46 protein-coding genes and 2 tRNA genes are annotated in these 52939 nt (G+C 48.8%); 28 read left to right on the top strand and 20 right to left on the bottom strand.

From position 1 onward, the window contains the following. Positions 1 to 671 (bottom strand): helix-turn-helix domain-containing protein (locus tag NZM05_11830; protein MCS7014302.1); only part of this gene is annotated, 671 nt, incomplete at its 3' end. A gap of 496 nt (positions 672 to 1167) precedes the next feature. Here NZM05_11830 and NZM05_11825 point away from each other — a divergent pair. The 3 genes from NZM05_11825 to NZM05_11815 all read left to right on the top strand — a co-directional run bounded on the left by NZM05_11825 (position 1168) and on the right by NZM05_11815 (position 6190). Further along, positions 1168 to 4389, top strand: coding sequence for an efflux RND transporter permease subunit (locus NZM05_11825; GenBank protein MCS7014301.1), 3222 nt, complete (start codon positions 1168 to 1170; stop codon positions 4387 to 4389). A 1-nt stretch (position 4390) separates the two neighbouring features. After that, on the top strand, positions 4391 to 5176 hold the full coding sequence (locus tag NZM05_11820) for a pseudouridine synthase (GenBank protein MCS7014300.1): 786 nt from the start codon (positions 4391 to 4393) through the stop codon (positions 5174 to 5176). 81 nt (positions 5177 to 5257) lie between these two features. Continuing rightward, a complete protein-coding gene (locus tag NZM05_11815) occupies positions 5258 to 6190 on the top strand; it encodes an ATP-binding cassette domain-containing protein (GenBank protein ID MCS7014299.1) in 933 nt (310 codons plus the stop codon). Between the two features lie 87 nt (positions 6191 to 6277). Here NZM05_11815 and NZM05_11810 read toward each other — a convergent pair whose 3' ends face one another. Continuing rightward, positions 6278 to 7972, bottom strand: a complete 1695-nt coding sequence (locus NZM05_11810) for a formate--tetrahydrofolate ligase (protein ID MCS7014298.1) — start codon at positions 7970 to 7972, stop codon at positions 6278 to 6280. Positions 7973 to 8292: 320 nt separating this feature from the next. On the opposite strand from NZM05_11810, the gene NZM05_11805 reads away from it, so the two are divergent. The 6 genes from NZM05_11805 (at position 8293) to NZM05_11780 (ending at position 14104) form a co-directional block, all read left to right on the top strand. Then, positions 8293 to 9816, top strand: coding sequence for an NADH-quinone oxidoreductase subunit M (locus tag NZM05_11805; GenBank protein MCS7014297.1), 1524 nt, complete (start codon positions 8293 to 8295; stop codon positions 9814 to 9816). Positions 9817 to 9823: 7 nt separating this feature from the next. After that, on the top strand, positions 9824 to 11254 hold the full coding sequence (locus tag NZM05_11800; protein ID MCS7014296.1) for an NADH-quinone oxidoreductase subunit N: 1431 nt from the start codon (positions 9824 to 9826) through the stop codon (positions 11252 to 11254). A 97-nt stretch (positions 11255 to 11351) separates the two neighbouring features. Further along, positions 11352 to 11424: transfer RNA gene (locus tag NZM05_11795), tRNA-Thr, on the top strand. 60 nt (positions 11425 to 11484) lie between these two features. Further along, entirely contained in the window at positions 11485 to 12882 is a 1398-nt protein-coding gene (gene atpD, locus NZM05_11790; GenBank protein MCS7014295.1) for a F0F1 ATP synthase subunit beta, read from the top strand. Between the two features lie 2 nt (positions 12883 to 12884). Next, the gene (gene atpC, locus NZM05_11785) at positions 12885 to 13142 is read left to right on the top strand and encodes an ATP synthase F1 subunit epsilon (GenBank protein ID MCS7014294.1); all 258 of its coding nucleotides are present in this window, start codon (positions 12885 to 12887) and stop codon (positions 13140 to 13142) included. Between the two features lie 14 nt (positions 13143 to 13156). Further along, a complete protein-coding gene (locus NZM05_11780) occupies positions 13157 to 14104 on the top strand; it encodes an LD-carboxypeptidase (GenBank protein MCS7014293.1) in 948 nt (315 codons plus the stop codon). Positions 14105 to 14195: 91 nt separating this feature from the next. Here the strand turns inward: NZM05_11780 and NZM05_11775 are convergent, their stop codons facing one another. From NZM05_11775 to rpmG, 3 genes are all read right to left on the bottom strand, one after another. After that, positions 14196 to 14894, bottom strand: coding sequence for a response regulator transcription factor (locus NZM05_11775; protein MCS7014292.1), 699 nt, complete (start codon positions 14892 to 14894; stop codon positions 14196 to 14198). Positions 14895 to 15223: 329 nt separating this feature from the next. Next, positions 15224 to 18079, bottom strand: a complete 2856-nt coding sequence (locus NZM05_11770) for a S8 family serine peptidase (GenBank protein ID MCS7014291.1) — start codon at positions 18077 to 18079, stop codon at positions 15224 to 15226. Between the two features lie 96 nt (positions 18080 to 18175). After that, positions 18176 to 18358, bottom strand: coding sequence for a 50S ribosomal protein L33 (gene rpmG / locus NZM05_11765; protein MCS7014290.1), 183 nt, complete (start codon positions 18356 to 18358; stop codon positions 18176 to 18178). 240 nt (positions 18359 to 18598) lie between these two features. On the opposite strand from rpmG, the gene NZM05_11760 reads away from it, so the two are divergent. From NZM05_11760 to NZM05_11740, 5 genes are all read left to right on the top strand, one after another. Further along, complete coding sequence (locus NZM05_11760) at positions 18599 to 19234, top strand: SCO family protein (protein MCS7014289.1); 636 nt, start codon at positions 18599 to 18601, stop codon at positions 19232 to 19234. Between the two features lie 25 nt (positions 19235 to 19259). Further along, positions 19260 to 19820, top strand: coding sequence for a DUF420 domain-containing protein (locus NZM05_11755; GenBank protein ID MCS7014288.1), 561 nt, complete (start codon positions 19260 to 19262; stop codon positions 19818 to 19820). Next, entirely contained in the window at positions 19820 to 21667 is a 1848-nt protein-coding gene (gene pabB / locus NZM05_11750; GenBank protein MCS7014287.1) for an aminodeoxychorismate synthase component I, read from the top strand. The genes NZM05_11755 and pabB overlap by 1 nt, the downstream gene beginning before the upstream one ends. A gap of 64 nt (positions 21668 to 21731) precedes the next feature. Next, positions 21732 to 22394: a ribulose-phosphate 3-epimerase gene (gene rpe / locus NZM05_11745; GenBank protein ID MCS7014286.1), complete on the top strand. Its 663-nt coding sequence runs from the start codon at positions 21732 to 21734 to the stop codon at positions 22392 to 22394. A 145-nt stretch (positions 22395 to 22539) separates the two neighbouring features. Further along, positions 22540 to 24693 carry a VCBS repeat-containing protein gene (locus tag NZM05_11740; protein MCS7014285.1) on the top strand — a complete coding sequence of 718 codons (2154 nt, stop codon included), beginning with the start codon at positions 22540 to 22542 and terminating at the stop codon, positions 24691 to 24693. Positions 24694 to 24855: 162 nt separating this feature from the next. Here the strand turns inward: NZM05_11740 and NZM05_11735 are convergent, their stop codons facing one another. Both NZM05_11735 and NZM05_11730 read right to left on the bottom strand, forming a co-directional pair. Next, the gene (locus NZM05_11735) at positions 24856 to 25248 is read right to left on the bottom strand and encodes an EVE domain-containing protein (GenBank protein ID MCS7014284.1); all 393 of its coding nucleotides are present in this window, start codon (positions 25246 to 25248) and stop codon (positions 24856 to 24858) included. After that, on the bottom strand, positions 25249 to 26430 hold the full coding sequence (locus tag NZM05_11730; protein MCS7014283.1) for a tetratricopeptide repeat protein: 1182 nt from the start codon (positions 26428 to 26430) through the stop codon (positions 25249 to 25251). It abuts the gene before it with no gap. Between the two features lie 182 nt (positions 26431 to 26612). Here NZM05_11730 and NZM05_11725 point away from each other — a divergent pair, with 182 nt between their 5' ends. Together NZM05_11725 and bchI are read left to right on the top strand one after the other, a co-directional pair. Continuing rightward, positions 26613 to 27221 (top strand): pyridoxamine 5'-phosphate oxidase family protein, encoded by a 609-nt coding sequence (locus NZM05_11725; GenBank protein MCS7014282.1) that lies wholly within the window; start codon positions 26613 to 26615, stop codon positions 27219 to 27221. Between the two features lie 194 nt (positions 27222 to 27415). Continuing rightward, the gene (bchI, locus tag NZM05_11720) at positions 27416 to 28591 is read left to right on the top strand and encodes a magnesium chelatase ATPase subunit I (protein MCS7014281.1); all 1176 of its coding nucleotides are present in this window, start codon (positions 27416 to 27418) and stop codon (positions 28589 to 28591) included. Between the two features lie 24 nt (positions 28592 to 28615). On the opposite strand, the gene dapA is transcribed toward bchI, so the two are convergent. Continuing rightward, entirely contained in the window at positions 28616 to 29524 is a 909-nt protein-coding gene (gene dapA, locus NZM05_11715) for a 4-hydroxy-tetrahydrodipicolinate synthase (protein ID MCS7014280.1), read from the bottom strand. An 84-nt stretch (positions 29525 to 29608) separates the two neighbouring features. Between dapA and NZM05_11710 the strand changes: the two genes are divergently transcribed. Continuing rightward, positions 29609 to 30082 carry an acyl-CoA thioesterase gene (locus NZM05_11710; GenBank protein MCS7014279.1) on the top strand — a complete coding sequence of 158 codons (474 nt, stop codon included), beginning with the start codon at positions 29609 to 29611 and terminating at the stop codon, positions 30080 to 30082. A 158-nt stretch (positions 30083 to 30240) separates the two neighbouring features. Here NZM05_11710 and NZM05_11705 read toward each other — a convergent pair whose 3' ends face one another. After that, on the bottom strand, positions 30241 to 32322 hold the full coding sequence (locus tag NZM05_11705) for a thiamine pyrophosphate-dependent enzyme (protein ID MCS7014278.1): 2082 nt from the start codon (positions 32320 to 32322) through the stop codon (positions 30241 to 30243). A gap of 289 nt (positions 32323 to 32611) precedes the next feature. Here NZM05_11705 and hemB point away from each other — a divergent pair, with 289 nt between their 5' ends. Then, a complete protein-coding gene (gene hemB, locus NZM05_11700; GenBank protein MCS7014277.1) occupies positions 32612 to 33595 on the top strand; it encodes a porphobilinogen synthase in 984 nt (327 codons plus the stop codon). A gap of 6 nt (positions 33596 to 33601) precedes the next feature. Beyond that, positions 33602 to 34228: a DUF3592 domain-containing protein gene (locus tag NZM05_11695; protein ID MCS7014276.1), complete on the top strand. Its 627-nt coding sequence runs from the start codon at positions 33602 to 33604 to the stop codon at positions 34226 to 34228. Between the two features lie 87 nt (positions 34229 to 34315). On the opposite strand, the gene NZM05_11690 is transcribed toward NZM05_11695, so the two are convergent. Further along, positions 34316 to 34561, bottom strand: coding sequence for a YkvA family protein (locus NZM05_11690; GenBank protein ID MCS7014275.1), 246 nt, complete (start codon positions 34559 to 34561; stop codon positions 34316 to 34318). Between the two features lie 390 nt (positions 34562 to 34951). Here NZM05_11690 and apbC point away from each other — a divergent pair, with 390 nt between their 5' ends. Next, positions 34952 to 36052 carry an iron-sulfur cluster carrier protein ApbC gene (gene apbC / locus NZM05_11685; GenBank protein MCS7014274.1) on the top strand — a complete coding sequence of 367 codons (1101 nt, stop codon included), beginning with the start codon at positions 34952 to 34954 and terminating at the stop codon, positions 36050 to 36052. A 55-nt stretch (positions 36053 to 36107) separates the two neighbouring features. Then, positions 36108 to 36404 carry a NifU family protein gene (locus NZM05_11680; GenBank protein ID MCS7014273.1) on the top strand — a complete coding sequence of 99 codons (297 nt, stop codon included), beginning with the start codon at positions 36108 to 36110 and terminating at the stop codon, positions 36402 to 36404. 44 nt (positions 36405 to 36448) lie between these two features. Here NZM05_11680 and fmt read toward each other — a convergent pair whose 3' ends face one another. Next, positions 36449 to 37396, bottom strand: coding sequence for a methionyl-tRNA formyltransferase (fmt, locus tag NZM05_11675; protein MCS7014272.1), 948 nt, complete (start codon positions 37394 to 37396; stop codon positions 36449 to 36451). A gap of 26 nt (positions 37397 to 37422) precedes the next feature. After that, positions 37423 to 37965 (bottom strand): peptide deformylase, encoded by a 543-nt coding sequence (def, locus tag NZM05_11670; protein ID MCS7014271.1) that lies wholly within the window; start codon positions 37963 to 37965, stop codon positions 37423 to 37425. A 209-nt stretch (positions 37966 to 38174) separates the two neighbouring features. Here def and NZM05_11665 point away from each other — a divergent pair, with 209 nt between their 5' ends. Next, a complete protein-coding gene (locus NZM05_11665; protein ID MCS7014270.1) occupies positions 38175 to 38720 on the top strand; it encodes an arginine decarboxylase, pyruvoyl-dependent in 546 nt (181 codons plus the stop codon). Positions 38721 to 38858: 138 nt separating this feature from the next. Here NZM05_11665 and NZM05_11660 read toward each other — a convergent pair whose 3' ends face one another. After that, complete coding sequence (locus NZM05_11660) at positions 38859 to 40268, bottom strand: alpha-amylase family glycosyl hydrolase (GenBank protein MCS7014269.1); 1410 nt, start codon at positions 40266 to 40268, stop codon at positions 38859 to 38861. Positions 40269 to 40345: 77 nt separating this feature from the next. Here NZM05_11660 and NZM05_11655 point away from each other — a divergent pair, with 77 nt between their 5' ends. The 3 genes from NZM05_11655 (at position 40346) to xseA (ending at position 43935) form a co-directional block, all read left to right on the top strand. After that, positions 40346 to 41671, top strand: a complete 1326-nt coding sequence (locus NZM05_11655) for a 3-deoxy-D-manno-octulosonic acid transferase (GenBank protein ID MCS7014268.1) — start codon at positions 40346 to 40348, stop codon at positions 41669 to 41671. 76 nt (positions 41672 to 41747) lie between these two features. Then, positions 41748 to 42641 carry a diaminopimelate epimerase gene (gene dapF, locus NZM05_11650; protein ID MCS7014267.1) on the top strand — a complete coding sequence of 298 codons (894 nt, stop codon included), beginning with the start codon at positions 41748 to 41750 and terminating at the stop codon, positions 42639 to 42641. A gap of 13 nt (positions 42642 to 42654) precedes the next feature. Beyond that, positions 42655 to 43935 carry an exodeoxyribonuclease VII large subunit gene (gene xseA, locus NZM05_11645; GenBank protein ID MCS7014266.1) on the top strand — a complete coding sequence of 427 codons (1281 nt, stop codon included), beginning with the start codon at positions 42655 to 42657 and terminating at the stop codon, positions 43933 to 43935. Positions 43936 to 43967: 32 nt separating this feature from the next. On the opposite strand, the gene NZM05_11640 is transcribed toward xseA, so the two are convergent. The 5 genes from NZM05_11640 to NZM05_11620 are packed head-to-tail and all read right to left on the bottom strand — an operon-like array spanning position 43968 to position 47336. Then, positions 43968 to 44612: a MarC family protein gene (locus NZM05_11640; protein MCS7014265.1), complete on the bottom strand. Its 645-nt coding sequence runs from the start codon at positions 44610 to 44612 to the stop codon at positions 43968 to 43970. Then, a complete protein-coding gene (locus NZM05_11635) occupies positions 44605 to 45405 on the bottom strand; it encodes an alpha/beta hydrolase (GenBank protein ID MCS7014264.1) in 801 nt (266 codons plus the stop codon). The genes NZM05_11640 and NZM05_11635 overlap by 8 nt, the downstream gene beginning before the upstream one ends. A gap of 12 nt (positions 45406 to 45417) precedes the next feature. Then, on the bottom strand, positions 45418 to 45783 hold the full coding sequence (locus NZM05_11630) for a YtxH domain-containing protein (GenBank protein MCS7014263.1): 366 nt from the start codon (positions 45781 to 45783) through the stop codon (positions 45418 to 45420). Positions 45784 to 45800: 17 nt separating this feature from the next. Next, positions 45801 to 46109, bottom strand: coding sequence for a cation transporter (locus tag NZM05_11625; GenBank protein MCS7014262.1), 309 nt, complete (start codon positions 46107 to 46109; stop codon positions 45801 to 45803). 33 nt (positions 46110 to 46142) lie between these two features. Next, entirely contained in the window at positions 46143 to 47336 is a 1194-nt protein-coding gene (locus tag NZM05_11620) for a beta-lactamase family protein (protein ID MCS7014261.1), read from the bottom strand. Between the two features lie 98 nt (positions 47337 to 47434). On the opposite strand from NZM05_11620, the gene NZM05_11615 reads away from it, so the two are divergent. Next, positions 47435 to 49816, top strand: coding sequence for a TonB-dependent receptor (locus tag NZM05_11615; protein MCS7014260.1), 2382 nt, complete (start codon positions 47435 to 47437; stop codon positions 49814 to 49816). Between the two features lie 173 nt (positions 49817 to 49989). On the opposite strand, the gene NZM05_11610 is transcribed toward NZM05_11615, so the two are convergent. Then, positions 49990 to 50076, bottom strand: a tRNA-Ser gene (locus NZM05_11610). Between the two features lie 84 nt (positions 50077 to 50160). Between NZM05_11610 and dapB the strand changes: the two genes are divergently transcribed. Together dapB and NZM05_11600 are read left to right on the top strand one after the other, a co-directional pair. After that, the gene (dapB, locus tag NZM05_11605; protein ID MCS7014259.1) at positions 50161 to 50898 is read left to right on the top strand and encodes a 4-hydroxy-tetrahydrodipicolinate reductase; all 738 of its coding nucleotides are present in this window, start codon (positions 50161 to 50163) and stop codon (positions 50896 to 50898) included. A 440-nt stretch (positions 50899 to 51338) separates the two neighbouring features. Next, positions 51339 to 52604, top strand: a complete 1266-nt coding sequence (locus NZM05_11600) for an NAD(P)/FAD-dependent oxidoreductase (GenBank protein MCS7014258.1) — start codon at positions 51339 to 51341, stop codon at positions 52602 to 52604. A gap of 106 nt (positions 52605 to 52710) precedes the next feature. On the opposite strand, the gene NZM05_11595 is transcribed toward NZM05_11600, so the two are convergent. Next, the coding region (locus tag NZM05_11595; GenBank protein ID MCS7014257.1) for an efflux RND transporter permease subunit at positions 52711 to 52939 on the bottom strand (229 nt) is incomplete at its 5' end.

The raw sequence follows: 52939 nt of genomic DNA, 5'->3' as shown, positions 1-52939 counted from the left end.
GGTCGCTTTTTCGTTTTTTCAAGAAAATTTGTTTTCGGTTTTCCGTTTCGGTTTTCTGATTCGGTTTTCCGTTTCGGTTTTCTGATTCGGTTTTCCGTTTCGGTTTTCCGTTTCGGTTTTCTGATTCGGTTTTCTGATTCGGTTTTCCGTTTCGGTCGGGTTTTCCTGACTCTGCTGGCGCCGCTATCGCTATCTTCCGTTTGCCACAGCCTTTTGCTCACCCTCTCCCCCAGCGCAGCATCGCTTGCTGCCGCCCCTGCCGTCTCCCGCGCAAACCACGCCTCTATCGCCTCATACCGCGCCTGCAACGCCTGCGCCGACGCTCCCCGATGCTCTTTCGCTTGCTGCGGCGAGCCGCCAAATACTCTATGCGCAAACCTGTTGAACGCGCTCTCGCTCTCAAAACCCAGTCGCTTCCCCAAGGCTCGAAGTTTGAGTTCAGGCTCGAGTTCCACGACCTGCAAAAACGTTTTTGCCCGCGCCCAGTCCATCAACGCTTTGGGCGTTTGCCCGAAACAATCTTGGCAGAGTTGCCAGAGTTTGCGCTCGCTGAGTTGGAGCGCGTGGCAGAGCGAACTGAGTCGGAAGCGGTACTCAGGGGCGTGTGTGAGCGCTTTTGTCAGCAGTTGTCGGCAAGCCGCAGCATCGGTCGGGGCAGATGGGCGTTTCATCGGGTCAAGGTCATTTGCGCGTCTTCGTTTCGGGCAATGCTTTCGGGAAAAGTTGCGTTGGAAGTTAAGGCAGCGCGTTTTAAGTTGCAAGCGCACATCCAAGCCGGGTGTTAAGCGCTGAAATGTCGCGTTGGCAAATTAAATTTTCGTCTAACGCGCTTCAACAATCGTCTGACTGCGACGAACAATCCAGACGCATTGGATTATTCTGACCCTGAGAGGAGTGAGGGGGAGAATCCACCTCACTCCTCTCCTTCTGTCTTAACGCTCGTCAAGGCTTGCGCTTGGAGAGCCACCTCACTCCTAACCCCCTCTCCTTAGCAAGGAGAGGGGAAAGATTCCGCCACAGTCGGAATCGGGGGTGAGGTTAGATGCCTCGCTGCGCTTGGAATGAGAGTTCGTTTTTGCGCAACTGCTGAGATGACGCTGCCATTTATCCTGCGCAGGATGTCAATACAGCCTAATGTTACTGTAACGCAAAATCACTTCTGAAACGATGACGCGCATTCTTCAAGCTTTGCTTTATCGTCCCGTTGCGCTGAGCATGGCTGGAGCGTTGGTATTGGGACTATCTATATTTTTCGGAATCAAATTGCCTATTTCCACGTCGCCGGAAGCGGAATTTCCGCGCATCTCTATCCGCGCGACTTGGCGCAATGCGTCGCCCGAGCAAATGGTAGCGCAAGTGACGGCGAAAATCGAGGAAGTCGCCGCAGCGATTCGAGGGGTAAAAAAAGTCACGTCGCGCACGCGCGAAGGACTGTCGCTCGTTTATCTGGAATTTGAAAAAGACGCTGATGCGAATTTAATAAAAGTGGAATTGATGGAACGTCTGGAAGAGCTTTGGCAGGCTCTCCCAGCAGGCGTTTCGCGCCCGACACTAGAAAAATATGTGCCGAAGGAGTTTCGGGATTTGCAGGGCTTTCTGGTCTATCAATTTTTCCCTAAGTCCGACATTGAAATTTCACCTGCACTTATTAAAGAGCAACTAGAAAAATACCTTGTGCCGCTGCTAAACGGGTTAGAAGGGATTGGCGAGATTGTGATTTACGGTGCAGAAACTGAGCGACTTATCATTGAGCTAGATGAGACGGCTATGCGCGCTTTGGGCGTTAGCATAGAGGACATTCAAGCTACCCTCAGCCAAGTGAGCTTGCGCAAAAGTTTTGGAAAAGTGATTCATAATCAGCGATATGTTTCATTGCGCGCCGAAACGTCCATCCGCTCGCTGACCGAACTTGAACAAATTGTCATCAAGCCCGCTGTTTTGGGCGGCACAAGCACTCCGATGCGATTTATTAAGCTGCGCGATGTCGCCAAAGTGCGCATTGAAATGCCCGAACAAATGCGCTACTTCCGCATTAATGCTAAAGACGCTGTTACAATGGCTATCAGTCGGGAAGCAAATTCTAACAGTCTCAAACTTGCTGACGCTGTCGAAGCAACGATTCAAAACGTGATTGCGCACGATTTAAGCGCACTGACATATGTCAAAGCGATTGACCGCACTGAGCCTTTGCGGCGCGAACTTGATAACCTCGTCAAAGATTTAGCAATCGCGCTTATTGCGGTTCTTCTCGTCTTATTTTTCTTCCTGAGAAACGCTCGCCTGACGCTCATTGTCATTCTAAACATCGCTTTTGCACTGTCGGCAAGCGTGCTGGCGCTCTCTGCGCTGGGCTACAGCCTGAACCTGATTACGATTGCAGGAATGATATTGGTCTTTGGCATTCTAACTGACAATGCGGTCGTCGTGATGGACAACATTGAGCGACGGCTCTGGATGAATAAAGCGAAAGATGAGCTGATTGCCGCAGCAACTGCCGAGGTCTTCCTCCCCGTGCTTGCCTCTACTCTGACCACTATTGGTGCGCTTTTGCCCATTCTTTTCTTGCCTGACGAAATCCGCCTCTATTTCATTGAATTTGTCGTCTCAATTTCCGTCTCACTGTTGGCGTCTTTGGTCATTTCTTTCACGCTGATTCCTTCGCTCGTATTTCATTTAGGCGCGAAAAATGTTAAAATTAAAACGTCTTCTAAAGTTGAAACGTGGTTGTCGGATGTCTATCGAGCGACGCTGAACTACGTTTTGGACAGGCCAAAGCGATTTATTATGCTTGCCATTCTCTTAATAGGCATTCCGATTTATCTTTTGCCTGACAAATTAGGCGATGAAAAAACGCCTGAACGAACCGTTCTGGAAAACATCTATAACGCCACGCTCGGCAGCGAGTATTTTCTTCTGGCAAAACCGTATTTGAACTACATATTAGGCGGCAGTTCATATCTCTTTTACAAATATGTTCCCCGTTCTGAATTCTTTGGCTATGTTGGCGACACCTATCTCGGCATTAGCATTAATGCGCCGCAAGGCACCAGCCCTGAACGCCTCAATGAAATTGCATCTCGATTTGAAAAGCCGCTTTTGGAGTATCAGCAAGGCATAGAAAAATTTGTAACTGAGATCAATGGAGAAGATGCAGAGATTACTGTATATTTTTCCAAAGATGCTCCCATCGGTTTGCCATACATTGTGAAAGCACATCTTACGGCAATTGGTGCAAGGGTTGGCGGTGCATCGATTGCCGTTTATGGCTACGGCCCTGGCTTCTTTTCAGGCAGCAGCGAATTTAGTTCGTTTCGCCTGAAAGCCTTAGGCTACAATTACGAAAAATTGAAAACGCTATGCGAAAAACTGAAAGAGGAGTTGGAAAAAAATCCAAGAGTGGATAATTGCAGAATTGACAAAGCATTTGGCTACCTCGAGAGCGGAAGCGAAATTGTGCTAAACCTTAGGCGCAATGCATTAAGAAACTACGACATATCGTTGCCAAATGTGCTGAGCACAATCCAGCGGAAAGCTAGTGGCACAATGTCGCTGATGCAGCTCGTAGTGGATAGTCGTGAATATCAAGCAGAAATTAAATTCAGAGAAGCTGCACAGTATTCTACAAGCGATTTATCATTTGATACCTATCATGAGAAACTTGCATCGGTTCGGCTCTCTGACTTAGTTCGCATTGAGCAGCAGAAAATTCTTTCCGAAATTTTGCGTGAAAATCAGCAATATCAGCGGTGGATTACGCTCAACTACAAAGGTCGTTATGATTTCGGGCAGCGCTACATAGAAAATGTCCTTTCTCGATTTCCACTACCTCCAGGATACAGCATTGACGCAAAGCAAGCAGACTTTTTTTCTTTCTCTGCGCAAAATATAGGTGACTTTATCTCTGCTGCGCTGCTTTCTCTTTTGATTGTCTTCATTGTAACTGCTGCGCTCTATGAATCGTTCTCGAAACCTTTTTTAATTATCTTAGCCGTGCCGATGGCCCTTGCAGGTGTATTTCTCAGTTTCTACTTCTTTGATGCCAATTTCGGCAGAGGCGGTTATGCTTCTCTCTTGCTGCTCAGCGGCATTGTTGTAAATAACTCTATCATACTGGTGGACAGAATGATGGCAAAAACCCAAAGCCAAAAGACAAGTAGCATAAAAACTGCAGCCATAGAAGCCTCTCTGGAGCGTGTCCGTCCAATTTTAATGACCAGCTTGCTTACAGTTGCATCGCTTTTGCCAATGCTCATTCGTGCTGAGAAAAGCAGTATCTGGTATGGACTTACAGTTGGCACGATTGGCGGAATGATTTCTTCCACAATTTTGGTTTTACTTATTTTGCCTGCAATCTTCTTAATTAGCGAGAGACGCCATAAACTTCATTAAAATGAAGCACCGTGCTGCAGTCAAATACCGCTCGCTGGCTCGAGTAATGTCTAAGCAAGGAATTTGCTCTCGGAAGGAAGCTGCGCGCTGGATTGCCGCAAAAAAAGTAAAAGTAAATGGTATCGTAGCAGACTCTCCTGAAATGCTTGTGCCGCTCAATGCAAAAATTGAGCTAATTGGGATTGAGATGCCACCCAAACAAACTTTGCGCTATGTTGTCATGAACAAACGTAGAGGCGTTGTAACCACCTGCGCTGATGAATTAGGTCGTGCAACTGTGTATGACGACTTGCAAGCATTTTTAATAGCTAATGCAATTCCTGAGCGTCTCTTTGCAGTCGGTCGGCTAGATATGGATACAGCCGGACTTCTACTTTTCACAAACGACAATGACCTTGCAAATTTTCTTACTTTTCCTGAAAACAATATACCTAAAACATATCTTGCTACGCTTAATAAACCACTGACCATTGACGCATTAAAAAAGTTAGAAAGCGGTGTAGAAATCAAGGTGCGTGGTCAGCACTACTTTGCAACACCGCGCCAAATTTGCCCGCGCAGTTCTTACGAAGTTGAGCTTACGCTTACTGAAGGCAAAAATCGAGAAGTGCGACGTCTCTTCCAAGCAATGGGTTATAGGGTTGAGACGCTTCTTCGGATTGGCTTTGCAGCGCTCCGTTTGGACATTTCAGCCCGCCCTCCTCTCCTAAATGGCCGGCCTTTAGAGTTTGGCACTTGCACGGAATGCTCACGCGAGGAGGTGCTTGGAAATTTCACGAAATTTTAACTTGCTTTGCCCTAAAAAACGCAGTAAATTCATCAGGAACTGTCTTGCAGTTTTACATCACTCTTAATCGCAAGCTAATTTATGCTTAAACTTATCAATGTCACGAAATCATATGCTGACAAGGTTGCCGTAAAAAATCTTTCATTCGAACTGCAGCGAGGCGAAATTTTTGGACTCTTAGGGCCGAATGGCGCCGGCAAAACCTCTACGATTCGAATGATTTGCGGCATTACTTACCCTGACAAAGGCACTGTGGAGTTTCTCGGCCGACCAATGTGCGCTGAACTGCAGAACAAAATTGGCTACCTTCCTGAAGAGCGTGGGTTATACAGAAAAATGACTGTAAGCGAAACCCTCCTCTATTTTGCTGAGCTTAAGGGTTTATCACGTTCTGCTGCTAAAGCTCACGTGGAACACTGGGCAACTCGCTTCGACATTCACGCTTGGCTCAAAAAAAAGGTCGAAGAACTCTCTAAAGGAATGCAGCAAAAAGTGCAGTTTATCTCGGTTGTCTTGCACGAGCCAGAGTTACTAATTCTTGATGAACCCTTCTCTGGCTTAGACCCCATCAACTCCGAGTTAATCATGGATGTGATTATGGAACTTAAGAAAGCTGGCAAAACAATTCTTTTTTCCACGCACCGAATGGAACAAGTCGAAAAAATCTGTGATTCCATTGTTCTTATCAACAACGGTGAAAAAGTGCTGGGCGGCAGTGTTCGCGAGATTAAACGCGCCTACGGAAAAAATCATTTGCATTTAGATTTTGAGGGCAGCGATCATTTCATTGATGCATTGGTTGCGCAAGGTAAAGTTGAAGTTTCTGACCGCTCACCTAAGTCAGTGGAACTTAAGTTACTGAACGGGACAACGCCAAAGGATATCCTGACTCAGATTAGAAGCGATACAGACATCACGCGCTTTGAATTAGCTGAGCCTTCGCTTAAAGAAATCTTTATCTCTTGTGTCGGAGAAACCGGCGCAGCGCGGTTAGCCTATACCCCACCCGCCTAAAGAGAACTTTTTCTGTCTTAGGCAGACTGTGTTGCCCTAACCTTTCTGATGCAGATTAGGGCAAACCTTATTGCGCACTGCCGCTACTTAAAACAGCCCGACGATATTGCCATGCTCATCAATATCGATTATCTCCGCTGCAGGCACTTCAGGCAGACCGGGCATCCGCACAATTTCCCCCGTAATCGGTATTAGGAATCCTGCTCCAGCTGCGATTTCAATTTCACGCACGGTGAGCGTAAAGCCACTTGGACGCCCAATCAGCGCAGGGTTATCCGATAGCGACTTTTGTGTTTTTGCCATGCAAATCGGCAGCTTGTCCAGCCCCAACGCTTCAATCGTCTTCAAATCGGCTTGTGCTTGCGCTTGATAGACTACCTTTTCTGCTCCATAGATCTTGGTCGCAATAGTCTCAATCTTTTTTTCCACTCCCCACGACCAGTCGTAGAGCGGCACAAAACCGTGACTTTGCTCTACCGCTTCCAAGACATACTCAGCTAGCTCCAAGGCACCTGCCCCACCCCTTGCCCAGACTTCTGAAATGGCGGCTTTCACGCCCAGCGACGCACAATGCTTAACGACTAAATCCAACTCTTCCTGCGTATCTGTGTAGAACTTATTGACCGCTACAACAGGCTGTAAGCCAAAAAGGCGTGCATTTTCAAGGTGCTTGTCCAAATTTGCCAGCCCCATACTCAGTGCAGCAAGATTAGGGTGCTTGAGCGTGTCGAGCGGCGCGCCGCCATGATACTTGAGCGCTCGCACAGTGGCTACAATCACAACAGCCTTTGGAGAGAAGTTACCATACTGACATTTGATATTGAGAAACTTTTCGCCTCCCAAATCAAACCCAAATCCTGCTTCTGTTACGGCGTAATCGGCCAGCGATAGTCCCATGCGCGTGGCTATAATTGTATTCGTGCCCTGCGCAATGTTGGCAAATGGTCCAGCGTGAATAATCGCCGGATTGCCCTCGAGCGTCTGCACCAAGTTGGGCTTGATAGCGTCTTTCATCAAGGCTGCCATTGCACCATGCACCTTAAGGTCGCGCGCAAAGACTGGCTTTTTATCGCGCGTGTAGCCTATGAAGATGTTCCCCAGCCGCTCTTTTAGCTCAAAAAGGTCGTTAGACATACAAAGAATCGCCATTACCTCGGAGGCAGCCGTAATATCAAACCCTGTCTCGCGTGGAATACCGTAGCCTTTTCCGCCTAAGCCAACGATAATTTTGCGTAACGCTCGGTCGTTCATATCCATGACGCGTTTCCAGCGCACCGAGCGCGGCTCAATGCCCAGATTATTCTTGCGATTTTGGATATTGTTGTCAATGACCGCTGCCAGCAGATTGTGCGCCTTCTCAATCGCAGGGAAATCACCCGTGAAGTGCAAGTTAATTTCATCCATCGGTACGACCTGCGAATACCCTCCTCCCGTCGCGCCACCTTTGATGCCGAAAACAGGCCCTAAGGATGGCTCACGCAAGACAGCTACTGCCTTTTTGTTCAACCGATTCAAGGCTTCAGTAAGACCAATTGTCGTGGTGGTTTTGCCCTCACCTGCTGGCGTTGGTGTAATCGCCGAGACAAGAATCAAAGTGCCACGCTTCGCCTTTTCCATATCAATGAGCGAGAGGGGAAGTTTGGCCTTGTATTTGCCGTATAGCTCTAAGTGCTCGCCTCCGACACCTAATTTTTCTGCTACTTCTACAATTGGCTTCAGCTTTGCCTCGCGTGCGATTTCAAGGTCAGTTTTCGGGGTTGAAGAAGGCGCTGTAATTGACATAGTAATCGTTAGTTTGTTGGTTAAATAGATAATCGCTCTTTCAAAAAAGTGCTGCAAGATTAGCACAATGCATAATCTCTCACAAATGCACCAGACGCAGGTAGGGTAACAGACGCTGCACTTTAGCCCCCACAGAGAGAAAGTCTGCTCCACTGCGCTAGTGCCATCTCATTCAAGCAACTTGCCGCACAATGTGGAGCAAGACCGCCAGATTCTGCGGCAATAACGGCAAGAGTTTCAAGCGTTATGTATGGAGTTCAAAGTGCAGCCTTTTAGCTCTCCACAGATTTGCGTATCTTGCGGGCAATTTGCAAGTAAGTATGAGCAGTCTAACCATCATCATCTTTCTGCCCTTCCTACTTTCCATTCCGCTCTTCCTTTTTAGGCGAAATGCTATAACCGCGGTGCGCATTTACGCCAGCGGTGTGTCGCTTCTGACGCTAAGCGGCAGCTTGCACTTAGCTTTGCAATTTAATCCTGATGCAGGCTTTCAGTTTCAGCATATTGCTCTGGAGCAGTGGCTTGGCACTTCGGCTGATGTGAAGTATAGCGTTGCGCTTGACGGGCTGTCACTGTCGCTTTTTGTGCTGACCGCTATTATGTTCGCTATTGCCACACTACTGTCTTGGTCGATTGAGACATCGGTGCGCGAGTATTTTTTCTTTCTCTTAACGCTTGAAACCTGCATACTGGGTATTTTTTCAGCCATTGACCTATTCCTCTACTACATTTTCTGGGAAGCGATGCTTATCCCGATGTATTTTCTTATCGGAATGTGGGGCGGAAAGCGACGCGCAGAAGCCGCTACGAAATTTTTGCTCTATATGCTCACTGCCTCGTTGGTGATGTTGGTGGGCGTAATCTATCTCGGCTATCTTGGTAGAGACGTTAACGGCGGTATTTTTACGACGGACTACCAAAAACTCACTTCACTTTCACTCCCTATTGATGCCCAGCAGATTCTTTTCTGGATTTTCGGTCTGAGCTTCTTTGTTAAATCGCCTATTTTTCCGCTCCACACTTGGGCAGCCGATGTGTATGCGGAGTCACCATTGGGCACAGTGCTCACTGGTCTTTTGCTTAAAGTCGCCCCATATGCACTCATTCGCTTCAATGTGATGCTGTTTCCCGAAGCGGCAGCAGGCTATGCGCCCCTCATCGGCACACTGGCGGTGATTACTATCCTCTATGGCGCACTGGTTGCAGCGGCGCAGGCAGAAATGAAGCGTGTGCTAGCATTTTCATCGGTTAGCCACTTGGGTTTTATGTTACTTGGCATTTTTGCCTTTACAGAAGAATCGCTTCAGGGCGCACTCTTACAGATGCTTCACAGCAGTCTTTCTACAGGCCTACTCTTTCTCGTCGTCGATCGGCTCGAGGCACAGTTTGGCTGGAAAGAGATGCACCGATATGGTGGCTTAAAAGCCGCAACGCCCTTTGCGGCTTCAGCTTTCCTTTTTGCCATGCTTGCATCGGTTGCCCTGCCTGGGCTTTCTGGCTTCGTTGGTGAATTTTTGATTCTAACAGGTTCATTTAAATCGGCTGTGCTTGGCACAGGTCTCTATGCAGTACTCGCTGCGATTGGCGTGATTTTGGCAGTCGTCTATATGTTACCGATGACGCAAAAAATCTTTTTCGGCAAGCTCAGTGAGACTCTGCGCACGGCGCTTGACTTTAACTGGCGTGAGAAAGCCGTCGCTGCAGCAATGATTCTTTTGATGCTTTGGATTGGCTTAGCACCTAGCTCAATTTTACGCATCTCTGTGCCTGTCTCACGTGCCACGATTGAGCACATTAAGCAACCTCAGCAAGCCCAATCCTTGCAGCATTCTACCAAACCCTAACGGTGTTATGGCTCAGGATTTTCTTCTCTCTTTGCCTTTGCTGCTTGCAACACTCTGGATTGTTTTGCTTATCGTCGTCGAAGCATACATTCAGCGGCATCTGGTTACAAAGTGGCTCACCCTGCTTGGTTTTTTTGCCGTTGGCGCCGCTACGCTTTACTGCTTTCCCCATCAAGGCTTTGCCTTCAATGAAATGATTCGCTTTGGGGCTATCCAGCACTTTGTCAACCTTGTCTTTTTGCTGGCTGGCATACTGGTTACGCTTATCTCTGACCGCTATCTCGAGCAAGAAAATATCTGGTTCGGCGAGTATTACATCGTGATGTTTGTCTCCATTTTAGGCATGATGTTGATGGCCTCGGCTGCACACCTTTCTGTGCTTTTCATTGGTCTGGAGACGATGTCGATTGCGCTTTATGTTCTGGCTGGTCTAATGCGTCGCAACCTCCGTTCCAACGAAGCTGCAATGAAATACTTTCTCTTAGGTTCTTTCGCTTCTGGATTTTTCCTCTATGGCATTTCGCTCATCTACGGGGCAACGGGCGAAATGGCGCTGCATCGAATTGCTGATATGCTACAAGTGCGCCCTCCCTCTGTGCTTTTCTGGATTGGTCTTTCGCTATTGATGATTGGGCTTTTTTTCAAAATCTCCGCTGTGCCATTTCACCAATGGACGCCTGATGTCTATGAAGGCGCTCCCACGCCTGCCAGCGCTTTTATGTCCACTGGCGCAAAAGCTGCTGCCTTTGCCGCCCTGATTAGCGTGGCCAGCAGCTTTTCAGGACAGTTGCAAGGTAATCTCAATTGGTCTTCTGCTGTGTCTGTGATTGCGGTTGCCTCAATGGTCGTTGGCAACGTAGCAGCCTTAGCCCAAGATAACTTAAAACGAATGCTTGCTTACTCTTCAATTGCCCACGCAGGGTATATGCTTGTAGGTATTGCTGCAGGCGGCTCAGAGGGCTACAGCGCAGTTATGTACTACACACTGGTCTATACTCTGATGAACCTTGGCGCATTCGGTGTGATTGCGCTGCTGGAAGCAGAAGGCTTCGGTAATGCCTATCGCGACTGCGTTGGACTTTTCAAAAAATCTCCGCTGCTGGCTGGCACAATGGCTGTCTTTATGCTGAGCCTGACTGGTCTGCCCCCTTTTGCTGGTTTTGTGGGAAAGTATAAGGTCTTTGTGGCCGCCGTCAGTTCAGGCATTGCGTGGCTGGCGATGGTCGGCGTCTTAGCCAGTGCGATTTCGGCTTACTACTACTTGCGTGTTGTGGTCAGTATGTTTATGCAAGAAAGTGAGCCTATCAGTGACATTTCCTCTACTGCTCCTGCATTCACCCTAGCGCTGGTCGCTCTTGCTATTCTGCTCCTAGGCATCTTCCCCACCGAAGTTTTGAAACTGACTAGCAAAGCCATTGAACTTAGCTTTTTGCCCTGACGCATCTGCCTCTGCAAGCAAGGGCGGAATGACAGTTCTTCGCCGCGTCTGTCCTTTGAGAAAATGTAGCGCGCGTGTATATTTGCAGCTTGCAAGTGCCACTTTAGCTCAGTCGGTAGAGCAGCTGTTTCGTAAATAGCAGGTCGCGGGTTCGAGTCCCGCAGGTGGCTCAAAAAACGCTTGGAAGTCTCTCCAGCGCACTTTTTCCAACTCTAAATCTTCACTCATAGATGCAAGAAGGCGTTATTGCTCAAATCATCGGTCCCGTTATTGACGTTGATTTCCCAAACGGCGACCTTCCCGCAATTATGAATGCACTGATTGTCAAGCGTCCAGATGGCAGCAATCTGGTGCTTGAAGTGCAGCAGCATTTAGGCGAAGAGCGTGTGCGGACTATTGCAATGGACACTACTGATGGTCTCACACGCGGTATGAAAGTCATCAACACGGGTGGACCGATTGAAACTCCAGTTGGAGAGCCTGTCTTAGGTCGCCTTATCAACGTTGTGGGCGAACCGATTGATGGCAAACCGCCAATTAAAAGCGCTAAAAAGTATCCAATTCACCGCCACCCTCCAGCTTTTGAGGAGCTTTCTACCAAAGCTGAGATGCTGGAAACGGGCATTAAGGTGATTGACTTGCTTGAACCTTATACCAAAGGCGGCAAAACAGGACTCTTTGGTGGTGCAGGCGTTGGCAAAACGGTGATTATCCAAGAGCTAATCAACAACATCGCCAAGTTTCACAACGGCTATTCTGTCTTTGCTGGCGTTGGAGAGCGTACGCGCGAAGGCAATGACCTAATGCTTGAAATGGAAGAGTCAGGCGTTATTAAAAATGCAGCATTGGTATTCGGGCAAATGAATGAGCCACCCGGCGCTCGTGCGCGGGTTGCACTAACTGGCCTTGCAATTGCCGAATACTTCCGCGATGAAGAAGGGCGCGATGTGCTGCTCTTCATTGACAATATCTTCCGCTTTACTCAAGCAGGTTCGGAAGTCTCCGCACTCTTAGGACGAATGCCCAGTGCGGTGGGCTATCAACCGACGCTCGCAACGGAAATGGGCGCTCTGCAAGACCGTATCGTCTCGACAAAGAAAGGCTCTATTACATCGGTGCAAGCTATTTATGTGCCTGCTGACGACCTCACCGACCCTGCCCCTGCAACCACCTTTGCCCATCTTGATGCAACTACCGTGCTTTCTCGCCAAATCGCTGAAATGGGCATCTACCCCGCCGTCGATCCACTGGACTCGACCTCAAAGATTCTTGACCCTAACATCGTCGGTCAAGAACATTACGAAGTCGCACAAGGCGTCAAGCAAATTTTGCAGCGCTACAAAGACCTGCAAGACATTATCGCCATCTTGGGCATGGACGAGCTGTCTGACGAAGATAAAGTGATTGTGGCTCGTGCTCGCCGCATTCAGCAATTTCTCTCTCAGCCCTTCTTTGTGGCTAAGCCATTTACGGGTCTTGAGGGCAAATATGTCCGCATTGAAGACACCATTCGCGGCTTTAAAGAGATTCTGGAAGGTCGGCACGACCACCTACCTGAAGCTGCTTTCCGCTTAGTTGGCACGATTGAAGAAGCAGTCGAGAAAGCTAAAACCTTACCAAGCTACTAACAATGGCATTTCAGGTTGAAATCGTGACGCCTCTTCGCTCAGTTTTTGAGGGAGAAGTTGTTTCACTAACTCTGCCCGGCGTTGTAGGCAGCTTTCAAATTTTGCAAAATCACGCTCCGATCTTGGCTGCCTTGCAGGAAGGTGAGTTGCGCATAGAACTGCCCGACAAATCCAAGCAAACCTTCAAGATTTCAAGCGGCTTTGTGGAGATGAACAACAACCGTGCCATCGTGATTGCAGAAAACATTCAGAATACCTAACTCTTCTGCAACGCTTGAAGATTCTTAAACCAAAGCGACTACGGCAGGGCGATGTGATTGGCATTGTTGCACCTGCAAGCCCTGTTTACCCCGAAGATAAATTAGAGCGTGCCGCCACATATATTGAAAGCCTTGGCTACCGTGTCAAATTTGGCAAAGCCGTCCGCAAGGTGTATGGATACTTAGCCGGCACTGACCAAGAGCGGGCTCGGGATTTGAATGAGATGTTTGCCGACAAGCAAGTGTCGGCAATTTTTTGTTTACGCGGTGGCTATGGCTCGCCACGCCTCCTCTCACTGCTGGACTACTATACCATTGCTCGTAACCCTAAAATTTTTGTTGGCTTTTCTGACATTACAGCGCTCTCCTGCGCACTTTTTGCAAAGTGCGGTCTCATTTCATTCTCCGGCCCGATGCTTGCTTCGGATATGACGCACCCTGACGACTTTGCTCAAGAACACCTTTGGCGAATGCTTACTTCTGCTTCGGTTTATGGTGCTTTGCCCAATCATAGCTCTCACTGTCGGGTTGCACTCAAAGCTGGCGAACATCGTGGTCGGCTCATCAGTGCTAATCTCTCGCTCTTTACTACGCTGATTGGCACACCTTACTTGCCCAAAATGCAGCGCCGCATTCTCGTCATTGAAGATGTGGGCGAAGAGCCATACCGCATTGACCGAATGCTCTCGCAAGTTGAACATTCTCAAATTCTTTCCAGACTTGGCGGGTTGGTAATTGGGCAAATCACAGACTTTGAACCCGAAGATGACAAACCTACGCTTTCAATGGAAGAAGTGATTGCAGGGTATGTGAAGAAACTGCCTCGTCAAGCGCCTGCTTTTGCGAACCTTTCATTTGGGCATATCAAGCATAAGCTGACTTTGCCTTTCGGCGCCAAAGCAATGCTCCACGTCTCTAAGAAAAGTTGCAGCCTCGAGATTGTGGAAAAAGTTGTTGTGTAGCGCATTGCGCCGAACTCACCTCTGACTTCTTAGGCTTCAATGCTAAGCATTGGGGTGCATGCTCAGCATTGATAGCCGCTTTTTGCCGCTGTTATGCCTTGATGCGATAGCCGACCCCCTTGATTGTTTCAAGATTTTCTGCACCAAATGCACCTAAGCGCTGACGGATTTTGCAGATGTGCACATCGACCGTGCGTTCAGTTACATACACATTTTCTCCCCAGACACTGCGCAAGAGCATCTCACGAGAAAAAACTTTGCCTTTGTTAGATGCCAATACCCAGAGCAGCTCGAACTCTTTTCTTGGTAGGAAAACCTCCTTGCCACTTAGGCGCACCGTGTAAGTTGCGCGGTCGATTTCAAGTGCCCCAACTTTGATGTAACTTACCTCTGTGGTCGACGCTGGTGCAGTACAGCGCTTCAAGATATTACGCAGGCGCGCCAGCAGCACGCGAGGCGTTGCTGACTTATGCACGAAATCGTCAGCCCCCATTTCCAGGCTAATGACCTCATCTGATTCTTCTTGCTTGCTTGTAAAGACGATGATAGGCAGATGCCGCCACTCTGGAAATGCGCGTAGCTTACGACACAACTCTAATCCTGCTCCCTGACTGCGCATTAAGTCCACAATGACAGCAATCGGGCGCATAGCAACCTTCGCCATCGCCTCCGCCGCACTTTGCGCCCAAATAACGCTGTAGCCCTCTTTCTCGAACTGGGTGCGCAGTAGCGATACGTAACTTACTTCATCATCTGCAATCAGAATAGTTTTGTTGTTGGGATTTGCCATAATTAGGGTTTATTAGTTTGTAACACTTTGCTTCATTGACGCCGAGACGGTTTGATTAAGCCGCAAAGAACGGTAGGGACTAAGCTGCCTAGCAGCACTGCAACTATGTGTTACTTTCGCCGCCAGTTGGGCTTTGCTGACTGGAAAGCCCATCATACAAGGCTGGATTTAGGTTGCGCAAAGATAGCAAAAACCTAACACATCTGCAAAAATGCGTTAGAAATGTGCTATTCGGGATTGCGAAACACAGCATAAGAAGGCAGTAGAATTAGGAGCAGTTGGCGTAGAAGCAAGCTAAACCTAACAACTTAACTTTGATTTTTTCGTCATTAGTATCGTGGCACAAGAAAAGACTGAATAGACTTCAGTTGATTAAATAGGTCTTCGAAGCGCAAGTCACCACGATAGGTATAACCTCTGGGTATTTGCGGCAAGTCATTAGGTATTTGCCACTCCAGCATAACGGGCACGAAAGGCAACAGTTCTACTGAGAGATTCATTTGGGACGAGAGCGTAACAGGCTGAATGGCGTGGATTTCCTCTATGCATAGACGCACAAAATTTCGTGGCGAATCATCTGCAAAGCCGTAGTGCACTTCAAAAAACACCTGTGCAGGATTATCATAGACATTTACAAAGCGAATACTCTTAGTGGCTGCATCAACAGGCTGCGCTACCAGTTTCCGCCCTAAGCTATCAAGAATCAGGAGTCCGATGTCTGTATTTTTGTTGTAGTCTTCTTTTGTAAGCATTAGCTTCACTGTAAGCGCTACATCCTTTTCAGAAAGCAAAATTGGCAAGCGATAAATCTGCCCTGCGTAGAGCGTGTCAAAATGCGTTTTGACATAGCTACTAATGCGAGCACTGAGACTGCCTCGCACTGTTTCCGAGTTGGTATTCACTACCTTTGCACGTAAAAGCGCTGGTGTTACAACTGTTGGGTTTATTGAAACACGTTCAATTGCCACTTCAAACGTAAAGCACGAGGGCTGCCGAGCTCCTGACTCGGCTTGAAGCACAACCTCATAGATTCCTGCTTCTAATTCTCGTGTGAGGCTTACATTCGATTCCTGCTCGTCGTCTGCTGGCGCTGAAATTGGCATTGCTACAGCGCCTCGTGGTGTCACCAGCGCTCCCGACACCTCGCATGGTTGCTTACCTTGCCTTACAATCGAGACTGTCAAAGCCGATGCATCGCTGGGCACAGCGAAAAAATATCGGCGAATTTCTCCAGGCCTCAGCGTCTCTCGCTCCAGTGTTAGCCATCCTTGATGGTCGAAGAGATAAGGCACCACCATCGTATTATGCAGCTCGAACTCTACCTCAGGGAACTTGCTATTTTGGCTAGCCGTCGCTATCACCTTACCGTGATAGACGCCTGGCTTTTTTAGCTTGCTGCGGTCGTATAGCACTCTTATGCTTGCTCCTTCTTTGCCACGCAGAATCACGTTTCTCTGCACTGGTCTCAGCCAGCTTGCCGTTGAACGCAAAGACACAACTCGGAAAAATCGCTCTTGCTCATGTAGCGGTACCTTTGGTGGAAAGATTGGCGTAACTTGAAACACTTCGGCCTCAGGAATCACAGTGCTGCGATGATAGGCTGCGGGTGTGCCGTAATCTGTGCCGTGCACGCTAGACGCTACTCGCACGCGATAGTCCACCAGCCGTGCACTGAATCCACTTTTGCGATATGCACGCAGCGCTTCCAGTGCTCTTGGCACATCTAAGAGACCTGCACCGTAGTCTAACTCACTGTATGCTAGCGATGCAGCGAGCGGTCGTGCTGAAGCGCGCAATGCTTGTTTCATCACGCGCTGCGAGTATAGCCCCGCTCGTACACCTTCTGGGTCTTCTTTGAGCAATGCACTGAGTAGCAGTGCAATTGCGCCTGCTACATGCGGTGCTGCCATACTTGTGCCGCTCATCAGTGGCATCTGTGAATGATTGGGCACAGTGGAATAAGCAGAACCAGGTGCAACTAAATCGGGCTTTGGGGTCTCAGCACCACGACTACTGAAATTCCAAATGCTATGTTCTTTTTGCTCAGAGTTGTATGCATCACGTGCAATGTCACGATTGAGCAGCGCACCAACTGAAATCACCCGTGAGGCAGCAGCTGGCAAGCCTGTTGAGGAAATTCCAGGTCCTTCATTGCCGTTTGAGACAACCACATACAGGTTCGGAGTTACCTCTAATAGCGAGTCCAGATAGCGTTCCATATCTGCATTTGCTTCTATCTCTGACGCCACGCCAAAGCTCATACTTACGACAACTGGTTTTGGCTGCGAGCCTGCCAAGGCAGCTGCATATTCATATGCACGCTTCATACTACCTGTGGTGGTCAACTGCCCAATTGCACCATCGCTAATTTTCAGGCTGACAAGTTCCGCACCCGGTGCAATGCCGTTGTAACCCGGTTGCGTAGGCGTCGCATAGATGTTGTAGCCTGCTGCAATCCCTGCAACATGCGAGCCGTGTGCTCCATCGTCAAAGTGAATCACAATAAGCCGCTTGTCCAGAAAGATGTTCAACGCACAGGTCATTACAGGTAGTTTTGTGGTATCTTTTTGCACAAACGTGAAAGTGTCGAAGCACTCTCTGTAGGTGCGTAGTGGCTTTTCGTCCGATAAGTTGCCATCAGCGTTTGCATCCACGAATGCTAATGCACCGTCCTTTGTTCTCATCGCCACGATACCAAACACCGTCTCTGATTTGCCATCACCATCTACATCGGGCACTTCACCATTTTGAAGGCGTGCCTCCTTGAAGACACCAACGAAGTATGTACAGTCAATTGGCTGCGGCAGTGCGTCGATACCTAACAGTGTAACTTTGTTCACCGTATCTTGCAGGCATACTCGACCGCGAAGTGTATCTAATTTTCCAACTGTCAGCGGCACATTTCCGCTCCCACTGAAATCCTGCACATCAATTACTTTGGGTGTGCCCAGTGAGGTGCGCTTCAAGCCTTCAATGCCCATATCGACGCCCGTGTCAAGAATCACAATGATTACGCCGCGTCCATCTGCTTCTGGATACTTTTCAAGAAAAGCATCAATGCCGCAGGTTACTTTGGAAATAAAGCTAAGCTTATCACGCTTGATAGGTGGCAGGACATCTTGTGCCCAGAGCGGCACTGTAGAAACGAGCAGCAGTGTTAGTAGAGAAACAATCAGGCGAATCATTGTCTTGTCCGCACAGGCTTTGAAAAAAGAAAAAGGCGTAGCTGATACGCCTTCTTCAAACTTTGTGTTCAGTTGCTTGACTACAATCTTTCAGCGTCACTTCACTTCTCTATGTAAAGTGCGGCGCTTGAGGTAAGGATTATATTTCATCAGCTCCAAGCGCTCGGGGTCGTTGCGCTTATTTTTCTCTGTGGTGTAGCGTGATGGCGTTTTACCCTCTTTGCGCGCCTCTGTGCACTCCAGCGTAATCACCACGCGATTGCCTTTCTTTGCTGCCATATTGCGTTTGGTGTTAAGACTTTTTGAGAAAGATTAGCAAATATAGGCGTTTTAGCTATTCTTGCCAAGTGCGCAGGACAAAGTGTGCCCAAAGCAATTGCACCTGCACTTTTGAGAAAGAAACTCTTCAATGCCGGCTGCTCTCACTTAGATTACGCTTGCAACAGTACAGGCGCCTGTTGCACCCCATCCTAAAAAGCGCTATGTTTGCAGTTCAAAATGGAAGTAAGGTAGTGCAGTATGAAGTATACACTTCGCTTATTTTCCGCTCTTGCTGCCGGCGTAATTGTGATTACGGCACTGGCGGTGTTTGCGATTCAGCGTGCGGACTTTTCGCGTCAGGAAATTCCTATTATTGCTAAAGTTCCCCCTTTCCGTCTTGAAGACCAGTATGGCAACACTGTTACAGAGGCTGATTTGCTTGGGAAAATCACAATTTTGGACTTCATTTTCACTCGCTGTCCAGGTGCTTGTCCAGTAATGACTAAGCAGATGGCTGAACTCTATCGGCTATACGCTTCGTCGCAGCGTGTGCAGTTTTTCTCCATCACGGTTGACCCCGACTATGATACGCCTTTGGTGCTCCGCCAATACGCCGAAGCAAATGGGGTTTATGATACACGCTGGCGTTTTCTCCGTGCTTCTATTGACAGTGTGATTACGCTCTCTGAGAAAGGCTTCATGCTGCCCGCAGAAAATTTACCAGCTGGGCATAGCACCAAGTTCGTGCTGATTGACCCTGAGGGTCGCATTCGTGGCTATTTTAGCCACAACGACAACGCCAGCATTGCCGTTCTCAAAACTCAAATTCGCGAGCTTGCTAAGCCTTTTTTAGCAGAGGAAGCTGCAGCACGAAAGCAAGCAGTTCAGCAGTAACACTTAATCAGAGGAGGAGTTTAAAATGCCCACTTTGGACTTGAAGCAGGCAAACGAAAAGACACTCTCGCTTATCGTTTATGCCCTTTCGCTTGTGGTTGTTAGCCTTGTAGCGTTTTTGCTCTTCTTCCCGCAAGTGTTAGCAATCGGTGGCGGTATCAATGTCTCAATGCTGCCAAAGTTTCATGCTTTCATCAACGGCACTTGCGCTGTGTTTTTGGTGCTTGGTTTTGTCGCTATCCGCAATAAGCGTATCGCCCTGCATCGTATCTTGATGATTAGCACATTTGTCCTATCCAGTATCTTTCTCATCTCATATGTGATTTACCACTCTCAAGCGCCACCGACGAAGTTTGGCGGTGAAGGCATAATTCGCTACTTCTACTACTTTGTGCTTATTACGCACATCGTCTTAGCTGCTGTCATCTTACCGCTAGCGCTTTTTACGATTGCTCGCTCGTGGCGTGGTGAGTTCGATAGACACCGCAAGATTGCGCGCTGGACGCTTCCTCTTTGGCTATATGTAGCCATCACGGGCGTGCTGGTCTATGTGCTCATTTCACCATACTATGCTTTCTCGTCCTGATGCCTTACATGCCGCTTCCCAGTGCCATCTATGCTACGCTGAACGGTCGAAGCGGCGCTGTACTTTTGGAGACCGCTCGCTTCGACTCACAAAACTTTCGCACCTTTCTTTTTCTCGACCCGATTCAAATTCTTGCCGCATACCAAATCGACGACGTCATTCCGCTTTTGGCGCATCTTGAGCGCTGGCTTGAAAGAGGTTTTTATCTGGCCGGCTATCTTGCATATGAAGCTGGTTTTGCATTTGAGCCTCGTCTCAGGGCATACCGAGCGAACCTGCCTTATCCCCTGATTTGGCTCGGCGTCTATCATCAACCAATTGTATTTAATCATCGCACAGGGACAATCGAGTTACATCGGCATCGCCTTGCACCAGCTGAATCGCCCGGCGCTTTTAGCGTGCAGCACCTGCATTTTGACCTCTCTGAAGCGGAGTATTGTGAGAAACTTGCACGTATTCAAGCCTACATTCGAGCTGGCGACGTTTATCAAATTAACTTCACTGCGCCCTTTCGTTTCCAGTTTCAAGGCTCGCCGCTTGCCTTTTATCGCTCTCTTTCTCGAGCACAGCGCGTCCCATTTGCCGCATTTATCCAAACTGAAACTGTTACCATTCTATCGCTTTCTCCTGAACTCTTTTTTCGGCGCCAAGGCGCCCATATTGTCTCTAAGCCGATGAAAGGCACAATTCGGCGGGGCTTGAGCAACGATGAAGACGCTCAACTCATCTCAGCGCTGAGAAGTGATGAAAAAAATCGCGCCGAAAATTTGATGATTACTGACCTTATTCGCAATGATTTAGGACGCCTTGCAAAACTGGGCAGTGTGTCAGTGCCCTCGCTGTTTGAAGTCGAGCGATACGATACGCTCTTTCAGATGACCTCGACCGTGCAAGCTGAGCTGAAAGACCAAGTTACTTACCTTGAACTTTTTTGCGCACTCTTCCCGTGCGGTTCAATCACAGGTGCTCCTAAAATTCGGGCAATGGAAATTATTTGCAAGTTAGAGCCCTCACCTCGTGGCGTATACACGGGCGCAGTTGGATTCATTTCACCTGAGAAAGAGGCTGTCTTCAGCGTTGCGATTCGCACCGCTGTTCTAACTGGTAACTCGGGCACGCTTGGCGTCGGCAGTGGTATTGTCTGGGACTCTCGCTCGTCTGAGGAATATGAAGAGTGCAAACTGAAGGCACAGTTTTTTGCATCACCTTTGCCTTCATTTGAGCTTCTGGAAACGCTTCTATGGCACAATGGCTATCCTTTTTTGGACGCCCATCTTGCCCGCCTTAAAGGCTCTGCCTACTATTTTGACTTTAATTTTGACGAAGCAGCTATCCGTGCTAAACTGAGCAAGCTTGCAAACTCTTTTTTACCCACGCAGCGCTACAAGGTGCGATTGCGGCTCAATCGTGACGGCTGCATTTCATTGGATTATCAGGTTCTTGCTGAGCCTTCTTCTCAAATGCTTAAAGTTGCTCTTGCAAAAGAGCGGACATCTTCGCGCGACAGGTTTTTTCGCCATAAAACCACACATCGTCCTCTCTACGACCGCTTGTTTCAGCTTGCGTTGCAGCATCGCTTTGCAGATGTGCTTTTCTTCAACGAGCGTGATGAACTCACTGAGGGTGCCATCAGCAATGTGTTTGTTCAGAAAGGTGCCTTGCTTCTGACCCCTCCCCTTTCTTGCGGGGTCTTGAACGGTATCTATCGCCAGCATATTTTAGCCACCGTGCCCAATGCTAGAGAAGCCATCTTGTCGCTTAGCGACCTCCATACTGCTGATGCGATTTTTATCTGCAATGCAGTTCACGGTCTGCGTCGTGTGCAGTTAGAAGAGATTTATTTATGATTCAAAGGCAACATTTTTTAGCTTTGTGCGTATAAAGCGCTTTCCTGCATACAAAATCTCGGATATGGCACAGCGTCCAAACATTGTTGCACCATCAATTCTTTCTGCTGATTTTACCTGCCTACGTGAGCAGCTCTCAGCGATTGAGCAAGGCGGCGCAGATTGGGTTCACTGTGATGTGATGGACGGACGATTTGTGCCCAACATTACCTTCGGCCCTTTCATCGTGGAGGCTGTGCGGCGCAGCACTTCTCTGCCGATTGATACGCACCTGATGATTGTGGAGCCTGAGAAATATATCAAGGATTTTATTGAGGCGGGCTCCTCGCACATCACGGTTCACCAAGAAGCCTGCGTGCATCTTCATCGCACTGTCGAGCTGATTCACTCACTTGGTGCAAAGGCAGGTGTCTCACTTAACCCTTCTACGCCTGTTAGCACACTGGAAGAGATTTTGCCGATGTTGGACCTTGTACTGATTATGTCTGTCAATCCGGGCTTTGGTGGTCAAAAGTTCATTCCTTCTTCGCTTGAGAAGGTTCGAAAACTACATTACTTGCGTGAAACTCTTAACCCTTGTCTCATCATCGCAATCGATGGCGGCATCTTACCAGAGAATGCCGCTGCAGTTCGTGCTGCTGGAGCTGATGCTTTAATTGCAGGCTCCGCTGTATTTCGTGCCCCTAACATTGCTGAGGCTATCTTGAAACTAAGAGCCTGTGATTAAATTCTGTTTGCTTCAATGAAAAAGTGATGCACAACCTTTACCTTTAGCCTCCACAATGCAGCGAACCGGTCAAGTAGAACAAATAAGGAGTCTCCAAGTTGTGAATCTTGTGAAATTATGCTTGCTCACTGCTGCAGTATTTTCTTTGTTACTCACTTCTCCCACTTTTGGCAAGGACAAGGAGACGATTCCGCCCACATTCTACCGCTACGATGTGGCACTGGAATATCGCGCCAGTCGCGCTGTAGCTGGTGACTTCAATGGCGACTACACCCTTGACCTTGCTTTGATTGAACCACCTCTCAACCGCTTGACGATTCTCTATGGCGGCGCATCATTGGATGAGTTTAGTCCAAAGTTCTTTGCACTTTTGACCTCAGTTCAAGACATTGGCGCATCTGACCTAAATAATGATGGTATTACCGACCTGATTTTTCTTACACGCTCACCTGAACGGTTGCTTTGCTACTATGCTGCCTCTGGCGAGCGCCTGACGCTACGGGCAGAAATCGAGGTTACGGCTGGCGCTGAAAAAATAGCAATTATGCCTGCTTTGCATCACACGTCTATTTTGCTTTATGGCCAAATGCGTGGCATTGAACAGGTTGATTTTTCGCCACACTATGGTTTTGTGAAGCGCGCATGTTTTCTCAGCGAAAGTGTTATCTCTGAGCTTACATTCGCTGAGTCTCTTAGCAAGGATAAACTCTCGCATCTTATCGCACATAGCGCCGTTGAACAGTGCATTAAGTTCATTCGCACCGACAAAGATTCATTGCTTGGCACTGTAAGTCTGTCGTTTAATCAGCCAATTGCCTCAATTGCTGCCAGCGACTTCAATCAAAATGGACTACCTGACCTTGCGTTGGGCTTAGGTCAAACCCGCACACTCCCGGCGGAAATTTGCGTGCTCTTCGACCTAGGCGTTCAAACAGGTAGCTTGCCTGTCTATTTGCCGCTCGACCACTCTCCTTCACAACTCCTTAGCGCTGACTTTAACCACGATGGTGTAATCGACCTTCTTGCACTCAATCCAACTGTTCAAGCCGTAACCCTTTTTCTTGGCAAAAGTGGCAGCCGAGTGTATGAGCCACATTATCTTGGCATCGACGCTGCCGCACACTGTACAGTTCAGGACTTAAATGGTGATGAATTACCCGAGATTATTTTCACGCAACCTTCGGAAAAGCAGGTCGTGATTTTTTCTGCCACACCGCCTCGCAACACTCGCAAACCTTCACTGCTATGGGGACGACTGGTGCTTAGTCCACACCCCACTACGCTAATGCTTTTTCCTCGCAAATCGCAAGCCTTGATTGCAACTTTTAGCAAAGGTCAATCCGTGCTTTCAGCCTTTACCTACAGCAAAAGTTTTCAGGCACAAAAGCCATTGGCAATAGGATATCGCACAAAATTGGTATGCCAGTTAGGTGACGAAATGCAGTTTGCTGCTTTGTCCGAAAAGTCAGACAAGGTCTCTGTTTTCTCCTTCAAGCCGCTCTTTTCACTTGAAAAACAAGCCGAGACGAGTATACTTGCACTCAACATTACACACATAGAGCACTGGTGGCGTGCGCCTTCTCTGGCACTTCTTTTTTTGCTTGACGAAAGCCGTCAGGCGATTTTACCGCAACTGCTACTTTACCGCCAGACTCGAACACACCCTTCGTCTCTGAGCGAAGTCACATTTGCGCCATTTGTGCCAGTGGGGCAACTTGTGTCCGTGCAGGCTACCAAACTGTATGGGCAACCCGTGCTTGCAGCGATTGAGCGCCATCAGTCAGAACACCTTAGGGCGCGGCTTTACACATTTGGCATGCCGATGAACCAACACGTGCAGCTTTTTGAGAAGGCTCAGATTCGCTTGCTGCAAACTGAGGCCCCTCCCCATACGGCACTTTGCGAAGATTTTGATGGTGACGGTCGCCCTGATTGGCTCCTTGCCAATCAACACGATACGTGGTTGCTGCTTTCCCGCCAGCGCTACAAGGCTGAATCTCTTAGCAAACTCATCGGGCTTTCCGAGCAAGATGTTGTGCGAGTCATAGACATCAACAGTGACCGACATTTAGATTTGCTCGTTTGCAAGGCTCAAGAGCAGAAACTCTATGTTATGCTTGGCAACGCCGCTGGGAAGTTCTCCAGCTTGAAAACCTTAGCCAATTACGCAATCATTTCAGACGCCAAGCTTTTGCGCATAGACGGCGAGACGCTCTTGCTTGTTACGAATACTAAACTTCATACTCTCGATATTATCAAGCTGGACTCACTCTTTGCGGAAAGCACAGCCACGCAGTAAGACAATTTTAGGCACTCAGCCTGCGCAGCCCCGACTGTACAATTGTTTCAGTGATTTGCTGCCGCTTTGCTATGCTCTCCCTTTGCTGAATTGGGGCAAAAGGGCAGTACAGACAGTTTTCAGGAAGGCTTTGATTTGGAATTAAGCGAAACATAAAGTGCATTACTCCACGCGCTGCAAAATCTCTACCGCAAGGTGCTCTGGTACTGGCATCACTGATAGGCGCGGCAATCGGAGCAGCACAAAGCCTTCAAATGCCCTGTCCTTTTTCATTGCTGATAAAGGTAACGGTTTTGGGAACTGCTTTACGAATCGCAGCCGAAAGACAGGGTCACGGTGCTCATCAAGGAAGCACTCTGTGAGCGCTTCTCCCAGACCTACAATCTGCTTTTCACTACCTGTGTGATAGATGAAGCACTTATCACCGACCTTGATGCTACGAAGATGCTTTTGCGCTAAGGGATTCTTGACGCCGTTCCAGATTGTTTCGCCTTCCTTTGCAAGCGATGAAAGGCTATACTCATCAGGTTCTGTTTTCAGCAGAAAATATGCCATTCAGCCAGAGAACGGTCTATCAATGTAGGTTTTAGCTAACTGGTGGGAGTTTTGGTAGTCTTTCATTTCTAACACCTTTTTGTAGTGTGTTACAGCTGTGGCATGGTCACCTCGCAAGTCATAAATCATTCCCAGACGCAGCATCGTGAGCGCTTGATAGGGCGAGGGTTCTCTGTCAATCTTTTTGGACAGCGCTTCAGCTTGCTTAAAGTGTGTATAAGCCTGAGCAATTCTGCGGCTATTCATCATCGCAACCCCCAAGTGAAAATGGGCCTCACGCGCTGCACGCTCATTGTAGTGTTCAACGCCGCTTTGACACTTTTGCAACACATCACTGTAGACGGCTTCTGCTTCATGCCAGTATCCGCCTGAGGCTAATGCACGTCCTAAGAAAGTGTGAAACACCACATTTCTTGGGTACTTCTGATACAGTCGCCTTGCGTACTCAATTGCCTTGAGGTAGTCTTTCTCATAGACATAGTAGATTTGTAGCAGAAAGTAGAGCGACTCAGAGCGTGCGTAGCGACTTTTCTCCGATGCCAACTCCAACTGACGAATGCCTTTGAGTTTGTCTCCCTTCGGGAAAAGCAGCGCTAGCGGTCTCACTGCTGGGATTTTTTCAGGGATTACCTCAGCGTAGTAGTTGTATAGTCCAAGCCCGAAGAGAATGTCATAGTTGTCTTTGTCGAGCTTTTGGAGCTTATTTACAATCGGCAGGGCATCTTTGCCATCGCTGGCTGCCTTGAGCCAGCTTTCTCGATTGGCTCGCAATCGTCCACGAAAGCCGAGTGAGCCACACTTGAAAAAGAGGGCTTCGATGTCTTCACTATTTCGTTCTAACCGTTCTTCGCAGACCTCAATGGTTTTCTCCATATAGCTACAAAACTCATCATCATACTGCGTGTTGTCAATATCCAGCATCATTTTCCACCAGAGCGTCATACCAAGAAAGAAGTGCCCAATTGGGCTTTTCGGGTCTTTATTGCGAATCTCGCTAAAAATTCGCTCTGCTTTTTCGAACTCGAGATTGTAAATCAAGTCAATGCCTTGCAGCACTTGCTCACTATACTGCTTGATGGGGTCAGGAGCAATAGTGCGCCGCTCAATCTGTGCATTTGCCTGTGGGAGAATAAGCCAGCAGAGCAGCCAGAGAAGTATGCAGCGCTTGGTTAGTCGCGTCATTGTTCGCATCATTTCGTTTCACTAAACACAGAATCGCACAGTCAAAATTCCGCAAATGTTTTTGTCCAGCCTTGAGACACTTACAGCAAACGCCGATTCATCACAAAGACTTATGCCGTAGAACGAAACGCCAGAATCGCTGTGTTTTTGCTTTGCTACCTTGATTCAGCATGATTTCACGAATGGTTGAAGCTACTGCAGACTTGTCGTTAGAGACCATACTCAGCGAAGTGTGGTGGCTTTTGGAACAAGGTGTCAGAGACCGTCGCAGTCCGTTGCATACGGGCATTTTTGCAACGATTCGTGATGGCTTCCCTGAAATGCGTACGGTTGTGCTACGTAGTGTCGATGCCACTGCGCGCAAGCTATTTTGCCACACAGATATTCGGTCTGCCAAAGTAGAAGACTTGCGGCATCACGCCAACTGCGCTTGGCTCTTTTATCACCCAGAACGCAAAATTCAGCTCCGCTTTCTGGGCACTGCAACTGTGCACCATCAAACCCCTCTTGCCGAAGCTCGCTGGAAAGACACCCAACTAATGAGCCGTCGATGCTACGCTACAACTCTTCCCCCTGGAACTTTGGTTGAAGCGCCGACCTCAGGGCTCCCTGAGTATCTGACACACCGCAGTCCAACGCTTGAAGAGAGCGAAATTGGCGCCGCACATTTTGCCGTGATTGAAACCACTGTTCATTTCCTCGATTGGCTTCTGTTAGATGCGAAAGGACACCGTCGCGCAAAATTTTTCTGGCACGGCGAGACGCTTTCCGCATCGTGGGCAATTCCGTAATTTTCGGCTAAACAGTTTTGTAATCAGATTGTAGCCGTGCACATTGTCCTCATTTTTGCTTCTCTCCAGCAAGTGCTTAGAGGAGAGCATCTGGTCTTTGCACTCTTTCTTGATAGAGTGTGTGGGAGACTACTTGCAAGCAAAGCAGGCAGGCTATTTTTTTTACACTCTTAAAACCTTGATGACAGACATATATGCCTGACGCCAGCTCTAAAGCACATCGCCGACATTCAAATACTTTACGCAGGACACCCCGAACATCTGGCTCATCGATCAACGCGGATAAACATAGCGACCCATCAGTCAAGCGGGAAAAAGTCTTTCCGTTCAGTGCGATTGTGGGTCAAGATGAAATGAAGCGTTGCCTTTTGCTCAACGTTGTAGAACCGCGCATCGGTGGCGTGTTGGTGATGGGGCATCGTGGTACTGGCAAATCTACTACAGTGCGTGCTCTGGCTGATGTCTTGCCAATGATTGAACGCGCAGAGGGCGACCCTTACAACCGCACGGTTGAGGAAGTTTTACAAGCCGAGGCAAATAGCGGCAAGAAGAAAACTCGGCCTCTTCGCTCCGAGAAAATTCCTGTGCCTGTCGTGGATTTGCCACTTGGTGCAACCGAAGACCGCGTTTGCGGCACAATTGATATTGAACAAGCTCTGACCAAAGGTGAAAAAGCCTTTGAGCCGGGTTTGCTTGCCAAAGCCAACCGCGGTTTTCTCTACATTGACGAAGTGAATTTGCTAGACGACCACTTGGTCGATGTTTTGCTCGATGTGGCAGCCAGTGGCGTCAATGTTGTTGAGCGCGAGGGCATTAGCATCAAGCACCCTGCGCGGTTTGTCTTGGTTGGTTCAGGTAATCCTGAAGAAGGCGAACTGCGCCCGCAACTCTTAGACCGCTTTGGTTTGCATGCGCGCATTAGCACCATTACTGATATTGCCCTCCGCGTAGAAATTGTGCGACGCCGTCGCGCCTTTGATGCCAATCCCGATGAATTCATAGCTGAATGGGCTGCCGAGCAAGCCGCCCTGCAGCAGCGCATTGTAGAGGCGCAATCGTTAGTGCGACAAGTGGAGCTCCCCGAGCCTCTTTTGATGATGATTGCAGAGCTTTGCATGCATTTAGGTATTGACGGGCACCGTGGTGAGCTTACCGTAGCGCGCGCTGCATCGGCAAATGCTGCCCTTGAAGGTCGCACAGTCGTAACGATTGATGACATCAAGACGGTCGCTGTCCCTGCGCTGCGACACCGCTTGCGACGCGACCCCTTAGAGACAATGGATGCTGGCGAAAAAGTTGTGCGCGAGTTGCAGAAAGCACTGGCTAAATTTAGCGCTCAGCCAACTCGCGCCGAACCTGCTGTCTCCTAATTTTATCCCAAGATGCAGAAATCTTTATGCCGCTGCGACTTCTTTAATCAAGCCTAATCGTTGAAGTTCCGCATCAATCTTGGATTTATTCGCATCTGATGGCGGTGTGAGTGGCAGGCGGTAGTATGGCTCAATCAGTCCCATTCTGGCCAGTGCATATTTGACAGGGATTGGATTCGACTCAATGAAGTTCAGCATCATCAGCGGCAGGTATTGATGATGCAAACTTTGAGCTTCGGCAAGGTTGGCAAAGCGCATTGCCTCGACCAGCAACTTCATTATGCGTGGAATTTGATTGGCAGCTACAGAAATCACCCCATCACCGCCTAAGGCCATCATTGGCAGCGTCAGATAATCATCACCGCTCATTACAGACAGTCGGCTTGGGCGCTGACGCAGCAACTCTTCAATTTGCACCATATTCCCAGAGGCTTCTTTGACAGCAAGAATGTTTGAGAACTGCTCGGCTAAGCGTAGCATCGTCTCGACGGAGATATTTGCTCCCGTGCGTCCAGGCACATTGTAGATGATGATAGGCACACTTACGGCTTCTGCGACTGCGGCATAGTGCTGGAAGAATCCTTCTTGTGATGGCTTATTGTAATACGGTGCAACCGACAAGATGCCTTGCACGCCTGCTTGCTCAGCTGCCTTTGCCAACTTGACAGCGTGGCGGGTGTCGTTGGTACCTGCGCCCCCAATGACTTTTGCGCGACCGTTAGCCGCTTCTAAGACAATTTCTATCACGCGTCGCTGCTCATCGTCCGACAGTGTTGGCGACTCTCCTGTAGTGCCGCAAGGAATGAGAATGTCTGTGCCGCCTTGAATTTGAAATTCTACCAAGCGCCGCAGCGCCGACTCATCAATTTTGCCGTCGCTCTTGAATGGCGTTACCAGTGCAACGGCTGAACCCGAAATGGTGCGATAACTCATAAAAAGTGGTTTATGGTGAGAAAAGATGTTTCATGCGCCGAATTTACGCCGTAATTTTGCGAAACGAAAAACCCAATTCTTGATATGCCAGAACGAGAAGCACGACCTATGTCGTATTCACGCGTCGAGATGACCCAAATCGTTACCCCTGTCGATACCAACTATCTTGGCAACCTTGCTGGCGGGCGCTTGATGCACTGGATGGATTTAGCCGCAGCCATCGCTGCAGGTCGGCACTCGCAAGCTGTGTGCGTTACGGCTTCTGTCGACACAATGGAGTTTAAGCAAGCGATTAACTTGGGTGAGGTGGTCATTATTAAAGCCAATGTCAATCGTGCATTCAACACTTCTATGGAAGTTGGCGTCAAGGTTTTTGCTGAAGACCTAATTAAAGGACAGATTCGCGAGTGCACAAAGGCATACTTTACTTTTGTTGCGATTGACAAAAATGGCAAACCTATCCCCGTGCCCGAAGTCATCCCTGAGGACGAAAACGACCGCCGTCGCTATGAGAAGGCTGCGCTGCGTCGCCAGATTCGCTTACTGAACAAGGGCTAAGACCGCCTTCCACACTATCCTGCTGCTCGCAATAGAGAGCCGACCCCCAGTTCCTGCGCCGCTTTTGTATCTATCAATTGCTGCTCATTTTTGTGACAGAGAAAAACTGAGGCGCATTTGTTCCCCCATTGCATCTACTGTCTTTCTGCTTGTCTCACTTAATACTTTGCCAACTTCAAGGCTGCCTCAAAGACCTTGTGTTCATTTGGCAAAATTTCAGCTTCCAGCACTTTTGAGAAACCAACGGGCGTATCCAGCGACCCGACGCGCATAATCGGTGCATCCAGCCACTCGAAGCAGTGTTCAGCAATAAGTGCAGCAATCTCGCCGCCAAAGCCTCCTGTCACTTTGTCTTCGTGCACAACAAGTGCCTTGCCTGTTTTGCGCACAGTGGCAAAGATAGCTTCTTTATCCAGCGGGGCAAGGCAGCGCAGGTCAAGCACTTCTGCAGAAATGCCGTGTTCATTTTGCAGTTTCTCAGCGGCTAAGAGAGCGTGATGCACGGTTGTGCCGTAGGAAATGATGGAAAGGTCTGTGCCATAGCGTCGGTAGCGTGCCTTACCAAATGGAATCAAGACATCGGGGCGAAGTTTGCGCGTCTTTGCCCAAGGGTTGTTGTAGAGGAATTTAGGCTCCAGAATCACGGTAACGCCGCGTGAGCGAAAGGCAGTGCGGAGCAAGCCTTGCATATCATCAGCGAAAGCTGGCACAACAATGCGCAAGCCGGGCAGCGTCGTAAAGGCGCCCTCTACATTTTGCGAGTGATACAGTCCACCACCGATGTATCCACCAGAAGCAATACGCATTACGATGTTGGGCACAAACTTGCCCTTTGTGCGCCAGTATTCGTGCGAGCACTCCACCACTTGTTCCATCGCTGGCCAGATGTAGTCAGCAAACTCTGCGCCTTCAATTAGCACCCAGATGTCTTCACGGTAGCGCGAAAAACCGTTCGCTGTGCCGACAATGAAATCTTCCGCAATGGGAGCATTGAAGACTCGGCGCGGACCATACTTCTGAGGCATTCCTTTGTCAGCGTTGAAGATGCCGCCTTTGCCTACATCTTGTCCCCAGAGGAAGGTGTGCTCATTACGGTCAAACTCCTCATGCTGCGTTTGGTTAATCGCTTGCAGGAAACTGATGACCTCATCAGTGTAAAGCTTTGGATCTCCTTGTGGCTCCGATAGGTCATGTAGCTCGCCACCTGTGATGCGAAACTCTGGATAGACATACAGTGTAGCGGACTTTGGGTCAGGCTGCGGCGCGCGTTCTGCGCGTTCTGCCGCTTCGGCAATCACCTGTTCATTTTCCTGCTCAATTGCTTCTAGCTCCGCTGGTGTAAAGAGTTGATTTTCCAGCAGAAATTTCTTGAACTTTGGCAGAGGGTCTCGTTTCTTTGCCTCTTCCAATTCCTCAGGTGTGCGATAGAGAAAGTGGTTGTCAGAATTAGAGTGCGACCCAATGCGCTCGCAATCGGCTTCGACCATCGCAGCGCCTTTGCCTGATTTGACAAACTCAATTGCCTCTTGCATTGCTCGCCAAGAGTCAAACACATCGGTGCCATCGCAGAAGATGACCTTGAGATTGGGAAAACTGCGGAACAGCTCCGCTGGGTGACTTGTGCCAAACTGCTCGCGCACTGGCACTGAGATGCCGAAGCGATTGTTTTGAATGACAAATACCACTGGTAAAATTTCGCGCGATGCACCATTGACGGCCTCATAGAAATAGCCTTCTGCGCACGCCGATTCTCCTCCCGAATAGAACGCAATTTCATCACCTTGATACTTTTTGATGGCACGTGCTACGCCTACAGCGTGCTGTGCATGGTTGCCCGTCAGCGACGAGACGTTCTGGATGCGAATCTCTGGCTTTGCAAAGTGGTTCGACATATGCCGCCCACCGCTGGCCACATCTGCATCACGCGAGAGACCATTGAGCAAAATTTCTTCCACCGTTATTCCAGCCGCAAGGGCGGTCAGCATATCACGGTAGTATGGGAAAAGAAAGTCTTTGTTCGGTCGGAACGATTGCCCCAGTGCCAGCTGAATTCCATCATGCCCTTGATACGGCGCATGATACGACCACCCCATTCCTTTTTTGAGATATCCTGCGGCTTTAATATCGAGCTGCCGCCCAAGATGCATTAAGCGATACCAATTTTTTAGCGTTGAAAGCTCAATTCCAGCAGGTAAGATGCTTGCGGAAAGGTGGGCTGCTTGAGATGCACTGTTTGACATAGTTATACTCCTTTCAACAAAATTTACGGGGGTAAAATCGTCATAATTTACGACAAAAATTCAAAAAGTAGGAAGCTATTTACTCCCTGAGAAGTATGGCGTGGAAGTGCAGATTTCCGCCATGCTAGCCTGAAGGATGCCAAGAGGCGTTGCTTCTTCGCCTTAGTTTGGAGAAAAATTTAGCCCCTGTTTGGTTAAATTAGGCGCTTCCGAGCTTGCGCCCTTCCACTATGTGATGGGTCAAGGGCAGCACAAGAGACAATTTGAAGTGCCCAAGAGAAAAGCTATGATGAACGCGCTCAATCAATTAAACCTCACTCATCGCCCTCGCCGCTTGCGACAGAGCGAAGCAGTGCGCAGCTTAGTTGCCGAAACGCATTTAACAAAGTCTGATTTGGTCTTTCCGCTCTTTGTGCAAGAGGGTGAAAATGTCGCCGAAGAAATTCCCTCTATGCCCAACATCTTTCGCCTCTCGATTGATAATGCAGTGCGAGAATGCGAAACCCTACAAAAGCTGGGCATTTTGGCCATCAACCTCTATGCTATGCCTGCTGAAAAAACAGACGATGCACGTGAAGCCTATCAGGACAACGGCATTATGCAGCGCGCTATTCGCGCCATCAAACGGGAATTTCCAGACCTTTGCATAATGACCGATGTGGCTCTCGACCCTTATACGACGCACGGACACGACGGCCTTGTGAGCAACGGAAAAATTCTGAATGATGAGACGGTTGAAGTCCTCACAAAAGTTGCCATCTCGCACGCTGAAGCAGGTGCGGACTTTGTTGCCCCAAGCGATATGATGGACGGACGGATTGGCGCCATTCGTGAGGAACTCGACGACCATGGCTTTACTCATGTGGGAATTGTTGCCTATTCAGCAAAGTATGCCTCCAGCTTTTACAGCCCCTTCCGTGATGCACTTCAATCAGCACCGAAATTTGGTGACAAGAAAACCTATCAGATGAACCCCGCCAACTCTGACGAAGCCATGCGTGAAATTGAGTTGGATATCCAAGAAGGAGCTGATATTGTAATGATAAAGCCAGCTTTAGCTTATCTCGATATCGTTCGCCGTGCCAAAGACACTTTCAATGTGCCTATTGCAGTGTTTAATGTGTCAGGCGAATATGCAATGGTGAAAGCCGCAGAGGCTAATGGCTGGCTAAATGGAGAGCGCGCAATGCTTGAAATGCTACTCTCAATGAAGCGCGCTGGCGCAAGTCTCATCTTTTCCTATTTTGCAAAAGAAGTCGCAAAGTTGCTTTGATTAGCAATGGAAGTTGGACCGTTTTTTGGCGCAAAACTGCTGCTCTCGCTTGCTGCTCTCTCTGCGTCGTTTGGCTTTGGCTTTGCTTTTTTACGCCGACATATTTCTCCTGTGCGTCCTTTTCCCACTCTTGCTTGGCTTGTCATTAGCACCTTAGGCATTATTGGCATTGCTTTGACGCTTCTACAAACTCATGCACTCTACAGAGCGTCAGCAGTGCGCCAGTGGCCAACTGCAGAAGGCATTGTTTTAGATGCTCACATTCAGGGTAAGCGTGGTTTTGTGCCTGTTGTAACTTACCAGTATGTTGTCTCAGGCGATACGCATACTGTAACCAAAGAGCTTTTCTCGCCGCAATTCGGTGGCAAGGACACACGCAAGCAATCTTCCGAGAAAATTCTTTCTCAATACACGAAAGGTACTACGATTGCGGTGCATTACAACCCTGACAATCCCGCTGAGTCGGAAATAGAGTTTGGCATCACATGGGCTACATTTATCCGATTAGGCGTTGGATTGCTGCTTTTTGCTGTATGCAGCGGCATTGTGTTCTACAAGCTCTTTCAGCGATGGCTTTGCCCCCAGTCTATTTCAAGTTCCGCTGCTGGTTTGCCCGAAATCTCACCAAAGTAGGTGCAAATGATTAGGGCTTCTTGTGGAAAAGAGCCACTAATTTGCACTTGGGGGAGCCGCTCTTTGGCTATGACCGTCGCCAAGTGCTTATCTCCGCCGTTGCGGCGCAGGCTGCAACACTTTTTGACGCTCTGCCTCATTTGCCCGATGGCGAATCCGCATTATGGTGCTGAAAAGCAAAGCCAGTGCAGCCATATCATCTGCGATGCCGAAAATACCGAAGAGCAATTCAGGCATAAAATCCAGCGGCACGAAGATGTAAAGCAGTGCAGCAGTCATTGCTGCTTTTTCCATCAGCGAGGCTTCTTGCCAAATTTTGCGAATAAAGCTCATTTTCCCTTCCTCCGAAGTTGAATCCCAATTTCACCACGACTTTCTACGAGAACCTGACAAGGGGTTTCGGCGTTCCATTGGCTGCAACGCTTGCTAGCGTTCTCTGTGCCGCTACCCTTCCCATACTAACTTAGCTACCACTTCTCTGTTCCTTTCCAGCTTTTGGCAAAGGAAACGACTCGCACTGAAAAAGCATTTGTGAAGTGTATTAGGCATCTAAATTGCAAGGCAAGCCTATGCGCATAGCTGTGATTGCACCTGATGTAACTAAGCTGTGTGCGTAGAAGAGTTTGGGTCTTTGCGCCGTCTCTTTTGCTCTGTCTCCATTGCCACTTTTTGCGGCAAGGCCGTTTCATAGAGTTTTTATTAACCATTAACCACTAAACCACTATGGCAACTATCACAGAACGACAGGTCATTGATGCGCTTCGTAATGTGATTGAACCAGATTTGGGCAGGGATATTATCTCGCTCAATATGGTCAAAAACATCAAAATTGATGCGCAAAACAATGTTTCTTTTACGGTCGTCTTAACGACGCCTGCCTGCCCGCTTAAAGACCTTATCCGAAATGCCTGTGTCAATGCGATTCGGCATTTCATTAAGGAAGCGCAGGCGGTTGAGGTTGAAATGACTGCTAATGTAACCAGTGCCAATCCGATGGCTGGACAGGCTGCCAACCCCAATCACCCACTTGCTCGCGTAAAGAATTTGATTGCTGTTGGCTCAGGCAAAGGCGGCGTTGGCAAGTCCACCGTTGCCGTAAATTTAGCAGTTGCACTGGCTAAGAGCGGCGCAAAGGTCGGTTTAATTGATGCAGACATTTACGGTCCTTCTATTCCTACGATGTTTGGCTTGAAAGAGGAAAAGCCAGCGATTTTGGGCAAGACTTTAATTCCGATTGAAAAATACGGTGTCAAGCTGATGTCTATTGGGTTCTTAGTCGATTCTAAGACGGCTGTGGTTTGGCGCGGGCCTATGGCTTCTTCTGCGCTTCGCCAATTTATGAATGATGTGCAGTGGAATGAACTGGACTACCTTTTCTTTGACTTGCCGCCCGGCACTGGAGACATTCAGCTTACGCTGGTGCAAGCTGCGCCGCTGACTGGTGCAGTGGTGGTTACCACGCCGCAAGATGTCGCCCTTGCTGATGTGGTCAAAGCGGTCGCAATGTTCGAGCAAGTTAAAGTTCCTGTGCTGGGGGTTTTGGAAAATATGAGCTACTATCTTTTGCCCGACGGCACGAAGGAATACATCTTTGGGCAGGGGGGCGGTATGCGTTTAGCTGAAACTTATCACCTGCCGTTCTTAGGGGAAATTCCACTTAGCAAAGATGTGCGTGAGGGCGGTGATATGGGTGTGCCAGTTGTGATTGGTCATCCGAATTCGCCGCAAGCCAAACTTTTTGTAGAAGCAGCAGAGAAACTGGCGCAGCAAATTGCCATCAAGAACGCAGGTGTTGGCGCCACAAAACTTGAAATTGAAATCTAACTTTGATTTCACAGGTCTATTTGATAGCTTCACTTAAACTTAAAATGAGACAATTATGCCACAGCAACCTGAAGTTGAAACAAAGCAAGAGGCAACCGAGATTGCCTACTTGCCACCGACGCACCCTGTTTATGCAAAGGTGCAAGAAGCCTTAGACAATATTCGCCCCTATTTGCAGGCTGACGGTGGCGATTGCCAGATGATTGGCATTCGCGAAGATATGACCGTTGACTTGCGCTTGGTTGGGGCGTGTGGCTCTTGCCCAATGTCCACGATGACGCTCCGTGCAGGTGTCGAGCAGGCAATCAAGCGTGCTGTGCCTGAAATCGTGCGCGTTGAAGCTGCAATTTAGCTCATCAGAAAAGCCCGACCCCGTCGGGCTTTTTCTTTTAAGTGTCAAGGTGTATTGCTCCAGGCAAATTTTTCATTGCCCTTTATTCGATAACCGTGTAGGAAGTCTGAGGTGCGCAATCGTTTTTTTCCTTCGAATTGGAGCGATAGCACTTCAATCATTCCTTCGCCGCACCACACATAGAGTGTGTTGCCACTGATGTGCCACCTCCCTGCCTCACCTTTTTCGTGGGTTTCCACGAGGCGAGAGCGATAGAGTTTGACCAGTTTGCCTTCGAGTGTTGTCCAAGCTGCTGGGCGCTCAGACAGTCCGCAAATAAATTGATGCACTTTTTGTGCGGGTTCGTTCCAGTTGATTTGCGTGTTTTCTTTTGTGAGTTTCGGTGCCTTTGTTGCTTGCGAGTGGTCTTGCGGAATAGTTTTGACTGTGCCCTGCTGTATTAGCTCGAGCGTCTCAACTACGGCTTCTGCACCTAACACTGCAAGTCGCGCAGCTAATTCTGTGGCGACTTCATCGGGGAAAATTTCCAGCCGCTTTTGCACAATCATCTCCCCTGTGTCGACCTTTTCTTGAAGAAAGAAAGTCGTTACGCCTGTTTCCTTTTCGCCGTTGATGATGGCCCAGTTGATTGGTGCAGCACCACGGTATTTGGGCAAAAGTGAAGCGTGCAGATTAAAAATCCCTTTCTTGGGGATTGAGAAAATATGAGGCGGCAAAATACGAAAGGCAACGACTGCAATCGCGTCAGGCTCAACACGGCGCAGTGCTGCTTCAAACTCGGGGCTGCTAAGGTCTTCAACTTCCAGTACGCTTAGCCCCAATTCTTGCGCTGTTTTTTTGACAGGGGTTGGCTCGGCTTGGCTTTTTGCGCTCTGGCGTGGCTTATCAGGGCTTGTTACAACAAGTGGAACTTCATAGCCTGACGCCACAATTTTTCTAAGCGATGGCACGGCAAATTCTGGCGTGCCCATAAACACCGTGCGCAAGCTCATTGGGCACTTATTGTGTCAGAGAATCTCTACTTTACCGCCAGCAAGTATTCCGCTTCAACTTCGCCGCGTCGAATAGCTTCCAGCTCCGCACGGTGCTCTCGACGCACACTGGGCGCCAGTTTTTCCACGAAAAGCTCACCGTTTAGGTGGTCAAATTCATGTTGAATCACTCGGGACAGCAGTCCACCGAAGCGCTCTGTGTGCTCCACAAAATTTTCATCGCGATACTTGAGCGTGATGAACTCAGGTCTTGTTACAACCTCCCGCACGCCGGGCATTGATAGACACCCTTCTTCCATCTCCACTTCACCTTCGGTCGCCAAAATCACAGGGTTGATAATCACCATTGGCTTAGTATGCTGATACTTCTCAATCATTGAGATATCGACAACCATCAAGCGAATTGATTTGCCGACCTGTGGCGCCGCCAAGCCGATTCCTTCTGCTTGATACATCGTCTCAAACATATCTGCAATCAGCGTTTTAATCTCTTCGTTCACCCCTTTGAGCGGCTTTGCGACTTTTTTCAAAACCTCGTGCCCGTAAGTGTAAATTGGTAGAATTGCCATAGCTTTTTTCTAAGAAAAGTTTTAGGTTCAGCGAAATATACTCAAAACTTGGATAAGTCGTTCCACCGATTTCATCGCATTGCACGGAAAGTTGCAGCGTTTTTTGCCCTTCATACTTGAAAAATTCTCGAGGGTTTTTCTATTTTTGCCGCAATTTTGAAAGCGATTACGCCACGCATCACAAAACTAAAAGGTGAAGGAGACGAGAATTGTCATTCGTTCCAACTAAAATCTTTTTCACAAAGGGCGTTGGGCGACATAAAGAATACCTCTCATCGTTTGAGCTTGCCCTGCGCGACGCCAGAATTGAAAAATGCAACTTGGTAACTGTCTCGAGTATTTTCCCCGCTGGCTGCAAGCGCATTTCACTGGAAGAAGGCTTAAAGCTCTTGCAGCCCGGGCAAATCACCTTTTGCGTGATGGCGCGCGCGGCGACCAATGAACATAATCGCTTGATTGCAGCCTCCATTGGGGTCGCTATTCCACAAGACAGCACGCAGTATGGCTACCTCTCAGAACACCACCCCTACGGTGAGAGTGAAAAGCAAGCAGGAGAGTATGCCGAAGATCTTGCCGCAACGATGCTTGCCACCACGCTTGGCATTGAGTTTGACCCCAACACTGCTTGGGACGAGCGTGAGGACATCTATAAGATGAGTGGCAAAATCGTCAAGACCTTTAACATTACGCAGTCTGCAGAAGGCAAAGCTGGTCTTTGGACATCAGTTATTGCTTGCGGTATTTTGCTACCGTAGGCTCAGCACTTGGCAAGACGGAGTGCTCAGCCTTGAGAAGCAAGCGTTTGCTGCTTTCTTCTCTACGCGGAGCATCCCTTGCCTTTGCTTGCGACACACTATTTTTGCTGCACGCTCTCTCGGCACTGGATTGCTCCTCTACCCTTTTACTTTCCAGATGCGGAACGACACTGGCTCTAAGGTCAGGCGCAAGTTGCCATCTTTGGTTTGCAGTGTTCGTTCTGCATCAAAGACATCAATGAGCGTCTGATTCGGTTCCATTTTTACGAAGCCATTGAAGGCAGACTTGCCGAAATTTGCAACCACCACAAGGCGACTGGTTTGATGCTTGCGTTCAAAGGCGAAAACTGCTTCGTCGTTTGATGTGCGCAGTTTGGTCATTGTGCCGCTTGTGAGGGCTGGCTCGGTCTTACGCAGTGCAATCAATGTCTTGTAAAAGGCTCGCCACTCTGCTGCGTCAGGAGTGTTCCAGTCGACAGGCGCTTTCTCAAAGAGGGAGATACGCTTGGTGTTGCCCACCTCGTCGCCGTTGTAGAGCATCGGCACGCTGCGAATTGAGCCATACCCGCCAATTGTGAAGACGATGGCTGCTGTGAGCTTTGCTGCTGCTTTACTGCCAAAGTGTTCCTGTGGTGCACCATCGTAGGCATTCTTGTCGTGATTGGTGTTGAAACGCATTCTCAGCGAATTTTTTGGGAAAACTTTTTCTTCCCGCTCTAAGAGTTCACCAAGCCACTCTGCCGTTTTTTTGCCTTTGAGAATGTCTGTCATTGCATCATAAATCGTCCAAGAGTAGGTGAGGTCAAAACCTGCAGTGTGGTGCTCTGGCAGCGTGCCTTCTGAGAGCATCAGCAGCGAAGGTTTGATACGACGCAGTTCCTTGATGCTCTCAGCCCAAAACTCAGTTGGGATTAGCTCAGCCACGTCACAGCGAAAGCCGTCCACATCGTATTCTGTAATCCAATAGCGCATCACACTCATTAGGTATTGGCGCAGCTCAGGATTTGAGAAGTTTAAGTCTGCTACATCTGTCCAGTCATCGTTTGGCGAGACGATTTCACCGTTTTTATTCCGCCGATAAAATTCAGGCTTTGTTTTAATCAGGTCGTTATCCCAGGCAGTGTGGTTGAGCACCATATCCATAATCACTTTCATTCCTTGCTGATGAGCTGCTGTGACGAATGCCTTGAAGTCCTCTTTGGTGCCCAGCGCCGAATCGATTGCAAAGTAATCTTTGACCGAATAGGGGCTGCCGAGCGTGCCTTTGCGCCTCAGTGCCCCAATTGGGTGAATAGGCATCAGCCAGATGACCGAGACGCCTAAATCTCGCAGTTCAGGCAACTTTGCTTCTAAGGCTTTGAATGTGCCTTCTGCAGAGAAATTGCGCACAAAGACTTCATAAATCACGGCGTCTTTTACCCAATCGGGCGATGGAAAGGCAAGTTCATTTGGCAGGGCTTTGGGTAGTTTGGCATAACCGCGTAGAAAGAACAAGATGGTGCCAATGAAGGCAACAGACAGAATAAAGAGCACAAAGAAAAGCCGCATTTGCCGTAGAGTTTGTTTGCGGTGTGTTAATTTTGCTTGCTCAAACATACAAACTTTCCTGCGCACAATTACAATCTATGCTTCAATTCTGGCGTGTGCTCTATTGGCTGTTCTTTCCACTTTTTCAGCTCACAGTACGCGTGCTTGCACTCTTTTCGCCTAAGGTTCGCCTGACGCTCAAAGGTCGCCAGCAGCTTTTTGAGCAGCTCGAGTGCGCCATAGCCTCAATGCCAGAGAGCAATGTGCTGCGTGTGTGGATTCACGCTGCATCGGTGGGCGAATTTGAGCAAGCTCGCCCGCTCATCCAGCGACTACGCAACGAACTTGGTGCTCGTGTGTTTGTGTCGTTTCTTTCTGTCTCGGGCTACGAAGCACGGAAAAATTATCCTGACGCTGACCTTGTTTGTTACCTGCCCGAAGACACAGAACGCAACGCTGCTCGTTTCATTGAGCTTTTGCGCCCCTCGCTCCTTTTGGTGATGCGTTACGACTTTTGGTTCAACCACCTCTTTACGGCACGTGAGCACGGTGTTGAGCTTATTTTGGTAAATGCCGTGCTGTCGGAGCGCAGTACATATCTTCGTCCAGTTGTGCGCAGTTTCTACAAGCAAATTTTTTTGCTTTTCGACAAAATCTTTACAGTAACCCCTGCAGATACGCAGCGGTTCAAAGCGGCTTTTGGTATCCAGAGCGTAGAGGCAATTGGCGACACTCGCTATGACCAAGTTTGGCAGCGTAGTCAGTCGCGCAAGAGCATTGCACGCTTTGAGCCATTTTTTCACAGCCGAAAAGTGCTGGTTGCTGGGAGCATCTGGCCAGCTGATGTAGCGCTACTTATCCCTGCATTTGCGCGTCTAAAGCAAAGCCTCCGCTGCTCCACGCCGAATCTTTCTTTGATTTTGGTGCCACACGAGGTTGATGCTGCCACAGTTGCACATCTTCAAGCACTGTTGCAACGCTACGGTTTTTCTTCTGAAAAAGCCTCTGCATTGCCAGCCGACTTCTCAGCTGAAAAAGTGCTCATCGTTGACGAGATTGGCTATTTGGCAGAGCTTTATGCGCTCGCCAGTGTGGCATTTGTTGGTGGTGGATTTGGGAAGAATGTGCACAGCGTGCTGGAAGCTGCAGCACACGGCGTGCCTGTAGTCTATGGTTATCGCATCAAAAAATCGCCTGAAGCCCAGGAATTAGCAGCGTCTGGCGGCGGCACAGTTGTTCACAACGGCACTGAACTTTACAACGCTCTCTACAAATACTTCACGGATGACGCCGCTCGTCAAGCTGCCGGAAACTGTTGTGCCGCGCATGTGCGTTCAAGACTCGGCGCCACTGAGAAAATCTTGCAACACCTTTTGCCTCGTCAAAATTCTCTCTCTACCAATGCACCAGTCTCCAAGCCCTGATAGGAACCTCATCTCTATGCGTCGTTAAGTCGAGACTGCAACGGGCAGTATCAATGCTTGGTTACTGTCTGCTACGATGCCCTTCTCTCCTAAGGCAGCAGAAACAAAATACACGATGTATATTGCTATGCGGTTTGCAATGGCTAAACTCTTTTCTACCGTGAGCATACGCACAATTTCTTTTACAAAGATGTCGGGCGCAGGCAATGATTTCATTATGATTGACAACCGCTCGCTCCACCTTGAGCTTTCTGAAGCGCAGATTGCTAAATGGTGCAAGCGGGGCACGGGTATTGGCGCTGATGGTCTCATTTTACTGGAACACTCCTCCCAGTACGATTTTGCGATGCGTTACTACAATGCCGATGGGAAACTTGGCTCAATGTGTGGTAATGGTGGGCGATGTGCCGCTCGCTTTGCATACCTTTCAGGTATCCAGAAAATGCATCTTACCTTCGAAGCCAATGGTAAGTGCTACGATGCTTTTATCTTAGACGACAGTCGCGTGCGGCTCAAAATGCAACCGCCTCAAAACTTCAGAGACGCTCTCTCTGTCGAAGGCTACGAAGGCTTCTTTGTTGACACGGGTTCGCCGCATGTGGTGATTTATACTTCCCAGCTTGAAGCTCTCGAAGTCAATCAGATTGGGCGAAAGATTCGGCACAACGCGGCACTTTTTCCAGAGGGCACAAATGTGAATTTTGTGGAGCCAGTCTCGGACAGTGTGCTACGCATTCGCACCTTTGAGCGAGGTGTCGAGAATGAAACCTTAGCTTGTGGCACGGGTTGCGTTGCTGCGGCGGTCATCAGCTACCGCTTGGGCAAAGCACCACATCGGCATATCACGCTGCTTGTGCAAAGTGGCGAAACACTTGAAGTAGAGTTTGACGAAACGCTACAGCATGTTTATCTCACTGGCAGTGCTTCAGTCGTCTTTACAGGCTGCGTGGAACTGCCTGAAACACCCTAAACCGCATACACCTATGATACCCCGTGCAAGGATTGACGAATACACCGCCTGTCCTCTTTCAGTTACCGAACTGACCTTGCTCATCAAAGAAAATTTGGAAACAAAATTCCCATCGGTGCACCTGCGTGGTGAAATCTCCAATTTCAAGCAGCATGCGTCGGGGCATCTCTACTTTACGCTGAAAGATGCTAGTTCACAAATCAGCGCGGTAATGTGGCGGTCGCTGGCAATGCAGCTAAACTTCGAGATGAAAGATGGGTTAGAAGTGATTGTGCAAGGCAGTGTGCAGGTCTATGAGCCGCACGGACGCTATCAAGTGGTTTGCACAACTGTTAAGCCTGTTGGCGAAGGCTACTTGCAACAAGAGTTCCGTCGCCTATTTGAGAGACTCAAAGCAGAAGGCTTGTTTAATGAAGAGCGCAAGAAACCTCTGCCACGCTTTCCTGAATGCATTGGTATTATTACTTCGCCCACTGGTGCCGTCATTGAGGATATGAAAACCATCTTAGGGCGGCGTTACAGAGCGGCACGTTTGCTGCTCTATCCTGCCAGAGTGCAAGGTGAAGAAGCTGTAGGAGAATTGATTGCGGGCATTCGTTACTTTAATCGCTCTTTGCTTCGCCCTGACGTTTTGATTTTGGCACGGGGTGGTGGCTCACTTGAAGACCTTTGGGCTTTTAACAGCGAAGAGCTGGCTTATGCGATTGCTCAATCAGAGATTCCCATCATCAGTGCCGTTGGACACGAAACCGACTACACGATTGCCGACTTTGTTGCAGACCGCCGCGCTAGCACACCCTCTATGGCTGCAGAAATTGTGGCACCTGCTGCAGAAGAAATTTTGCAACACCTCGAGCAGTCTCTTTCTGCTGCTAAGACGATGCTAAGGAATGCGATTCTCCAGCGCCGTCAGAGCATTACTGCTATTCTTGATGGATACGCTTTCAATAGACCTTTGCGTGACCTTGACACACTGCGTCAGCGCTTAGATTTTGCCGAAGATCGCCTTCATCGCTGCGTTACGGAGCAGCTTGCTGCATATCGCTCAGCCTTGAGCAGTGCTGTCAAGCAACTTCACGCAATGAGTCCCTCCCACATCCTTGCACGTGGATACGCAATCGTGCTTAAGGATGGCACGCCTGTGCGCTCCGCTGCTGAATTGCAAGCAGGCGATAGACTGACTATACAATTTTCCGATGGAGAAAAGAGCGTCTATGTCTTGCCTTTGCATCCAGCCTCGGCATCTATGTCAGCCAGCAGCTCTGAAAGTGCCTTATCTTCGTTTGCTAAGTAGGTTTTCTTCGGAAGCGTTACACGCCTCGTGCCTTACAACTTTAATTGCGACGAAATCACGTCCAGAACACCGACACGAATCATCATCACGGCAATTGCAGCAAGCAAGAGTGAAGCAATCTTGGCAATTGCTTTTGCGCCATTCGGCCCGATTAGCTTTTCAACATTGCCCGAGAAGTAAAACAGCAAGAATGCAATAAAGAGGTTTAGTGCCAACGCTAATGCCGTCATTAGCCAGCCGTGTGCTTCACCTGAAATCAGAATCGTTGTAAGTGAGGCAGGACCGATAATGAGTGGAATGCCGATTGGCACGATGCCGATACTGGTTGGGTCAGCTGGTTTCTTGGACTCATCTACGTCAGATGTGGTAAGGTCTTGCACCGCTAAAAAAAGAAGGATGATTCCTCCTGCGATGCGGAAATCAGAAATTGTGATGCCCAGAAAGGCAAAGATGTTTTTGCCCGCCACCATCACGATAAGCGAGATGACCAGTGCAGTCAGCACGGCTTGCACAGTCAGACGACGTTTGACTTTTTCTGGCAAGCTTTGTGTCAGCCCAATGAAAAGGGGCAACGTGCCCGGCGCATCAATTGCAACAAAGAGTGGAATAAAGGTTAGCAGAAACGCTTCGAATGTGAAGGGATACGATGTGCCTTCAAGAAGAAAAAACTCAAGCATTGGCAAAGGTTAATTTTTGCAAATGTTTGAGCATTAGCTCATTGAAGCGTTCAGGTTGCTCGAGATTAGGCAAGTGCCCGGCTTTGGGGATTATCTCCAACTGTGCATTTGGAATTTTCTCAGCCATGCTTTTTGCTAGCGCAGGCGGCGTGAGTTCATCTTCTTCACCTACGACGACCAGTGTTGGGCAATGAATAGATGACAGATGCGAGGTAGAGTCGGGACGATGTGCAAGGGCTTTGAGCTGCTCAATCACTGGCTCAATGCGATGGCGCTCAATGATGACTGAAAGTTGTCCTGCCAGCTCAGGATTTTCAGCGTGTGTGGTTTTGCCCAGCAGCTTAGGAATCATTCTGGCTTTGGCTTCAGAGATGCCGTTTTGCTTTAAGGCTTCAATAAACTCAAAGCGTCGGTTGCGAGCCTCGTCGGTGTCTGCATCCGCACGTGTGTCGCAAAGCATCATTGATGCGACCATATCGGGGTAGCGACGCTGGAATGCAAAGGCTTGATAGCCGCCCATTGAGACGCCGATTAGCGAGACGGATGTAAAGCCAAAGCGCGTTACCAATTCGTGGAGCGCTTCAGCATAGTGCCGCATTGTCCAATCGGTGCGTGGCTCAGAGCCACCAATTCCATACACATTTGGCGCCAGCACACTGTGGCCCGCTTCGCTCAGCGCAGCAAGCTGCGGTTTCCACATCTCGTTTGAAAGTGGAAAAGCATGCAAGAGCAACACGACATGGTTGCTTTGCCGTGATGGCTTTTCAAGGTGATGACCGATGAATGCGAGCATTGACCACAAACTTTAGTTCGGGTTGCTATTACGCAGCGACTTTGCTTCGCGCAAAATGGAGTTGGCTTCTCGGAGCAAGCGATCGGCTTCGTATCGTGCAGCCTGCACAATTTGTTCTGCTCGCTGCTTGGCTTCATTTTCAATATCGGGTGGCTCTGCGCCTTCCTTAGGTGGGATGGCATTCGGCACAGGCATCTCAAGCGCAGGTCGCACACTAACGATGCTTCCTTCCTGCAAGCTTTCATCTAAGCGGCGAAAGAGCACACGCCGCATTTCTTCGCCACGACGGGGTGCAAACAGCATTCCGAGAACAGTGCCAATTGCTGCACCCAGCAGCGTGCCTACAAATAAGCCCTTGTAGTAGTTATCCTTCTGCATATCGGTAAAAGACAGTGTTAGTGAGATTCTGCTACGCAAGTAGCTTTATAGCCTAAAGATTCAATTGTCGCAATGAGCTCTTGCTCACTTACTTTTGAGGCATCAAACTCTACCACTGCACATTTCTTTGCCGTGCTGGCTTCAACTGACCTTACGCCGTCCAATTTTGCAAGTTTGGTCTGAATTGACTGCTCACAGCTGGTGCAAACCATTCCTTCCACCGAGAAACTGACTTTTTGCAACTTTCCATTTGGTGACGGCTGCTCTGGCTTGCTGCAGCCGAGAGTCAGAAGCAAAAAGAACAGTGAAACTAAAGCAAGGCGCATAGTTAGACCCCCCTGTTTTTATTAGGCTCAAATTTATCGCTTTTGCCTCGACTTTCCAGTTTTTTTCTCAGCCAGTTCATCAAGGCTTTCAATGACGGCATCGTGCAGCAGTCGGCGCACAGCACGAATCTTGTTGTTTGCCGATGTTGGATAGACTCGATTTGTCAAGAACACCACGCAAAGGTTACGCGTGGGATCAACCCAAACGCTTGTGCCTGTAAAGCCGAGATGTCCATAGCTTTGCATTGAAAAGTACTTGCCTGTTGAGGTGTTCTCGCTTGCTGTGCGCACATCCCAACCTAAGGCACGAATACGATGCACGGTGTCGCGTGTTGTAAAAAGCCGAACTGTCTCAGGTTTAATGAATACCTTCTCGTTCTGTTTGCCTCCGTTCATGATCATCCACATCACTATGAGAATGTCAGAGGCGGTTGAGAACAGTCCTGCATGCCCTGAGACTCCTCCGAAGAGCGCTGCGTTTGGGTCATGCACCAGCGGTCGCTTGAAGGGGAGTTTCCAAGTGCAGTCAGGCTCAGTTGGCGCAACTCGGTAGAGCACAGAATCAGGTGGGTTGAAAAAGGTATTGCGTAGTCCAAGCGGCTGTGCAAAGGTTTCGGCAAAGTATGCATCAAGACGCTTGCCTGTAATGCGGCGCACAATTTCACCCAGCAAGATAAAGTTTAGGTCGCTATAAATTGTGCTATCACCAACTGGCTTAATGAGCGTGTCGCTGAAAATGTGCCTTAGCGCTGAATCTGCATTTGGGCAAAATTGGCTATATCGGCGAAAGGCAATTAAGCCTGAATCGTGAATGAGTAGATTACGCAGCAAGATTTTTTCTTTGCCGTGAGTTGCAAATTCTGGAATGAATTTCGCCACTGGGTCCATCAGCGAGAGCTTGCCTTCATCGTAGAGCCGCATGATGGAGAGCGTGGTTGCCAGCACCTTTGTAACAGAGGCGAGGTCATAAATCGTATTTGTATCGGCACGTGGCGAGAGCGTGTCGTAAGTGAGGTGCCCAAACGCTTCGTGAAACAGAACGCGACCGTTCTGCATCACGGCGACAACGGCAGACGGGAAGGCACTATCTTTGATTGCCTCCATCACGGTCTTGCGCACCTTATCAAACGGCTTACTGGGATGCTTTGCAGACGCACCTACGCTGCAAACCAGCCATAGCATTACCCAAGCTGCCACGCATGCAGCAGAGCGAAAGACTGTTGCCATTTTGTGAGCAAGATTAACAGTTGCTTTATAAGCAAGTCTTATATTTACCCTGCGGCTGAAACCCTTCAAAAATTAAAAAACTAAAAAACCCAAGTGCTATGATGAAACAACGGCCTGCCATCGTTGCCATTTTGCTTTTGCTTCTCTTGCAGAGAGCGACATTTGCTCAAGTTGACTCTTCACTCTTTCAGGGGCTGAGTTTGGAAGATTTGCAAAACTTGCAAGTCGTCTCCGTAACGCGCTCGGCACAGAAATCCAGTGATGCGCCTGCAACGGTGCGCATCGTTACAGCCGACCAAATTCGCTTGCGTGCTTATCAATCGCTCTTAGACGTCTTGATGGATCAGCCAGATTACAAAATTGAGACTCACAACGACCCACGCTGGCAACATGATGTGCAGGTGCGCGGCGTCTTCGGAATGGACAAGTTCATCATTCTGCTCGATGGCGTGCGCATCTCTTCACCGACCAACGACATCATTCCTGTAATGGAAAATTATCCTGTGCACCTTGCCAAGCAAATTGAAATCGTCTATGGCCCTGCGTCCGCAGTTTATGGTGCAGACGCTCTCTCAGGGGTTATCAACATCGTAACGCGCAAAGCCGAAGGCAATTTCCTTACTGGCTCCGTGCAAGGCGGAATGTTCAACACCTACATCGGTAATCTTTCAGCAGGCGCAAAGCTGAGCGATATGGTGAATTTCACTGTCTCGGCACAGTATTTTTATGACCAGCAACCGCTGCTTGACGCTATCAAAAATTTCCGCGTTGGGAACGAAGGTATTGAGGACTTTCTAAGGAGAAACCGCTTTCCGACGGACTTAGGTTTCCCGCAAAGTTCTACGCAACCGCTCTCCACCAGCATTGAGTTTCCGCTCTCTGCATATGCCGTGCATGCCATGCTGGAAATTAGCGAACCACGCGAAAATGTCCGGTTCAATTTCTTCCGCAATAGCTCTTTTAATCCCTCAACCACAGCAAACAAGCCAAACAACGCTGTCTACAACCGAGACTCCTTTTTCGGGCATAGCATCACGATGCTTAACAGCATTTTTACCGCATACCTCACTAGCAACTTGATAAGCACTTCATTCATAATTTACAGCCAATATGACTTAGATAACCGCTCAAATTTTCGCAATGCCTACACGGGAATGAATACGGCTTACCTGTTCTCTCACGGCAGAATGTCCAAGCTCGAAGAGCTAATTTCTTGGACGGCTAGCAATGAATTGACACTTTCAGGCGGCCTGACATATGAAGACTTTTTTGCAATTCCACGAGGACACGACCTGCAATCCCCTTACAGTGGCAAGTTTGATGAGCAGCCTGTAATTGTCAACAGCATTGGTTTGCCCGGAGCTCCAAATGGCGTGCCGGCCAGAATTTTCCGCCTGAGCTATCGCAACTTCGGTGGCTTTGTGAATATCCAGTACTCACCAATTCCGTCGCTCATCTTCACGCTAGGCACACGGCTCGATAACGACTCTCGCTTTAACTGGATTGTCAGTCCGCGCTTAGGCATCGTATTTCGTCCCAGTGAACGACTGACTTTTAAAGCCCTGTATGGACAAGCATTTCTTGCGCCTTCTCCACTTTCCGCATATGATGAATTCGGCACGTTTTTCAATGCAGGCGGGCAAACCATCTCTGCATTTTTCCGCCTCGCCAATCCCAATCTAGGCCCGCAGCGCATTCAAACTTTTGAGGGCAGTGCCCGCATCGGTCTGACCAGTGACCTTAGCCTAACGCTCAATGGCTACTACAACTTGCTTAATGGTCTCTTCAGCCAAGTCGCTGCTGTGCCGAATGGTCTCTACGAAGGCAATCCCGCCACGCCTAGCCCTGTAGATGGCTTCTATCCTGTGCCGGGCTTCCGTTTCCCTGTTGGTTACATTGAAAGCATTGTCAATCAAGGCAACCAAACCAATTTTGGTGGCACGCTGCAACTTGACTATGTGCGCAATTTTGGGGAAGGCACACGCCTCAATCTTTACGCAGCGCTCAGTCTCATTGAAGGTGAAGTAGAAGTCTTTGACCCGAATCAAGGGCGGCTGACTAAGCGGCAAATTGGGGGTATCTCACCCGTGATGTTCCGACTTGGCGGCGATGTGGTGCTTGGCAAGTTTTCGATTTCACCGCGCCTTATTGTCACCAGTGAGCAACGCACTCATCCGCAGCAAGGCTCTGCCTTCAAGCCTGAGCCAGACCCTAACAATCCAGGGCAAATTCAAACGACAGGCAGTCGTTTTCGCCAGACAATCCCAGGTTATGTGCTGCTCAATGTGACAGCACGCTATGAGGTTATTTCTGGCATCTCGCTTGTGGTGCGTGCGCTCAATGCTTTGAACCAGAATTATCGCACGGTGAATTTAGGTGCTGGTCCTGAAGGACTAGCTGGCTCAGCAGCTGTGGAATTTCCCGAAGGTGCGCCGCAACACCCATTCCGACTTATCGGCGGTGTGCAGGTAAATTTCTAAGCTAAACCTTGCGTCAGAGATGAACCTTTCCAGTTTCCCAGTAGCCTTCTCTTCCAAAGGGGAGAAGGTTATGCTTAGCACTACGTCTTTCCTAACTGCTTTCTGACACCCTTGTTTTGCAACCAGATTTCGGAAACTTAGAACGGATGCCACCTTAGGCAGCTCATGGGGAGCGGAGAGGGCGGGATTCGAACCCGCGAGGGCTGTCACACCCTACTCGCTCTCCAGGCGAGCGCACTAGACCACTATGCGACCTCTCCATTTTAGATGCGGATAAATCTATCCGCTCACCTATTTTGGGTGGGCTGTAAAGATAAAAATTCTAACATAAGTTTTGCATACCAATGAAGATTATTCTCGTTGGCAATGGTCAGATGGGCCGAGCGATTGCGGCAATAATTGCTGAAACTCCTCAACATCAAATTCTTGCTGCACTTAGCTCCAAAGATGTCTTGCAGCCAGATATGCTTGCCAATGCCGATGCGCTGATTGATTTTACAAATGCAAAAGCCTTTCTTCAAAATCTGCCTGTGTTGCTTGCAGCGAATCGACCTATTGTAGTTGGCACAACAGGCTGGTATCATCATCTCAGTGAGGTAAAAGCTCAAGTGGAAGGCGCAGATGGCGCTCTACTCTATGCTGCGAACTTTTCACTTGGTGTTCATCTCTTCTTGCGTCTTGCAAAGGTTGCTGCATCACTGATTGCGCCTTTCCCTGAATTTGACATTGCTATCTCAGAAGCGCATCACACGCGCAAGAAAGATGCGCCCAGTGGCACGGCGCTTAAGGCAGCAGAGCAGGTATTAGCTGCACTGCCAAGAAAAACAGCGTTGCGCACTGCACTTTTGCCCGATACACCGCTTCAAAAAGAAGAGCTACTGATTACATCGCTCCGTGTCGGTAGCGTTTTTGGTGAACATACCCTCCATATTGATTCCCCTGCTGATGAGCTTGTAATTAGACACACTGCTAAAAGCCGTCGTGGGTTTGCCGAAGGTGCTTTGCAAGCTGCAGAATGGCTACAAGGCAAGCGCGGTTTCTTTTCCTTTGAAGATTTCCTTTCAGAAAAATTAGGTTTCTGACACTATTTGTGCAGTTTGCGTATCACAAGGGGACGACATACAGCGCCCTTACAACCATTAAGCTTTTTTTAATCATATCTTACGAAGAAAATCGACCAAACCATCTTTCTCATCTTTATTTCAGTCAATCAATTGCTTGATGTAGAGACTTTGAGAGGATAATTTTGCCGTGTAGTAATAAAGCCATATGGTGATGCGGTCTCTAAAAGTAAAGCAATGTGCTCTGCTGCCCGTAATCATGCGAGTGCAGTTACTCCTGCGCCAAGTTTCCCTTTCGTCCTGTAAAAACCGTCAGCCGTCCTTCAATGACTTGCGCCACATTATTTGTTTTTGTTCTGTTAGTGCACAACGTGCTGCAGTGAGCCGTCACCAACCGAGTTTGACGCACATTTTATTCAATCGAGTATCATTCAAACTTTCAGGAGTAACAGGAGGAACATATGGCAACGCATCATCAAATTGTCATCGTTGGAGGCGGCACCGCCGGCGTTACAGTTGCAGCACTACTGCAGCGCAAGCAGAAGAAAAACGGGCACACCAACGGTCGCTCAAATGGTCATAGCAATGACCATTTCAATGGACATAGCAATGGTCATTTGGATATAGCGATTGTTGAGCCATCTGACAAGCATTACTATCAGCCCGCTTGGACGCTGGTTGGCGCAGGGGTCTACGATGTCAAAAAGACTGTTCGCCCAGAAGCCAAAGTTATTCCAGAGGGCGTAACTTGGATTAAAGAACGTTGCGTGTCGTTTGAGCCAGAGCACAACCAAATTACCTTAGGCAATGGCAAAAAAGTAACTTATGACTACCTTGTGGTTGCTGCTGGCATTCAGCTCAACTGGGATCAGGTCAAAGGCTTGAAGGAGACGCTTGGCAAAAACGGCGTATGTAGCAACTACAGCTTTGAGACTGCACCGTACACCTTTGAGTGCATCAAGAACTTGAAGAAAGGCAAAGCTATCTTCCACAATCCGCATACGCCTGTTAAATGTGGCGGTGCCCCGCACAAGATTATGTATGTCGCTGCCGACTACTTCCGCAAGCACGGTGTGCTGGATAACATTGACATTCAGTATTGGAGCGGCGGCACAAGGCTCTTCGCTGTAGAGAAGTATGAAAAGACGCTCCTAAAAGTAGTGGAGAGAGGGCACATCAAGCTTAATTTCCATCAAAAGCTCGAGGAAATTGACGGCGAGCGAAAGCGCGCACGGTTTGTTGGCATTGGCGAGCACAACAAAGGCATTGAGACTTGGGTGGAGTTTGATATGATTCATGTTACACCGCCGCAGTCTGCACCTGATTTTATCAAGAATAGCCCTATTGCAAATGCTGCTGGCTGGGTTGATGTGCACATCAACTCTCTGCAACACAACAAATATCCCAACATTTTCTCGTTAGGTGACTGCGCTGCTTTGCCTACCTCAAAAACTGGTGCGGCTGTTCGCAAGCAAGCCCCTGTCTTGGTTGCCAATCTGCTTAGCGCAATGAAGGGAGAACCTCTGACGGCTTCCTACAACGGCTATACTTCTTGCCCGCTTGTTACAGGCTATGGCAAGCTGGTGCTCGCTGAATTTGATTACAGCAATAAGCCGAAAGAAACCTTCCCCTTTGACCAATCCAAAGAGCGATTTGATATGTATGTTTTGAAAAAGGAACTGCTGCCTCGCTTCTACTGGGCAGGAATGGTCAAAGGAATTGTCTAAGCCCTGCGGCATACTTTGCAGCGTAGCGATAAGGGCGGGTCTTACACACCCGCCTTACTTTTTTGTTCATCATTTCGGCAGTCCCTTGATAGGTCATGTAGCGCTGCTAAGCTGGTTTGCGTCGCCGCTCCGCCCACTCATAAACCGTTGGCAAGACGAAGAGCGTCAGCGCCGTTGAAGTGACCAGTCCTCCAATGACGACGGTTGCGAGCGGACGCTGAACTTCCGCACCGTCGCTCGTCGATAGTGCCATCGGCAAAAATCCCAAACTCGCAACGAGTGCTGTCATCAAAACAGGTCTCAGGCGTACTTTGCATGCTTTAAGAATCGCGCTT

The organism is Chloroherpetonaceae bacterium (assembly GCA_025056565.1).
Taxonomy (GTDB): Bacteria; Bacteroidota; Chlorobiia; order Chlorobiales; family Thermochlorobacteraceae; genus Thermochlorobacter.
This window is presented reverse-complemented; position numbering and strand designations above follow the sequence as displayed.

What these genes read in the sequence shown, in the direction of transcription:
- NZM05_11805 (MCS7014297.1), top strand. Translation starts at nt 8,293, where the DNA reads ATGAGCAGTCTAACCATCATCATCTTTCTGCCCTTCCTACTTTCCATT.
- NZM05_11615 (MCS7014260.1), top strand. Translation starts at nt 47,435, where the DNA reads ATGATGAAACAACGGCCTGCCATCGTTGCCATTTTGCTTTTGCTTCTC.
- NZM05_11705 (MCS7014278.1), bottom strand. Translation starts at nt 32,322, where the DNA reads ATGTCAAACAGTGCATCTCAAGCAGCCCACCTTTCCGCAAGCATCTTA.
- NZM05_11620 (MCS7014261.1), bottom strand. Translation starts at nt 47,336, where the DNA reads ATGGCAACAGTCTTTCGCTCTGCTGCATGCGTGGCAGCTTGGGTAATG.
- NZM05_11710 (MCS7014279.1), top strand. Translation starts at nt 29,609, where the DNA reads ATGCCAGAACGAGAAGCACGACCTATGTCGTATTCACGCGTCGAGATG.
- atpC (MCS7014294.1), top strand. Translation starts at nt 12,885, where the DNA reads ATGGCATTTCAGGTTGAAATCGTGACGCCTCTTCGCTCAGTTTTTGAG.
- NZM05_11655 (MCS7014268.1), top strand. Translation starts at nt 40,346, where the DNA reads ATGCTTCAATTCTGGCGTGTGCTCTATTGGCTGTTCTTTCCACTTTTT.
- pabB (MCS7014287.1), top strand. Translation starts at nt 19,820, where the DNA reads ATGCCTTACATGCCGCTTCCCAGTGCCATCTATGCTACGCTGAACGGT.
- dapA (MCS7014280.1), bottom strand. Translation starts at nt 29,524, where the DNA reads ATGAGTTATCGCACCATTTCGGGTTCAGCCGTTGCACTGGTAACGCCA.
- NZM05_11660 (MCS7014269.1), bottom strand. Translation starts at nt 40,268, where the DNA reads ATGCGGCTTTTCTTTGTGCTCTTTATTCTGTCTGTTGCCTTCATTGGC.
- NZM05_11820 (MCS7014300.1), top strand. Translation starts at nt 4,391, where the DNA reads ATGAAGCACCGTGCTGCAGTCAAATACCGCTCGCTGGCTCGAGTAATG.
- NZM05_11630 (MCS7014263.1), bottom strand. Translation starts at nt 45,783, where the DNA reads ATGCAGAAGGATAACTACTACAAGGGCTTATTTGTAGGCACGCTGCTG.
- NZM05_11775 (MCS7014292.1), bottom strand. Translation starts at nt 14,894, where the DNA reads ATGGCAAATCCCAACAACAAAACTATTCTGATTGCAGATGATGAAGTA.
- dapB (MCS7014259.1), top strand. Translation starts at nt 50,161, where the DNA reads ATGAAGATTATTCTCGTTGGCAATGGTCAGATGGGCCGAGCGATTGCG.
- NZM05_11735 (MCS7014284.1), bottom strand. Translation starts at nt 25,248, where the DNA reads ATGGCATATTTTCTGCTGAAAACAGAACCTGATGAGTATAGCCTTTCA.
- NZM05_11680 (MCS7014273.1), top strand. Translation starts at nt 36,108, where the DNA reads ATGCCACAGCAACCTGAAGTTGAAACAAAGCAAGAGGCAACCGAGATT.
- rpmG (MCS7014290.1), bottom strand. Translation starts at nt 18,358, where the DNA reads ATGGCAGCAAAGAAAGGCAATCGCGTGGTGATTACGCTGGAGTGCACA.
- NZM05_11600 (MCS7014258.1), top strand. Translation starts at nt 51,339, where the DNA reads ATGGCAACGCATCATCAAATTGTCATCGTTGGAGGCGGCACCGCCGGC.
- rpe (MCS7014286.1), top strand. Translation starts at nt 21,732, where the DNA reads ATGGCACAGCGTCCAAACATTGTTGCACCATCAATTCTTTCTGCTGAT.
- fmt (MCS7014272.1), bottom strand. Translation starts at nt 37,396, where the DNA reads ATGAGCTTGCGCACGGTGTTTATGGGCACGCCAGAATTTGCCGTGCCA.
- NZM05_11755 (MCS7014288.1), top strand. Translation starts at nt 19,260, where the DNA reads ATGCCCACTTTGGACTTGAAGCAGGCAAACGAAAAGACACTCTCGCTT.
- apbC (MCS7014274.1), top strand. Translation starts at nt 34,952, where the DNA reads ATGGCAACTATCACAGAACGACAGGTCATTGATGCGCTTCGTAATGTG.
- NZM05_11690 (MCS7014275.1), bottom strand. Translation starts at nt 34,561, where the DNA reads ATGAGCTTTATTCGCAAAATTTGGCAAGAAGCCTCGCTGATGGAAAAA.
- atpD (MCS7014295.1), top strand. Translation starts at nt 11,485, where the DNA reads ATGCAAGAAGGCGTTATTGCTCAAATCATCGGTCCCGTTATTGACGTT.
- NZM05_11770 (MCS7014291.1), bottom strand. Translation starts at nt 18,079, where the DNA reads ATGATTCGCCTGATTGTTTCTCTACTAACACTGCTGCTCGTTTCTACA.
- NZM05_11640 (MCS7014265.1), bottom strand. Translation starts at nt 44,612, where the DNA reads ATGCTTGAGTTTTTTCTTCTTGAAGGCACATCGTATCCCTTCACATTC.
- bchI (MCS7014281.1), top strand. Translation starts at nt 27,416, where the DNA reads ATGCCTGACGCCAGCTCTAAAGCACATCGCCGACATTCAAATACTTTA.
- NZM05_11810 (MCS7014298.1), bottom strand. Translation starts at nt 7,972, where the DNA reads ATGTCAATTACAGCGCCTTCTTCAACCCCGAAAACTGACCTTGAAATC.
- NZM05_11815 (MCS7014299.1), top strand. Translation starts at nt 5,258, where the DNA reads ATGCTTAAACTTATCAATGTCACGAAATCATATGCTGACAAGGTTGCC.
- def (MCS7014271.1), bottom strand. Translation starts at nt 37,965, where the DNA reads ATGGCAATTCTACCAATTTACACTTACGGGCACGAGGTTTTGAAAAAA.
- xseA (MCS7014266.1), top strand. Translation starts at nt 42,655, where the DNA reads ATGATACCCCGTGCAAGGATTGACGAATACACCGCCTGTCCTCTTTCA.
- dapF (MCS7014267.1), top strand. Translation starts at nt 41,748, where the DNA reads ATGCCCTTCTCTCCTAAGGCAGCAGAAACAAAATACACGATGTATATT.
- NZM05_11635 (MCS7014264.1), bottom strand. Translation starts at nt 45,405, where the DNA reads ATGCTCGCATTCATCGGTCATCACCTTGAAAAGCCATCACGGCAAAGC.
- NZM05_11625 (MCS7014262.1), bottom strand. Translation starts at nt 46,109, where the DNA reads ATGCGCCTTGCTTTAGTTTCACTGTTCTTTTTGCTTCTGACTCTCGGC.
- hemB (MCS7014277.1), top strand. Translation starts at nt 32,612, where the DNA reads ATGAACGCGCTCAATCAATTAAACCTCACTCATCGCCCTCGCCGCTTG.
- NZM05_11695 (MCS7014276.1), top strand. Translation starts at nt 33,602, where the DNA reads ATGGAAGTTGGACCGTTTTTTGGCGCAAAACTGCTGCTCTCGCTTGCT.
- NZM05_11730 (MCS7014283.1), bottom strand. Translation starts at nt 26,430, where the DNA reads ATGACGCGACTAACCAAGCGCTGCATACTTCTCTGGCTGCTCTGCTGG.
- NZM05_11825 (MCS7014301.1), top strand. Translation starts at nt 1,168, where the DNA reads ATGACGCGCATTCTTCAAGCTTTGCTTTATCGTCCCGTTGCGCTGAGC.
- NZM05_11760 (MCS7014289.1), top strand. Translation starts at nt 18,599, where the DNA reads ATGAAGTATACACTTCGCTTATTTTCCGCTCTTGCTGCCGGCGTAATT.
- NZM05_11725 (MCS7014282.1), top strand. Translation starts at nt 26,613, where the DNA reads ATGGTTGAAGCTACTGCAGACTTGTCGTTAGAGACCATACTCAGCGAA.
- NZM05_11800 (MCS7014296.1), top strand. Translation starts at nt 9,824, where the DNA reads ATGGCTCAGGATTTTCTTCTCTCTTTGCCTTTGCTGCTTGCAACACTC.